Source organism: Curtobacterium sp. MMLR14_010 (genome assembly GCF_001865015.1).
Lineage (GTDB): Bacteria > Actinomycetota > Actinomycetes > Actinomycetales > Microbacteriaceae > Curtobacterium.
Map to the genome: position 1 here is coordinate 86,079 of NZ_MJGV01000079.1, position 47,348 is coordinate 133,426.

35 protein-coding genes, 1 tRNA gene and 1 pseudogene are annotated in these 47,348 nt (G+C 71.2%); 20 read left to right on the forward strand and 17 right to left on the reverse strand.

Going from position 1 to position 47,348, the window contains the following annotated elements; translation table 11 throughout:
* Nucleotides 1-48: 48 nt before the first annotated feature.
* The 7 genes from pknB to BIU98_RS15560 all read right to left on the reverse strand — a co-directional run bounded on the left by pknB (nt 49) and on the right by BIU98_RS15560 (nt 9,207).
* Complete coding sequence (gene pknB, locus BIU98_RS15530) at nt 49-1,851, reverse strand: Stk1 family PASTA domain-containing Ser/Thr kinase (RefSeq protein WP_302847982.1); 1,803 nt, start codon at nt 1,849-1,851, stop codon at nt 49-51.
* A 118-nt stretch (nt 1,852-1,969) separates the two neighbouring features.
* Entirely contained in the window at nt 1,970-3,709 is a 1,740-nt protein-coding gene (locus tag BIU98_RS15535; RefSeq protein ID WP_071278543.1) for a serine/threonine-protein kinase, read from the reverse strand.
* Nucleotides 3,706-5,160, reverse strand: a complete 1,455-nt coding sequence (locus BIU98_RS15540) for a penicillin-binding protein 2 (RefSeq protein ID WP_071278546.1) — start codon at nt 5,158-5,160, stop codon at nt 3,706-3,708. Before BIU98_RS15540 ends, BIU98_RS15535 begins: the two co-directional genes overlap by 4 nt.
* Nucleotides 5,157-6,596, reverse strand: a complete 1,440-nt coding sequence (locus BIU98_RS15545) for an FtsW/RodA/SpoVE family cell cycle protein (RefSeq protein WP_071278548.1) — start codon at nt 6,594-6,596, stop codon at nt 5,157-5,159. The genes BIU98_RS15540 and BIU98_RS15545 overlap by 4 nt, the downstream gene beginning before the upstream one ends.
* Nucleotides 6,593-7,963, reverse strand: a complete 1,371-nt coding sequence (locus tag BIU98_RS15550) for a Stp1/IreP family PP2C-type Ser/Thr phosphatase (RefSeq protein ID WP_071278551.1) — start codon at nt 7,961-7,963, stop codon at nt 6,593-6,595. The genes BIU98_RS15545 and BIU98_RS15550 overlap by 4 nt, the downstream gene beginning before the upstream one ends.
* 6 nt (nt 7,964-7,969) lie before the next feature.
* Complete coding sequence (locus BIU98_RS15555; RefSeq protein WP_071278553.1) at nt 7,970-8,533, reverse strand: FHA domain-containing protein; 564 nt, start codon at nt 8,531-8,533, stop codon at nt 7,970-7,972.
* The gene (locus BIU98_RS15560; protein WP_071278555.1) at nt 8,530-9,207 is read right to left on the reverse strand and encodes a DUF3662 and FHA domain-containing protein; all 678 of its coding nucleotides are present in this window, start codon (nt 9,205-9,207) and stop codon (nt 8,530-8,532) included. The genes BIU98_RS15555 and BIU98_RS15560 overlap by 4 nt, the downstream gene beginning before the upstream one ends.
* Nucleotides 9,208-9,292: 85 nt before the next feature.
* On the opposite strand from BIU98_RS15560, the gene BIU98_RS15565 reads away from it, so the two are divergent.
* Together BIU98_RS15565 and BIU98_RS15570 are read left to right on the forward strand one after the other, a co-directional pair.
* Nucleotides 9,293-9,379: transfer RNA gene (locus BIU98_RS15565), tRNA-Leu, on the forward strand.
* 161 nt (nt 9,380-9,540) lie between these two features.
* On the forward strand, nt 9,541-10,533 hold the full coding sequence (locus tag BIU98_RS15570) for an NAD(P)-dependent oxidoreductase (RefSeq protein ID WP_071278556.1): 993 nt from the start codon (nt 9,541-9,543) through the stop codon (nt 10,531-10,533).
* A 58-nt stretch (nt 10,534-10,591) separates the two neighbouring features.
* Here the strand turns inward: BIU98_RS15570 and BIU98_RS15575 are convergent, their stop codons facing one another.
* Complete coding sequence (locus BIU98_RS15575) at nt 10,592-12,130, reverse strand: PucR family transcriptional regulator (protein ID WP_071278557.1); 1,539 nt, start codon at nt 12,128-12,130, stop codon at nt 10,592-10,594.
* A 93-nt stretch (nt 12,131-12,223) separates the two neighbouring features.
* Here BIU98_RS15575 and gabT point away from each other — a divergent pair, with 93 nt between their 5' ends.
* Nucleotides 12,224-13,579: a 4-aminobutyrate--2-oxoglutarate transaminase gene (gene gabT / locus BIU98_RS15580; protein ID WP_071278558.1), complete on the forward strand. Its 1,356-nt coding sequence runs from the start codon at nt 12,224-12,226 to the stop codon at nt 13,577-13,579.
* Entirely contained in the window at nt 13,576-15,021 is a 1,446-nt protein-coding gene (locus tag BIU98_RS15585; protein WP_302847983.1) for an NAD(P)/FAD-dependent oxidoreductase, read from the forward strand. Before gabT ends, BIU98_RS15585 begins: the two co-directional genes overlap by 4 nt.
* Before the next feature lie 79 nt (nt 15,022-15,100).
* Here the strand turns inward: BIU98_RS15585 and BIU98_RS15590 are convergent, their stop codons facing one another.
* Together BIU98_RS15590 and BIU98_RS15595 are read right to left on the reverse strand one after the other, a co-directional pair.
* A complete protein-coding gene (locus BIU98_RS15590) occupies nt 15,101-16,663 on the reverse strand; it encodes a hypothetical protein (RefSeq protein ID WP_071278560.1) in 1,563 nt (520 codons plus the stop codon).
* A 153-nt stretch (nt 16,664-16,816) separates the two neighbouring features.
* Nucleotides 16,817-18,241: an NAD-dependent succinate-semialdehyde dehydrogenase gene (locus tag BIU98_RS15595; protein ID WP_083393313.1), complete on the reverse strand. Its 1,425-nt coding sequence runs from the start codon at nt 18,239-18,241 to the stop codon at nt 16,817-16,819.
* Between the two features lie 223 nt (nt 18,242-18,464).
* On the opposite strand from BIU98_RS15595, the gene BIU98_RS15600 reads away from it, so the two are divergent.
* Nucleotides 18,465-19,550 (forward strand): esterase family protein, encoded by a 1,086-nt coding sequence (locus BIU98_RS15600; RefSeq protein WP_071278563.1) that lies wholly within the window; start codon nt 18,465-18,467, stop codon nt 19,548-19,550.
* Between the two features lie 198 nt (nt 19,551-19,748).
* Here BIU98_RS15600 and BIU98_RS15605 read toward each other — a convergent pair whose 3' ends face one another.
* A complete protein-coding gene (locus tag BIU98_RS15605; RefSeq protein ID WP_071278564.1) occupies nt 19,749-21,515 on the reverse strand; it encodes a hypothetical protein in 1,767 nt (588 codons plus the stop codon).
* Between the two features lie 218 nt (nt 21,516-21,733).
* Here BIU98_RS15605 and BIU98_RS15610 point away from each other — a divergent pair, with 218 nt between their 5' ends.
* Complete coding sequence (locus tag BIU98_RS15610; protein ID WP_071278566.1) at nt 21,734-22,552, forward strand: SDR family oxidoreductase; 819 nt, start codon at nt 21,734-21,736, stop codon at nt 22,550-22,552.
* Nucleotides 22,553-22,568: 16 nt separating this feature from the next.
* Here the strand turns inward: BIU98_RS15610 and BIU98_RS15615 are convergent.
* The 3 genes and pseudogenes from BIU98_RS15615 to BIU98_RS15625 all read right to left on the reverse strand — a co-directional run.
* Nucleotides 22,569-23,897 (reverse strand): annotated as a pseudogene (locus tag BIU98_RS15615) (flavin monoamine oxidase family protein); the annotation flags it as partial.
* Between the two features lie 22 nt (nt 23,898-23,919).
* Nucleotides 23,920-25,350 carry an aspartate aminotransferase family protein gene (locus tag BIU98_RS15620; RefSeq protein WP_071278570.1) on the reverse strand — a complete coding sequence of 477 codons (1,431 nt, stop codon included), beginning with the start codon at nt 25,348-25,350 and terminating at the stop codon, nt 23,920-23,922.
* A complete protein-coding gene (locus BIU98_RS15625; protein WP_139200785.1) occupies nt 25,347-25,817 on the reverse strand; it encodes an Lrp/AsnC family transcriptional regulator in 471 nt (156 codons plus the stop codon). The genes BIU98_RS15620 and BIU98_RS15625 overlap by 4 nt, the downstream gene beginning before the upstream one ends.
* Nucleotides 25,818-25,942: 125 nt before the next feature.
* Here BIU98_RS15625 and BIU98_RS15630 point away from each other — a divergent pair, with 125 nt between their 5' ends.
* From BIU98_RS15630 to BIU98_RS15650, 5 genes are read left to right on the forward strand one after another with little or no spacing between them, the layout of a single operon-like run.
* The gene (locus BIU98_RS15630; protein WP_254787958.1) at nt 25,943-27,409 is read left to right on the forward strand and encodes an aminobutyraldehyde dehydrogenase; all 1,467 of its coding nucleotides are present in this window, start codon (nt 25,943-25,945) and stop codon (nt 27,407-27,409) included.
* A gap of 20 nt (nt 27,410-27,429) precedes the next feature.
* Nucleotides 27,430-28,614, forward strand: a complete 1,185-nt coding sequence (locus BIU98_RS15635; protein WP_083393314.1) for an ABC transporter ATP-binding protein — start codon at nt 27,430-27,432, stop codon at nt 28,612-28,614.
* Nucleotides 28,611-29,831: a PotD/PotF family extracellular solute-binding protein gene (locus BIU98_RS15640; protein ID WP_071278576.1), complete on the forward strand. Its 1,221-nt coding sequence runs from the start codon at nt 28,611-28,613 to the stop codon at nt 29,829-29,831. Before BIU98_RS15635 ends, BIU98_RS15640 begins: the two co-directional genes overlap by 4 nt.
* Nucleotides 29,828-30,748 carry an ABC transporter permease gene (locus tag BIU98_RS15645; protein WP_217635712.1) on the forward strand — a complete coding sequence of 307 codons (921 nt, stop codon included), beginning with the start codon at nt 29,828-29,830 and terminating at the stop codon, nt 30,746-30,748. Before BIU98_RS15640 ends, BIU98_RS15645 begins: the two co-directional genes overlap by 4 nt.
* Nucleotides 30,745-31,623, forward strand: coding sequence for an ABC transporter permease (locus BIU98_RS15650; protein ID WP_071278578.1), 879 nt, complete (start codon nt 30,745-30,747; stop codon nt 31,621-31,623). The genes BIU98_RS15645 and BIU98_RS15650 overlap by 4 nt, the downstream gene beginning before the upstream one ends.
* Nucleotides 31,624-32,042: 419 nt before the next feature.
* On the opposite strand, the gene BIU98_RS19590 is transcribed toward BIU98_RS15650, so the two are convergent.
* The 3 genes from BIU98_RS19590 to BIU98_RS15665 all read right to left on the reverse strand — a co-directional run bounded on the left by BIU98_RS19590 (nt 32,043) and on the right by BIU98_RS15665 (nt 35,318).
* Entirely contained in the window at nt 32,043-32,216 is a 174-nt protein-coding gene (locus BIU98_RS19590) for a hypothetical protein (protein ID WP_175481391.1), read from the reverse strand.
* 166 nt (nt 32,217-32,382) lie between these two features.
* The gene (locus tag BIU98_RS15660; protein ID WP_071279199.1) at nt 32,383-33,972 is read right to left on the reverse strand and encodes a GMC family oxidoreductase; all 1,590 of its coding nucleotides are present in this window, start codon (nt 33,970-33,972) and stop codon (nt 32,383-32,385) included.
* On the reverse strand, nt 33,969-35,318 hold the full coding sequence (locus BIU98_RS15665; protein WP_071278645.1) for an alpha/beta fold hydrolase: 1,350 nt from the start codon (nt 35,316-35,318) through the stop codon (nt 33,969-33,971). The genes BIU98_RS15660 and BIU98_RS15665 overlap by 4 nt, the downstream gene beginning before the upstream one ends.
* A 132-nt stretch (nt 35,319-35,450) precedes the next feature.
* On the opposite strand from BIU98_RS15665, the gene BIU98_RS15670 reads away from it, so the two are divergent.
* From BIU98_RS15670 to BIU98_RS15710, 9 genes are all read left to right on the forward strand, one after another.
* A complete protein-coding gene (locus BIU98_RS15670) occupies nt 35,451-38,000 on the forward strand; it encodes a carboxylate--amine ligase/circularly permuted type 2 ATP-grasp protein (RefSeq protein ID WP_071278647.1) in 2,550 nt (849 codons plus the stop codon).
* Entirely contained in the window at nt 38,000-39,814 is a 1,815-nt protein-coding gene (locus tag BIU98_RS15675) for an N-acetylglutaminylglutamine amidotransferase (protein WP_071278649.1), read from the forward strand. The genes BIU98_RS15670 and BIU98_RS15675 overlap by 1 nt, the downstream gene beginning before the upstream one ends.
* Nucleotides 39,811-41,775 (forward strand): prolyl oligopeptidase family serine peptidase, encoded by a 1,965-nt coding sequence (locus BIU98_RS15680; protein WP_254787962.1) that lies wholly within the window; start codon nt 39,811-39,813, stop codon nt 41,773-41,775. The genes BIU98_RS15675 and BIU98_RS15680 overlap by 4 nt, the downstream gene beginning before the upstream one ends.
* 173 nt (nt 41,776-41,948) lie before the next feature.
* Complete coding sequence (locus BIU98_RS15685; protein WP_083393315.1) at nt 41,949-42,665, forward strand: GntR family transcriptional regulator; 717 nt, start codon at nt 41,949-41,951, stop codon at nt 42,663-42,665.
* Between the two features lie 206 nt (nt 42,666-42,871).
* Nucleotides 42,872-43,903: a sugar phosphate isomerase/epimerase gene (locus BIU98_RS15690; RefSeq protein ID WP_071278651.1), complete on the forward strand. Its 1,032-nt coding sequence runs from the start codon at nt 42,872-42,874 to the stop codon at nt 43,901-43,903.
* Nucleotides 43,900-44,853 carry a 3-hydroxyacyl-CoA dehydrogenase family protein gene (locus tag BIU98_RS15695; RefSeq protein ID WP_071278653.1) on the forward strand — a complete coding sequence of 318 codons (954 nt, stop codon included), beginning with the start codon at nt 43,900-43,902 and terminating at the stop codon, nt 44,851-44,853. The genes BIU98_RS15690 and BIU98_RS15695 overlap by 4 nt, the downstream gene beginning before the upstream one ends.
* Before the next feature lie 11 nt (nt 44,854-44,864).
* The gene (locus BIU98_RS15700; RefSeq protein ID WP_071278655.1) at nt 44,865-45,632 is read left to right on the forward strand and encodes an SDR family NAD(P)-dependent oxidoreductase; all 768 of its coding nucleotides are present in this window, start codon (nt 44,865-44,867) and stop codon (nt 45,630-45,632) included.
* 127 nt (nt 45,633-45,759) lie between these two features.
* Entirely contained in the window at nt 45,760-47,148 is a 1,389-nt protein-coding gene (locus tag BIU98_RS15705; protein WP_071278657.1) for an MFS transporter, read from the forward strand.
* Nucleotides 47,145-47,348 (forward strand): dihydroxyacetone kinase subunit DhaK (locus BIU98_RS15710; RefSeq protein WP_175481392.1); only part of this gene is annotated, 204 nt, incomplete at its 3' end. The genes BIU98_RS15705 and BIU98_RS15710, both read left to right, overlap by 4 nt.

Genomic DNA, 47,348 nt, shown 5'->3' on the forward strand with positions numbered 1-47,348 from the left:
GAGCCTCCAGTCCGGTGGTGGGCTGGTTCCGCGCGATGGCGAGACGGCTCAGTTGCCGCCGTCACCACCGTCGTCGTCGCCCTGGTCGTCACCCGAGTCGTTCGTCGGTGCCGGCGGGGCGGTGGGTCGGTCGGAGGCGGCGCAGTAGGTGAGCGTGACCGTGCTGCCCTGGGCGACGTCACCCGACGGCGCGCTCTGCTGCGTCACGGTGCTGCCGGTGCACGAGTACGTCGGCTGCGGCTGCACGGTGAGGCCCAGTCCGGCGAGGGTCGCGTTGGCGGTCTCGAAGGGCTGCTGCAGCACGTCCGGGAGCTGTACGAGCCCGTTCGACACCGTCAGGTTCACGACCGTGCCCTTGGTGTGGTTCGACCCCGAGGCGGGATCGGAGCCCAGGACCGTTCCGTCGGGGACGGTGGTGGAGTAGTCGGACGTGATCGACCCGATCGCGAAGCCGGCGGCCTTCAGGGACTGCTCGGCGTCGTCCTGCGCCTTGTTCGCGACGTCGGGCACCGCGATCTGCTGCGGTCCGAGGGAGACCACGACACGGATGTCCTGCTGCCGGGCGACCGGTGTGCCGGAGCCGGGCTCGGTGCGGATGACCGACCCACGCGACACGTCGTCGGAGTTCTCCTCGACCCGCATCGGCTTGAGGTCGCGCTGCTTGAGCGCGCCGGACGCCGAGGTCCAGCTGGCGCCGACCACGTTCGGGACGTTCACCGACGACGACACCGGAGCCTGGCCGGGCTGCAGGTTCGCCACCCAGAAGCCGACGCCCGTGATGACCGCGATCGTCAGCAGGATGCCCACCCAGATCCACGCGACCGGCGGACGGTTCTGCGTGCGCTGGGGACGGTGCTCCTGCGTGTCGTCGAGCTCGCGGAAGGCGACCTCGGAGTTCGTGGTGGTGCGCGGGTTGACCCCGAAGAGCATCGTGGAGGCGTCGTTGGCGTGCTGCTGCTGGAGCTTCTTCGTCGACGCCGGCACCTGGCCCGCTGCCGCCTGTTCGAGGTCACGGCGGAACTCAGCCGCGTTCTGGAACCGACGCGTGCGGTCCTTCACCAGGGCGTGCAGGGTCACGGCGTCGATCGCCGGGGACACCACCGGCGTGATCGTCGACGGGGGGACGGGCTGCTCGCTGACGTGCTGGTAGGCGACGGCGACGGGCGAGTCCCCGAGGAACGGCGGGCGGCCCGTGAGCAGCTCGAACAGGACGACGCCGGTGGAGTACAGGTCCGTGCGGGCGTCGACGGTCTCCCCGCGTGCCTGCTCCGGCGAGAAGTACGACGCGGTGCCGAGGATGGACGTGGTCTGCGCGACCGTGGCCGAGGTGTCGGTGATGGCGCGGGCGATGCCGAAGTCCATGACCTTGACCTGGCCGGTGGTGGTGACCATGACGTTGGCGGGCTTGATGTCCCGGTGGACGACGCCGGCGCGGTGGGAGTACTCGAGCGCGGTGAGGATGCCGCTGGTGATGCGGACGGCTTCGGCCTGTTCGACGGGCCCCTCGGCGATGATCTCGCTGAGCGGTCGGCCCTCGACGTGCTCCATGACGATGAAGGGGACCTGGACCTCGGCGCCGGAGTTCTCGGTGACGGTCTCTTCGCCGGCGTCGTACACGCGGACGATCGTCGGGTGCGCCATGCGCGCCGCTGCCTGGGCTTCCTGACGGAACCGCGTGCGGAAGGCCGGGTCGTTCGCCAGGCTCGGCTTCAGGAGCTTGACGGCCACACGACGGCCGAGTCGCGTGTCCTGCCCGACGTGCACCGTGGCCATGCCGCCACGGCCGATCACGTCGCCGATCTCGTAGCGGTTGGCGAGGAGGGTGATCCCCGCGGTCACACCTTCAGGCACGTACTCCTCCGAATGTCCGTCCGGGCAAGTGTACGACAGGGGTCCCTGACGAGACGCTGGCCGGAGGGCCGTCCGGGCAACCGTTACCGGAACGGTGTGGACGGCCCTGCGGTCAGGATCAGAGCGAGTCCTGCGGCCCGTCGGTGGCGCTGGGGGTCGGGTCCGGCGACGGGGTCTCGGTCTCGACGGGTGCCTCCCACGTGGCGGAGGCGGGGTCCGAGTTCTCCGACGCGGTGAGGTTGCCGCAGGTCACGTTGTAGACGAACGAGACGGCCTGTCCAGCGGCGTCGGCCTGCACGTCAACGGCCTTCGACGAGGTCGTGCCGGACGTCGCACCCGAGCTGTCCTTGCCGCCTGTGACGCTCCACGCGTACTCCTTCACCGTGTAGCCGGTGGGGCAGGTGGCGTCGGTCCAGGTGAAGGTCACGGCACCGTCGCTCGACACCGGGCCGGCGCTCGGCGTGTTCGGCTTGTTCACCGTCGGCGGCGCGGTGTAGCTGCGCAGGGTGATGAGCGTCCCCTCGGCGACGCTCCCCGTCGGCGTGATCGACTGCACGGTGTTGGCCTGGTCGGCACTCGGCGCGGCGTCGCCGTCCTCGACGGTGACCTCGAACCCGAGGTTCCGCAGCGCGGCCTGGGCCTCGGTGGTGCTGCGTCCGACGTAGTCGCTCTGGTTGACGAACAGCCGCTCCTGCGTCGGGGAGGGCGTGGACGTCCGCGTCGGTTTCGGGGCCGCGCTGCTCCTGGAGGGGCTCGGCGTCGGCTCGTCGGCCTGGTTGGCGAAGGCGAACGCGGCTATGACGGCTCCCGCGATGATGATCACCCCGAGGGCCACGACCCACCAGATCCACGCGCGGCGCTTCTTCGGGGAGTCGTCCTCGTCGGTGACCGGCGAGCTCGGCGTGCGCGGACCGCCGCCGACGGTGCTGCCGGCCTGGGTGCCGATGAGGGCGGTCGCAGCGTCGTTGCCCCGGGGCGGGTTGAACGCGACCGTGCCGGCGCCGCCGAGGGCGGGGACCGCGACGGTGGCCGCGGCGACGTCTCCACGACGGAGCGCCTGGGCCGCACGGGCCAGGTTGGCGGCCGTCGCCGGACGGTCGGCCGGCTTCTTCGCGATGCAGGAGATCACGAGCGCGGCGACCGGCTCGGGGACGTCCCCGGGGAGCGCGGGCGGCTGCTCGTTGATGTGCGCCATCGCGATCGCGACCTGCGACTCACCCGTGAAGGGACGACGACCCGCCAGGCACTCGTACGCGACGATCCCGAGCGAGTAGATGTCGGTCGACGGCGACGCCGGGTGTCCGCTCGCCTGTTCCGGCGAGAGGTACTGGACGGTGCCCATGACCTGGCCGGTCGCGGTGAGCGGGACCTGGTCGGCGATGCGGGCGATGCCGAAGTCGGTGATCTTGACGCGGCCGTCCGGCGTGATCAGCAGGTTGCCCGGCTTGATGTCGCGGTGGACGAGGCCGACCGCGTGTGCGGCCTGCAGTGCGTTCGCGGTCTGCGCGACGATGTCGAGGACCTTGTCGACGGGCAGGGTGTGCTCGCGCTCGATCATCGTCGAGAGGGCCTCGCCGGGGACGAGCTCCATCACGAGGTAGGCGCTGCCGTCCTCCTCGCCGTAGTCGAAGACGTTGGCGATGCCCTCGTGGTTCACGAGCGCGGCGTGCCGGGCCTCGGCACGGAAGCGCTCGAGGAACCCGGGGTCGCCGAGGTACTCGTCCTTGAGGATCTTGAGGGCGACGGTCCGTCCGATGACGAGGTCGGTCGCCTGCCAGACCTCTCCCATGCCGCCGATGGCGACCCGGGACGAGAGTTGGTACCGCCCACCGAAGGTGAGTCCGCTGGTGGGTCTCATTTGTTCAGCACCGCCTCCATGACGTTCTTCGCGATCGGGGCCGCGACCGTGTTGCCGACGCCGGACTGTCCGAGCCCGCCGCCGTTCCCGACGACGACCGCCACGGCGACCTCCGGGTCCTTCGCGGGCGCGAACCCGGTGAACCACAGCGTGTAGGGGTCACCCGTCCCGCCCTCGGCCGTTCCGGTCTTGCCGGCGACGTCGACCCCGTCGATCTTCGCATTGGTTCCGGTCCCCGCGTTGACGACGCTCTGCATCGCCTCGGTCAGGTCAGCGGCCTCGGAGTTCGACAACGGGCTGCTGTACTGCTTCGGCGAGAAGGACTGCACGGTCTTCAGGTCGCTCGTGGTGATCGAGTCGATGAGCGACGGCTGCATGACGTTCCCGCCGTTGGCGATGCCCGCGGAGACCATCGCGATCTGCAGCGGGGACACGCGGACGCTGGCCTGGCCGAAGGAGCTCAGCATGAGCTGGGCCGTCGAGTCGACGTCGGGGTACTGGCTCGCGGTGGCACGCATCGGGACGTCGATCGCGTCGCCGAAGCCGTAGTCGTCCGCTGTCGCCTTGATCGTCTCGTAGCCGAGCTTCTGGCCGAGCTCCGCGAACGGGATGTTGCACGAGTTCTGGATGGCGACGCGGAGCTTGACGGTGTCGCCGCCGCCGCACGAGCCGCCCTCGGCGTTGTTGATGTAGCTGTTCGTGCCGGGCAGCTGCAGGCGCGACGGGTTCGGGAACTCGGAGTCGAGGTCGTACTTGCCGCCCTTGAGTGCGGCGGACGCGACGATGAGCTTGAAGACCGATCCCGGCGTGTAGAGGTCGCCGCCGATCGCGCGGTTCTGCAGCGGCGTCGGCGTCTGCGCCAGGAGGGCGTCGTACTGCGCCTTGACGGCCTTGGTGTCGTGGGAGGTCAGCGAGTTCGGGTCGTACTCGGGCTTCGACACCATCGCGAGGATCTTGCCGGTCTTCGGCTGGATCGCCACCACGGCGCCGCTGTTGGCGCCGAGGGCGTCGTAGGCAGCTCGCTGGACGTCGGGGTCGATCGTCAGGTTGACGTTGTCGCCCTGGACGTCCTGCCCGGTGAGGATCGAGTTGAGGTTCTGGAAGAACGAGTCGTCCGAGTTGCCGGACAGGACGGTGTTCTCCGCGCCCTCGATGCCGGTGTTGCCCTGGCCGATGGTGAAGTACCCCGTCACGGCGGAGTACAGCGCACCGTCGGCGTACTTCCGCTGGTACCGGTACTGGTCGTCCACGGCCGTCGACTCGGCGATGGGCGTGCCGTTGACGAGGATCGCACCGCGCTTGGTCGAGTAGCTGTCCTGGATCGTGCGGGAGTTGCGGGGGTCGGCCCGGAGCGAATCAGCCGCGAAGAACTGGATCGAGGTCGTCGACACGAAGAGGGCCACGAACATGAGCACGACGATCGTGGAGACGCCGCGGAGCTGCCGGTTCATCGACGCGCCTTCCTGCTGCGCCCGCGAGCCGTCCGGCCGATCGCGTCACCACGACCGGACAGGACGCGCTGTTCCGCGGGGATGGAGTCGGTCAGTCGCAGCAGCATCGCCGCGATGATCCAGTTCGCCACCAGGGACGAACCACCGGCGGCCATGAACGGGGTCGTCAGGCCGGTCACCGGGATGATCCGGGTGATCCCGCCGACGACGACGAAGACCTGCAGGGCGATGGTGAACCCGAAGCCGATGCCGAGGAGCTTGCCGAAGTCGTCCTGCGCCATGAAGCCGACGCGGATGCCCCGGGAGACGAGCACGATGAAGAGCGCCAGGATCGCGAAGACCCCGATCAGACCGAGCTCCTCGCCGAGTGACGCGATGATGTAGTCCGCCCGGGCGACCGGCGTGATGTAGGGGCGGCCCTGACCGAGGCCGGTGCCGGTGATGCCGCCGTTGGCGAAGCCGAACAGCCCGTTGACGAGCTGGAAGCTGGCCTGCGTCGGGGCGTTGTAGACGGCGTTGTCGAAGGGGTTCAACCACTGCTCGAAGCGTCCGTGGACGTACTCGAGCACGTTCGCCGCGACGAGGGCACCGCCGACGAACAGCACGAGGCCGATGACGACCCAGCTGAGCCGGGCGGTGGCGACGTAGACCATCACGAGGAACAGGCCGAAGTACAGCAGCGCGGTGCCGAGGTCACGCTGGAACACCAGCACGCCCATCGCGACGCCCCACACGATGAGGATCGGGCCGAGGTCGCGGGCACGGGGGAACGTCATGCCGAGGAACCGCTTGCCGACGATCGACAGGCTGTCCCGTGCGGTCACGAGGTACCCGGCGAAGAACAGCGCCATCGTGATCTTCGCGAGCTCGCCCGGCTGGAACGAGAACGGCCCGACCTTGATCCAGACGCGGGCACCGCCGATGTTCTGGCCGATGCCGGGGAGGATCGGCAGCAGGAGCAGCGCGATCGTCAGGAACATGAAGATGTACCGGTACCGCTGCAGGAACCGGTGGTTCCGGACGAGGACCAGGGTGACGATCGCCAGGACCATCGCGAGGACGGTCCAGACGATCTGCTTGAGGCCGAAGGACGTCCAGCCGAGGTGGCCGTCGTGGATGTCGATGCGGTAGATCTCGGCGATGCCGATGCCGTTGAGCACGAGTGCGACGGGCAGGATGAACGGGTCGGCGTTCTTCGCGACGATCCGCAGGACCACGTGCATGACGAGTGCCAGCCCGAGGATCGAGCCGCCGGCCCACAGCACCGAGGTGTCGAACAGCCGGCCCTTCGTGCCGAGCTGCACGAGCACCATCGCTCCGGCGCAGATGCCACAGGCGATGACGAGCAGCGCGAGCTCGAGGTTGCGAGCGCGTGCTGGCTCGCGGAGCTTGATCGTGATCGCCTGCGTGAAGGACTGCTGCGCGGTGGCGGTCATCGTGAACCCCTCGTGGCGCTCGGGGACGGCGAGGGCGACGGCGACCTCGTGGAGCTCGGGCTCGGCGTCGGGGACGGCGATCCACCGGAGCCGCCCGTGCCGGACTGGTCCTGCCCGGTCCGCGCTGCGGTCCGCAGCCGGTCGACGATCGCACGGGCGTCGGAGAGCGACTGCGCGTTGATCGTCGAGCGGACGTTCTCGCGGGTGTACGGCGGCAGGTCGGAGACCTCGACGCCGGAGTCCTCGTAGACGTCGGACAGTGCGAGCGGGCCGATCTGCTGCTGCACGCCCTTGTAGATCGCGACCTGGCCCCGGTCGGAACCGACGTAGTAGTGGTCCTGCACGATGCGCCAGCCGAGGAACACGGCCCCGACGAGGGCGGCGACGGCGAGCACGAGCGCGATGGTCCAGGTGATCCGGCGACGCACACGGCGGCGACGGTCCTCGGCGATGAGCTCGGCGAAGTACTGGTCGCTCTCGGGCTCGAAGTGCGAGTCCTCGGGGGCGGTGGTGACCTTGAGCGGGTGCAGCAGGATCGTGGGGAGGCGGATCGGCTTGCGGCCGGTCGACGCCTCGAAGGTGAGCGGTGCCGCAGCCGACCCGACCGTGGTGGCCGCGTCGTCGTCGTCCTCGGTCGGGACGGTGTCGGTGACGTCCATCACGACGACGGTCACGTTGTCCGGGGCGCCGTGGTCGAGCGTCTCCTTGACGAGCCGCTGCGTGACCTGGTTGGCGTCCATGTTCGACGCCAGCGCATGGCGGATGCGTTCCTCGGCGAGGTACGAGGACAGCCCGTCCGAGCAGAGCAACCAGCGGTCGCCGGGCCGGATGTCCATGATCGCGGTGTCGACCTCTGGTGCCGCGTCGACGTCGCCGAGCACGCGCATCAGCACGGAACGACGCGGGTGCACCGCCGCTTCCTCGGGGGTGATGCGTCCGCTGTCGACGAGGCGCTGAACGAAGGTGTGGTCCGACGTGATCTGCTGCAGTTCGCCGTCGCGGTGGCGGTAGATCCGGGAGTCGCCGATGTGGGCGATCGCGAGCTGGTCGCCCACGCGGATCATGGCGCTCACCGTGGTGCCCATGCCCGTGAGCTCCTGGTGCTCGAACACGGTCTCGGTGATGAGCTGGTTCGCGGCGATCAGTGCCGACTGCAGGGCGAACTCGGCGTCGTGCGCGGAGGGGAACTCTCGGTCGACCTCACGGATGCGGCGGATGGCGATGGCCGAGGCGACGTCGCCGCCCGCATGACCGCCCATGCCGTCCGCGACCGCGAACAGGTGCGCTCCCGCGTAGCCGGAGTCCTGGTTGTTGGCGCGGATGCGCCCGACGTGGGACACAGCGGCGCTCAGCGTACGAGCGGTCATCCCGGGCTACCGCCGCAGCTCGAACGTGGTCGTCCCGATGGTGATCGGCGTGCGCTCGGCCACGGTGACCGGGGAGGTCACCTTCTGCCCGTTGACGAAGGTGCCGTTCGTGGACTCGAGGTCGATGACGACCCATCCGGACGACTGCAGTTCGAGTCGCGCGTGGTTGGTGGAGGTGTAGTCGTCGCGGATGACGACGTTGCTCTCGCTGGACCGGCCGACCGTGATGGGTCCGCGGCCGAGGGGCATCTCCATGCCCTCACGCGCGCCCTCGGTGATGACCAGTCGGGTGGCGACGTCCGTGGCGGAGGGCCCCGGGCCTCCCGCTCGGCTCTGGTCGATCAGCTCCGTGAACGCGCCGGCCCCACCGCCGGCCGCCGAGGCGGCGCCGCTGGCGGGGATGGTCGGTGTCGTCGGGCCGGAGGGAGCGCCCTTCGGGTCCGTGGGGATCGTCCGGACGCGCTGGCCGAAGAGGTCGCTGCGCAGCGCGAAGACGATGACGAAGACGAACAGCCAGAGCACCGCGAGGAACGCGAAGCGCAGGACGAGCAGGGTCAGTCCAGTGGTCATCGCGCACCTCCGTTCTCAGGGATCACCCGGAACACCATACGGGTACGACCGATCTCGATGGTGGAGTCCGGCTCCACGATCGCCTGGTCGAAGCGGCTGCCGTTCAGTTTCGAGCCGTTCGTGGAGCCGAGGTCGTTCGCCTGGGCGCGCTTGCCGTCCCACACGATCTCGACGTGCTTCCGGCTGGTCCCGGTGTCGGCGACGGTGATGTCGGCGTCCGTGCCGCGGCCGATGACGGTGCGTCCGCGCTGCAGCTTGTGCCGCTGCGAGCCGATGTCGAGCACGGCGACCCAGGCGACGTCGCGCTGCACGGTCGTGGCGTCGATCTGCAGGATCCCGGTGGACAGGGTGCCGTCCTGCTGGAGCCGGATGGTGACGGGGCCGGAGAACGAGTAGTTCTGCGCCACCGCGTGCTGCTGCACCATCTGCGTGAGTTCGTCGATCAGGGGGCGGCCGACGTCGTTCATGCGCGTGAAGTCCGGCGGTGCGAGCCGCACGCTGAACTCGTTGGGCACGAGGATCCGGTCACGGGAGACGACGGCGGCCTTGGTGTCGAGCTCGCGTCGGAGCGCGCTGGAGATCTCGACCGGCTGCACGCCGGAGCGGAAGGTCTTGGCGAACGTCCCGTTGACGGCGCGTTCCAGTCCCCGCTCGAAGCTGTCCAGCAGTCCCATGGGCTCCCACGTTCTCGGTCGATGACCTCTGCATGGTAGTCGGCGTCAGCTGGGGCAGTCTGTGCGTGGTAGTGTTCCATGGCTGGCGCGAGTGGCGGAATTGGTAGACGCGCACGGTTCAGGTCCGTGTGCTGGAAACGGCGTGGGGGTTCAAGTCCCCCCTCGCGCACCAGGCAAGACGAAGGCCCCGATCGAGAGATCGGGGCCTTCGTCGTTCGAGGGGCCTCCGTCGTTCCCCGGGGCGTGTCTCCACAGGGGCGCCGTCCCGGCGATCCGTCCACAAGCGCTCCGTTCCCGGGCGCCCCGCCGACCCCTTCGGCCTACGGTGGCCGCATGAGCCCTCAGCGCGTGGTCGTCATCGGCGGCACCGGACACATCGGCACCTTCCTCATCCCGCGGCTCGTCCGCGCCGGACACGACGTCGTCAACGTCAGTCGTGGGACACGGTCGGCCTACGTCGACGCCCCGGAGTGGGAACAGGTCGAGCAGGTCGTCGCCGACCGCGAGCAGGAGGACCGCGACGGCACCTTCGGCGAGCGGGTCGTCGGACTGCGTCCGGACGTGGTCGTCGACCTGGTGTGCTTCACGCTCGAGTCGGCCGTCGCGCTCGTCGAGCGGCTGCGCGGCACCGGCGTGCACCTGGTCCACTGCGGCTCCATCTGGCGCGCGGGTCCGAGCTCGGTGCTGCCGATCACCGAGGAGAACGGCACGGCGCCCGTCGGCGAGTACGGCGTCGAGAAGGACCGGATCGCCCGGATGCTCAAGCAGGAAACCGCCGATGGTGGTGTCGTGACGACGTCACTCCACCCCGGCCACATCAGCGGTCCCGGCTGGATGCCGATCGGTCCGGTCGGCAACCTCGACCCTGGCGTGCTCCGCACGCTGTCCGCCGGGGAGTCGCTCGCGATCCCCGGGATCGGCGCGGAGACGATGGCGCACGTGCACGCCGACGACGTCGCCCAGGCCTTCCAGCTCGCGGTCGAGCACCGGGACGCCGCCGCCGGTGAGGACTTCACGGTGGTGGCCCAGGACGCGCTGAACGTCCGTGGGTACGCCTCGCTCGCGGCGTCCTGGTTCGGCCAGGAGGCCCGGCTCGAGTCCGTCCCGTTCGACCGGTTCCGCGAGACCACCGACCAGGACGCGGCGCAGGCCAGCTGGGACCACCTGTCCCGGAGTCAGGTCTTCAGCATCGACAAGGCACGCCGCCTGCTCGGGTACGAGCCGCAGCACACCGCGGGGGAGACCGTCGAGGAGGCCGTCCGCTGGCTCGTCGAGCACGGCGAGCTCGAGGTCGCCACGTCCTTCACCACGCCGGGGCGTTGGTGAAGGTTCGGCGACAACCTTCACCAACGCCAGGGCGTTGGTGAAGGTTCGGCGCGATCCTTCACCAACGAGTGCCTGCCGGCAGCGCCACGAACGCCGCCCAGACGTCGGCGCGCGTCGCGAACAGGCCGAGGTCCCGACCGAGCAGACGGCCGGCGTGTTCGACGCGGGCGCGGGCCGTGTGCCGGTGGACGCCGAGGACCCGGGCGGTGCGGTCGTACTCGCAGTCCTGTTCGAGCCAGGTCCGGACCGTGCGGGTCAGGTCGGTGCCGGCGTCGGCGTCGTGGTCGACGAGGGGTGCGAGGAAGGCGCGGGCGATCGGTCCGGCCTCGGTGTGGGCGAGGTGGGCGAGGACGCCCTCGCGCGCGAGGTCGCCGAACTCGACGATGCCGACGCGGCCCTCGCGGCTGCGGCCGAGTGCCTGGACCGCCTGGGCCCTGGCCCGCGCGAAGTCGGCGTAGGGGACACCGTCCGACAGGCCCGCGTGCAGGTCGTGCTGCTCGACGAGTCGGTCGACGGGGCCGGTGTCGTCGGCACTGACGCAGACGAACAGGGCGTCATCGACCGCGAAGAAGCAGTGTCCTGGACGGTCCTGCACCCAGAGCTCGAGCAGGTCGACGACCCGGTCGACCTGCTCGTCGGCGACGTCGAGGGCCGCGACCCGGACCGGTTCGGCCGGCAGGGGTCCCCAGAGCTGCCGGGCGGTGGTCTCCACGACCGTGGGGTCGCCCGAGGACAGCATCGTCAGGAGCCCGGTGCGGAGGAGTCCCCGGGCGCGGGCGAGTTCGCGGTTCTGCTGCAGGGCGAGCCCGGCCAGGGCGATGACGGCGGTCACGACCTCGCGCCCTGGCTGGTCGAGGACGCTCGTCGCGATGGCGAGGACGCCGCTGAGGTGGCCACCGGACCCGAGCGTCTGCAGGGTGAACCGCCCGGTGGCGGTGCGGACCGGGAGGCTCGCCCGCTGTCCGCCCCGCAGCAGGCGGACGCTCTCCGCCTGCAGCTGGTGCTGCTCGTCCTCGGTGATGCCCCGGGTGGGGAAGGAACGGTCGAGCCGACCCGACACGTCGAGCAGGCCGACCCAGCAGTCGAGCTGGCGGGAGAGTTCGGCGATCGTGGCGCCGAGGCCATCCGGGCGCATCGCGGCGTGTGACACGGCACGCTGCGCGGCGACGGACCAGTCGCGCCTGGCGTTCGCGTCACGGGCGACGGCGTCGGCGTTGGCCTGAGCGACCTGGATGAACGAGGTCTCGTACGGCACCTCGAACAGCGGGAGCCCCCGGGCACGGCACGCGGCGACGAGGGGGTCAGGGGTGCCGGCGCGGACGACCTCGGTACCGAAGCCGAGGGCGACGACGCCGCGGGCGCTGAGCCGTTCGACGTAGGCGTCCACGGGGTCGGACGGGACCTCGGGGTCGGCGCCGAACTGGGTGCCGGTGGTCAGGAGCGCCTGCCCTGGGGTCAGGAACGGGGTGGGGTCGGGGAGGTCGGAGCTGTGCAGCCACGACACCGGGGTGTCGAGGGCGGCGGGGTCATCGGTCGGTGTGAGCAGTCGAAGCCGGAGGTCGCGGCGGTCGAGCAGGGAACGCAGCGTCGCGGACATGTCGTCACTGTATCCGCGGTGTCGAACTTCGGGCAGGGTGATGGACACGGCGGACAGTGATGCTGCTCCGGCCCGGCTCCTAGCATCGGGCGCATGTCCACCGTCACTGCGCCGCGCACGGCCACCGGGGGCCCCGGCCTGCCGCAGGAGCGCCGCCTGGTCACCGCCGTCCCCGGTCCGCGCTCGCAGGAGCTCCTCGCCCGCAAGGCCGCCGCCGTGCCGAGGGGCGTCGGGGTCGCCGTACCGATCGCCGTCGTCGCAGCGGGCGGTGGCGTGGTCGTCGACGCCGACGGCAACTCGCTCATCGACCTCGGCTCGGGCATCGCCGTCACGTCGGTCGGCAACGCGGACCCGGCCGTCGTGGCCGCCGTCACCGCGCAGGCCGAGGCCTTCACGCACACGTGCTTCACGATCGCCGCGTACGAGGGCTACGTCGAGGTCGCCGAGGCGCTCAACCGCCTGACCCCTGGCGACCACGAGAAGCGGACGGCACTGTTCACCTCGGGCGCCGAGGCCGTGGAGAACGCGGTGAAGATCGCCAGGAGCCAAACGGGTCGGCAGGCCGTCGTGGTGTTCGACCACGCGTACCACGGCCGGACCAACCTCACGCTGGCGCTGACCGCGAAGAACCAGCCCTACAAGAGCGGGTTCGGGCCCTTCGCGCCCGAGGTCTACCGCGTCCCGATGTCGTACCCGTTCCACGACGGGCTCTCCGGCGCCGAGGCCGCCGCCCGCGCGATCAGCCAGATCGAGAAGCAGGTCGGTGCCGAGGACACCGCGGCCGTCCTCATCGAACCGATCCAGGGCGAGGGCGGCTTCGTGGTGCCCGCCGAGGGGTTCCTGCCGGCGCTCGCCGCCTGGGCCCGCGAGCACGACGTCGTCTTCATCGCCGACGAGGTGCAGACCGGCTTCGCCCGCACCGGCGCCATGTTCGCCAGTGAGCACGAGGGCATCGTGCCCGACATGGTCACGACCGCGAAGGGCATCGCCGGCGGCATGCCCCTGTCCGCGGTGACCGGGCGCGCCGAGATCATGGACTCCCCGCAGGTCGGCGGCATCGGCGGGACGTACGGCGGGAACCCGGTCGCGTGCGCGGCTGCCCTGGCTGCCATCGACGCGTTCGAGCACGGCGGGCTCGCCGAGCGTGCGCGGGCGATCGAGACGATCGTTCTGGGCGCGCTGCGGACCGCGCAGGCGCAGGACCCGCGCATCGGTGACGTCCGCGGCCGCGGTGCGATGCTCGCGATGGAGCTCGTCGACCCAGCGACGGGCGAGCCGGACGCCGGCCTGACCGGGCGGGTCGTCCGGTACGCCGCGGAGCACGGGGTGATCGCGCTGACCGCGGGGACGTACGGCAACGTCGTCCGCTTCCTGCCCCCACTGTCGATCGACGACGCCCTGCTCGCCGAGGGCCTCGGCGTCGTGCTCGACGGGCTCGCCACCGCGTGACGACCACCCACACCGAGTACCGTCACGACTCGGCACACCACCACGAGCCAGGGAGACGCACGATGATCCAGAGAGACGTCGTCATCATCGGCGCCGGCGTGACCGGACTGATCGCCGCGACACGACTCCGTGCCGCGGGCCGCACCGTCGCCGTGCTCGAGGCCCGCGACCGCGTCGGCGGCCGCACGTGGACGGACCAGGTCGACGGCGTCACGCTGGAGATCGGCGGGCAGTGGGTCTCGCCTGACCAGACCGCCCTGCTCGAGGTCCTCGACGAGCTCGGCCTGCAGACCCACGACCGGTACCGCGACGGCTCGAGCGTCTACGTCGACGCCGAGGGCACCCGCACCGAGTACACCGGCGACATCTTCCCGCTGCCCACCGCGACCGCGAACGAGATCGAGCGGCTGGTGGACGTCGTCGACGGTTTCGTGGCGCAGGTCGACCCCGCGCGGCCCTGGGAGGCACCCGATGCCCGGCAGCTCGACGCCGTCACCTTCCGCGACTGGCTGCACGGGCTCAGTGACGACCGGGTCGCCACCGACAACGTCGAGCTGTTCATCGCCGGCGCGATGCTGACGAAGCCCGCGCACGCGTTCTCCGCGCTGCAGGCCCTGCTCATGGCCGCGTCCGCCGGCAGCTTCGCGAACCTGGTCGACGCCGACTTCATCCTCGACAAGCGGGTCGTCGGCGGCATGCAGCAGGTCTCTGAACGGCTGGCGGAGCAGCTCGGCGACGACGTCCACCTGGACGCGCCGGTCCGCACCCTGCGGTGGTCGACCACGGACGGCGAGGACGCGGTCGTCGCGCTCGCCGACGGTGGCATCGAGGTGCACGCGCGGCAGGCGCTCGTGGCCGTGCCGCCGCCCCTGTACGCGCGGATCTCGTTCGAGCCACCGCTGCCCCGACGCCAGCACCAGCTCCACCAGCACCTGTCGATGGGCTTCGTCATCAAGGTGCAGGCCGTCTACGACCGGCCCTTCTGGCGCGAGGCCGGCCTGTCCGGCACCGCGTTCAGCCCCTACGAGCTGGTGCACGAGTCCTACGACAACACCACCCACGGCGCGACGCAGGGCACCCTGGTCGGCTTCGTCTCCGACGAGCACGCCGACGAGGTCTCCGCCCTGCCGGCGGAGGAGCGGCGGGCCCGGATCCTGTCGTCGCTGGTGCACTACTACGGCCCCGAGGCCGCCGACCCCGTCGTCTACCACGAGAGCGACTGGGGCACCGAGGAGTGGACGCGCGGCGCCTACGCCGCGAGCTTCGACCTCGGTGGGCTCAGCCGGTACGGCGCCGACCAGCGGGCAGCGGTCGGCCCCCTGCGCTTCGCCTCGAGCGACCTGGCCGGAGCCGGCTACCAGCACGTCGACGGCGCGGTCCGCATCGGCCGCGAAGCGGCGGCCGAGATCGCCACCGTCCTGCCGCAGCCGGTGGTGCGGTAGTCAGGACCACCTGACGGACTGGAGGCCCGGTGTCGGCTGGCACCGGGCCTCCCGTCCGTGCCGTGGTCGGCCCCGTCGGTCAGTGACCGTGTGGACGCGGGTCGCGCTCGAAGGTGATGACGTAGAAGCCCTGGATCTGCTTGCGGGTCTCCTCGTGCCAGCGGTTGGCCTCGAGCAGGCGGCGCATGGTCGTGGGCTGCTTGCTGGTCAGGCCGCCGACGTACCAGATGCGGTCGACCTCGACCGTGCTGGGGAGGCGGTGGAGCGGCGTGCGCTCGGCCCAGAGCTCACCGATCGAGGCACCCGAGCGGACGAGGGTGAGGTCCTTCATCCCCGCGAAGGCGTCCGGGTACGAGGACGCGACGTACTCCGTGGTGCGGATCGGGTGACCGGGCAGCGGGCCGTACCAGACGCCGTCGGCACCGACGTCGGGGAGCGCGGCGCGCTCGCGGGTGATGTAGTCGACGGTGGCTGCCCAGTGCGACCCGGACTTGTGCAGGGCCTGGCGCTGCTGGACCCACGTCGGCGCTGCGAGTGCGGCGACGAGGGCGACCCCCACCACGACCGCGACCAGCGACACGACGCGCCACCGGAACACGGTGATGCCCATCGCGATGAGCAGGGCGACGAACGGCGTCGTGAAGGTCAGGTAGCGGGAGTTGTAGAGCGGCTGGACCAGGACCGACACGGCGATGACGGCGACGATCGGCAGCACGACCGCCGGCAGGGCGATCTCCACGGCGACGATCCGGGTGCGCAGGCTCGGGACGGCGAAGGCGGTGACCAGCCCCACGAGCATCAGCGCCCCGCAGACGTACGCCATCCGGGTGGAGTCGCCGAAGTTCTGCTGCACCAGCACGGAGTTCGCCAGGCGGGCGTTCAGCTCGAGCTTCGTGCCGATCCAGTAGAGCTGCTTCGAGGCCTGTCCGGACGTCATCAGGACGAGGGGGACGACCCCAGCCCCGGCGACCGCGGCGGCGACGAGCCAGGAGACGAACGCCCGCCGGACGGCGCCCTGCTGCCGACGGGTGCCCAGCCAGATGAGTATCGTGACGCCCTGCGCGACGACGAGCAGCGCTGAGTACAGGAACATGTACGACCCGAGCAGGGCGACGACCGCGTACCCGAGCCACAGCGCCCAGGCACCGGCACGCCGGTGGATCGTCCGGTCGGCCGCGAGGACGAACACGAGCGCGAGGGCGATCGCCAGCATCATCGAGAAGGCGTACGAGCGGCCCTGTAGTCCCGCGGACGTGGTCCGGGGCAGCACGGCGAAGACCAGGCCGGCAGCGACGGCCGCGTGGCTGCTGCCGGTGATCCGCCGCGCCAGGACGACGAGCAGGCCGGCGCCGACCCCGATGACGACGGCACTCGGCAGGCGGAGCAGGGCGAGGTCGTACGGGACCAGTCCGAACCAGAGGTGCATGAGCGCGTAGTAGGTGCTGTGCACGCCGTCGACGTTGTGCGCCATGTGCCAGAGCTCGGGCAGGGACCGCCGGGCGGCGCTCATCGTCGCGGCTTCGTCGACCCCGGCCGGGGAGTTCCAGGCGCCCAGGAAGGACACGACGGCCGCGACGAGGCCGACGACGACGCTGGAGAGGACCGGGCGTCCGGCCGTCCTGGAGGTCCACTGTTCCTGCACGGAGCAACGGTACTGGGGGCGACCTGACGTCATGCCGGGTGTGATGGCCGGCGGAGCCGGCTCGTGATGCGGAGGTGTTCAGCCGACCGGGAGGCTCGGGGCCGGCTGGCACCGCGCCTCCCGTCGCGGTGTGTGGCTGGGTCCGTCGGACCGTCAGCCGATGCGGACCAGCTTCTCGTTGACGAACGCGGTGGCGCCCAGGGCGCCGAGCTCGCGGCCGAAGCCGCTGGCCTTCACGCCGCCGAAGGGGAGCTCCGGGCTGTCCGCGCCGACGATGTTGACGTAGACCATGCCGGCCTCGATCCGGTCGGCGACCCGGAGCGCCTGGTCCTCGTCGGTGGTGAAGAGGTACGAGCCGAGGCCGAACGGGGTGTCGTTGGCGAGCCGGACGGCGGCGTCCTCGTCCGCGACGCGGTGGACGACGGCGACGGGGCCGAAGAACTCCTCGCGGTAGGCGTCGTTGTCGGGTGTGACGTCGGTCAGGACGGTCGGCAGGAAGGCATTGCCCTGGCGCTCACCGCCGGTGACGACGGTGGCGCCCTGGGCCCTGGCGGCGTCGAGCTGGTCCTGCAGCCGGTCCGCGGCGGCGGGGGACGACAGGGGGCCGAGCTCCGCGCCAGGGGTGGTGGGGTCCGTGGGGGAGACGGCCGACATCGCGGCGGCGAACTTCGTCAGGAAGGCCTCGTAGAGGTCGTCGACGACGAGGAAGCGCTTGGCGGCGTTGCAGACCTGGCCGTTGCCCTCGAGCCGGGTGGCGACGGCCGAGGCGACCACGGCGTCCAGGTCATCGGTCGACAGGAGGATGAAGGGGTCCGACCCGCCGAGTTCGAGGACGACCTTGGTGAGGTTCCGACCGGCGATCTCGGCCACCGCGGCACCGGCGCGGGCCGAGCCGGTGAGGGAGACGCCCTGCACGCGGGGGTCGGCGATGACGTCGGCGACCTGGTCGTTCGTGGCGAAGACGTTCGTGTAGGCGCCGGTGGGGAAGCCGGCGTCGTGGAAGATCCCCTCGATCGCCAGGGCCGACTCCGGGCACTGCGGGGCGTGCTTCAGCATGACGGTGTTGCCGACGAGCAGGGCCGGGCCGGCGAACCGGGCGATCTGGTACGCGGGGAAGTTCCACGGCATGATCCCGAGCAGCACGCCGACGGAGTCCTTGCGGATGAACGCGCTGCCGGTGCTGCCCGGGGCGAGCCTGATGGGCTGGTCGGCGAGGAACTCCTCGGCGTGGTCGGCCTGGAAGTCGTGGATGTCGGCGCAGAAGTCGACCTCGGCGAGGGCCTGGTCGATCGGCTTCGCCATCTCGCGGACGATCGTGGCGGCGAGGTCCTCGCGGCGCTCCCGGTACAGCTGGGCCACGCGGTGTAGGCGCTCGGCGCGCTCGGCGACGGTGCTGGTGTCCTCGGCGTGGGCGCGGTCCGCTGTGGCGATGGCCGTGCGGAGCTCGTCGTCCGTGATCGTGGGGAACGTGCGGAGGACCTCGCCGGTGGCCGGGTCGGTGACGGCGTAGCCCGTGGCCGGGTCGGTGACGGCGGCGCCCGTGTCCGGGTCGATGGCGGCGTGGCGGGTGTCGCTCATGCGGTGTCCTGTCTCGTGCGGGCAGCCGGGGTCGACGACTGGGCAGCACCCTACCGATCGGGGGCCACCCATCGGAGGTGCCGCCGCGTCGAGCAGTCGCGCGGGTGGTGGACATCGCGGCTGGTCCCGGACCGCGTCGCTGGGAGTCACCGCCGAGGACGCTCAGTGTCCGCGCTCCGACCGGTGGCCGGTTCCCGGAGGACGTCCCTACGCTCTGGCTCCCATGCAGCACACGAAGCGTTCCCGTCCGGCCGTCGTGGCCACCGTGGTGCTGGTCGCCCTCGTCGCGGTCGGACTCGGCTGCTCCGCGACCTGGTGGACGCGGGCGACCGCCACGGCGTCGGCCCCCGCTGCCACAGCGTCGGGGTCCTCCGGAGCCGCTGTCCTGGCCACGCCGGCTCCGGTCTCGCACGGCGGCATCCCGGCGGCCGAGGCGCCCACCCGGGGCCCCGCCCCGGCGACACGCGACCTCACGAGGACCTGGACGGCCCCGGTCGGCATGCCCACCCACGGGCGGCTGCTGCGCGTCGAGATCCCGGGCACCGTGTCGCACTTCCGCGCCCGACGCGCCCTGGTCTACCTGCCGCCGGCGGCGCTCACCGCGGACCCGCCGCACCTGCCGGTCGCCGTCCTGATGTCCGGGCAGTCGCGTGGCGCCGGACCCGACGACGTCGAGAACGGCGGGCACATCACGGCGACGATGGACGCGCTCGCCCGGACGAACCGCGGTCTCGCGCCGATCGTCGTCGTCCCCGACCAGCTCGGCCCGCGGTCGGGCAACCCGATGTGCGTCGACGGTCCGCTCGGCGACAGCCGCACCTACCTGGAGCGGGACGTGCCCGCGTGGATCACGTCGCACCTCCGCGTGCAGACCGGGGCGGCGGCGTGGACCATCGGCGGGTTCTCGCAGGGCGGCACGTGCGCCATCCAGATCGGGGCGGGCGACCCGGCGCGCTTCGGCAACCTGATCGACGTCTCCGGCGAGGAGGCACCGAGCCGGGGCACCCTGGCGAAGACCATCGACGAGGGGTTCTCGGGCGATGCGGCCGCCTACCGCGCTGCCGTCCCGGCGGCGGTCCTCGCGGCGCACGAGCCGTACCGGGCGTCGAACGCGTTCTTCGCCGTGGGGCACGACGACGGCGCGTACGGGCCCGTCATGCCGGTGATGGCCGCACGGGCGAGGGCTGCCGGCATGCACGTCGCCACGTGGGTCGTCCCGGGTGCGAAGCACAACTGGACGACGGCGGGTGCGGGGCTCGCGGCGGGGCTGGCGTGGTTGATGCCGCGAACGGGGCTCGCGCCGAGCTGAGACGGCGGGTGCGCGTGGTCGGTGTCGTCGCGCGCGGCGCGCTTCGCGCGGGGTACGCACCCGTCGCGCGGCGCGCACCGTGAGGTCGCACTCCGTGTCGGGTCCGTCTGGGCGGAGGCGACACGGAGTGCGATCTCGACGTGCTGGTCGTTCGGTCAGTCGTCCTCGGTGGTGGTCACCGTCGCTGTTCCGGCCGCATCAGTTGTACGACGCGACACGGTTCGGTGCGGTGTTGCCCGCAGGGGTCGGGACGGCTCCGCCGATGCCGTTCACCACGCTGGAGATGGAGCCGACGTCGCCGAGGGACACCGTGACCAGGCCTCGGGCCTGCACCCCGGCCGTCTGCGGCAGCTCGAAGGCTCGATCCGCGTGCACCGACGGGTTCGTGTTGAAGAAGCAGTAGACGCCGCCGCCCCAGATCTGGTGCGTGGTCACGGTCGACGCGACCTTGTAGGCCGCGTACCCCGCGCCGGTCGGGCTCTGCCACGAGGCGTTGTCCGGCACGTCGTACGGCATCTCGTTCTGGAAGAAGATCGTCTTGCCGTTGTTGCCGTTCCACTGCACTTCGTACTTCTGGTAGTGCTCGACGAACAGCCCGGTGGCGAGGACGTCGTTGCCGTTCACCTCGACGCCGGTCGCGCCGGTGTTGACCGTCCAGCCCGTGGCCGCGCCGCCGTGGTCAGCACGCCACGCCCAGATGTGGTCGACCAGGGTGTCGTCGGCGTTGACCTGCAGCGTCGTGGTCGCTCTGCCCTGGATGCTCGAGCCGACGCGGAAGAAGACGTCCTGGGTGCTCTGCGGGTCGCCTGCGTGGTCGACGTGTGAACCGCTCGCGCCGAGTCGGACGAGCTGCGCGCTGTTCTGCGGGCCGGCGTCGACGACGAGGTTCGAGACGTTCACGCCGGCGACGTCGCTCGACGTCAGGACCGCGTTGCCGGCGGTCGGCACGAGCGTCGGGAAGCCGATGCCCGTCACGACCGTGTCCGCACGGGTGACGTTGAGCGCGGCGTTGAGCTGGTAGGTGCCCGGCGTGAAGAACAGGTTCAGGCCCTGGGCCAGCGCGCTGTTGATCGTCGCGGCCGAGTCGCCCGGGTGCGCCACGTAGAAGTTGCGCATCGGGATGTCGGTGCCGCCCGTGTTCGGCCAGGTCACACCGCTCGAGTTCTGCCGCAGTGACGGCACGAACACGTGGTACTTGTTCGACGAGTCGACGAACAGGTACGGCTTCTCGCGGGTCGTCGGCGTGGTGGCGAGCGTCGTGTAGCTCTTCGAGAAGTCGTTCGCGGGAGCACCCTGCACGCCCGAGAACGTCATGTTCCAGTTGCCGCCCTGCCACGACCCGAGGGTGGAGTTGCGCGTGTACCACTGCTGCTGCGACCCCGACGTGACCGTGCCGTCGACCTTCGTGTCCGCGATGTACCCGCCGGACGAGTACCCCTGACCGCCGTCCTGGTTCGACGGGCCCATGGTCAGGTTGCCCTTGACGTGCACCCGACGCATCGGCGCGGCCTGCGAGACGGCCCAGCGGTCGGTCCCGCCCTCCGGCACGATCGCGAGGTTCTCGACCGAGCGCCAGAAGTTCTGCGTGGCGTTCTTTTCGTCCCCGGCGTTCCACCCGGAGTCGACGTTGACCGCCCCGTTGATGGTGACGTCGTCGGGGTTCTTCCCGAGGCCGGCGACCGACGTGTAGAACCCGAGGTTCGCCCAGACGCGGCCGTAGGTCCCCGGCTTGAACAGGAACGCCGAGCGCTGCGACCCGAACTGCGCGGTCGGGCTGCGGAGCTGCGCGTTGAACGCGGCGTCGACGTCGGCCTGGATGGTCGCCGTCGGTGTCGAGGGCGAGTAGACCTTGACGTTGCTGCCGAAGTCCGGGGTGTCGCTCGTGGTGACCGCCTGCGCGGAGATCGCCGGCACGAGGGCACCGACCACACCGGCGCTCAGGGCGATCGCGAAGAGCTGTCTCATCCGTCGTTGCATGATGCTCGATCCGTCCTCGTGGAGCGTCGTTGCCCCACGCAACGGACGCTAGACCTGTTCGTGCGCACAGACAGTCGGACGTTGGGCGGACCAGTGCCGTCCCCCCGACGGTCGCGGTGTCCGGTCGGCGCGCGTGTCACCCGGGCGTCCAGGGAGGGCGGACCGGACGGGGGTTGCGTGGAGAACGTCAGATCTCAGGAGGACACATGAGCAAGACCTGGTTCATCACCGGAGCATCCAAGGGCTTCGGCCGCGAGTGGGCGGAAGCCGCACTCGAGCGCGGCGACTCGGTCGCCGGGACCGCGCGCAACCCCGACGACGTGCAGGACCTCGCCGACCGGTACCCGGAGACGTTCCTGGCGTTGCAGCTCGACGTCACCGACCGCGACGCCGACTTCGTCGCGGTGCAGCGTGCCGCCGAGCACTTCGGCGCACTCGACGTCGTCGTGAACAACGCCGGCTTCGGCCACTTCGGCATGGTCGAGGAACTCACCGAGGACGAGGTCCGCGCCCAGCTCGAGACCAACCTGTTCGGCGCGCTCTGGGTCACCCAGGCCGCGCTGCCGATCATGCGGGAGCAGGGCTCCGGGCACGTCATCCAGGTGTCGAGCATCGGCGGCATCAGCGCGTTCCCCACGGTGGGCGCGTACCACGCGTCGAAGTGGGCGCTCGAGGGCCTCTCGCAGGCCCTGTCGCAGGAGGTCGCGGGCTTCGGCATCCACGTCACGCTCGTCGAGCCCGGCGGGTTCTCGACCGACTGGTCCGGATTGTCCTCGAAGCGCAGCACCGAGAACCCGGCCTACGCGGACGTCCGCGAGGCCGCGTCGAAGCGCCCGTCCGCCGCCGACCCGGGCAAGCCCGAGGCGACGCGGCCGGCGATCCTCGCGGTCGTCGACGCCGAGCAGCCGCCCCTGCGGGTGTTCTTCGGCAAGGCCCCGCTCGGCATCGCCGAGAAGGACTACGAGTCCCGCCTGGCGACCTGGCGCGAGTGGCAGCCGGTGGCCGAACAGGCCCACGGGTCCTGACGGGTCACCTGGCCTGTCACGGGACCGGCCGGACCAGGTCCTCGACGCCGACCTCGGTGTCGAGGATCCGGTTCGCCGCCCGGAGCCCGGACAGCAGCGCGCCGTGCACCGTCGCGGGGTCGTCCGACCAGGTGGCCTCGCCGGCGAGCTGGACGCGTCCGGAGGGCGTGCCGAGCAGGTCGTGGTCCTCGGGGGACGCTCCGACGTGCAGGTACGAGTACGACCCGCGCGTGAAGGGGTCGGCAGCCCAGCGGGTGATCCGGACGGCGTCCGGCGTCGGCACGTCGGGCCCGTACATGTAGCGGAGCGCGGCCATGCCCTCGGCCACGACCTCGGCGTCCGACAGGGTCTCGAGACGCCGGGCGCTGTCACCGCCGACCAGGGCCGCGAGCACGGGTTCGCTCGTCACCCGGGACATGTCGTACCAGGAGTGCCAGTCCGAGCCGGCGGGGCCCTGCTGACGGATGACCCAGGCGTCCCAGAACTTCGTCGGGAAGCGCAGGAAGACCTTGTCGTAGACGCCCATGCCGAGGCGCTCGACGGCGTCGGCCGCCGGCGCGACGAGCGGTGGGTCGAAGCGCACGTCGCCCGCCTGCAGCACCCCGAGCGGAACCGTCACGACGACGTGCTGGGCGCAGAAGACCGCGCCGTCCGCGGTGGTCACCCGGGCCCGTTCGTCGTTCTGCTCGACGAGGGACACGACGGCCTCGGTCCGGACGTCGAGACCGGCGGCGAGGGCGGTGACGTACTGCCCGTAGCCACCGGGGAAGACGACCTCGTCCCCGGCCACGTGCTCCTCGTCGAGTCCGTGCGCGTCGAGGTCGATGACGGGTGCCCCGCAGAGGTCCTCGGAGCGGTGGGCCATGTACTCCTCGACGCGGAGCGCCCGGCCGTCGCCCCAGCCGAGCGACTCGACGACGGACGCGACGACGTCGGCGTACGAGGTCCCCGGGGCAGCGGCGTCGACGGCGGCCGGCAGCAGCTCGTCCACGGTGTGCAGGTCGGCGAGGAAGGCGCCGGAGGGCACGTCGGCGAGCCGGGCCCCGGACGGGTCGTGCCAGGCGATCGGCCGTCCGTCGAACTGGAAGCTGCCGACGGTGAACTCGACGGTCTCGATGTCGAACGCCGCGGCCAGCGACCAGAGCGGGTTGCCGTCGACGCCGTGGATCCACGAGGCGCCGAGGTCGACCGGCACGCCGAGCGTGTCGTCCGTCCAGGTGCGGCCGCCGATCCGGTCGCGGGCTTCGAGCACGACGACACTGGCGCCGCGCAGGGCAAGGGCACGGGCAGTGGCGAGTCCGGCGATGCCGGCCCCCACGACGATGACGTCCACGCCCATCAGTGTGCTCCAGCTCGCTCGGACCCGGTCAGACCTTCGAGGCGGCCTCGGACAGCACGCTCCGCAGGATCGAGGTGATCTCGCGGAACTCCGGCTGCCCGATGGTGAGCGGGGGTGCGAGCTGCACGACCGGGTCGCCGCGGTCGTCGGCACGGCAGTACAGCCCCGCGTCGAACAGCGCCTTCGACAGGAAGCCACGGAGCAGGCGCTCGGACTCGTCGCTGTCGAACGTGGCCTTCGTCGCCTTGTCCTTCACGAGCTCGATCCCGTAGAAGTACCCGGCCCCGCGGACGTCGCCGACGATCGGCAGGTCGCGCAGGGTGTCGAGCTCGGCCTTGAACAGCGGGGCGTTCTGCTGGACGTTCTCGAGCAGGCCCTCTTCCTCGAAGATGTCGAGGTTCTCCATCGCCACGGCGGCCGAGACCGGGTGCCCGCCGAACGTGTACCCGTGGTAGAAGGTCGTGTCACCGGTCGAGAACGGCTCGAAGAGCTTGTCGCTGATGATCGTGGCGCCGATGGGCGAGTACCCCGAGGTCATCGCCTTCGCGCAGGTGATCATGTCCGGCACGAAGCCGTAGGTGTCGCAGGCGAACATCGTGCCGATGCGACCGAAGGCACAGATCACCTCGTCGGACACGAGCAGGACGTCGTGCTCGTCGCAGATCTCGCGGACCCGCTGGAAGTACCCGGGCGGCGGGGTGAAGCAGCCGCCCGAGTTCTGGACGGGCTCGAGGAAGACCGCTGCGACGGTGTCGGGGCCCTCGAACTCGATCATCTCGCGGATGCGCTCGGCTGCCCAGAACCCGAACTCCTCCTCCGTCGCTCCGGCGAAGCCCATCTCCTCGGCCCGGTAGAAGTTCGTGTTCGGGACGCGGAAGCCGCCCGGGACCAGGGGCTCGAACATCGCCTTCATCGCCGGGATGCCCGTGATCGCCAGGGCTCCCTGCGGGGTGCCGTGGTAGGCCACCGCGCGGGAGATCACCTTGTGCTTCGTGGGCTTGCCGCGGAGCTTCCAGTAGTGCTTCGCGAGCTTGAACGCCGTCTCGACGGCCTCACCGCCACCGGTCGAGAAGAACACCTTGTTGAGGTCGCCCGGCGCGTGGTCGGCCAGCCGGTCGGCGAGCTCGATCGCGGCGGGGTGCGCGTACGACCAGATCGGGAAGAACGACAGCGTCTCGGCCTGCTTGGCGGCCATCTCGGCCAGGCGCTTCCGACCGTGCCCCGCAGCGACGACGAAGAGTCCGGACAGTCCGTCGATGTAGCCCTTGCCGTGGCTGTCGTAGACGTGGTGCCCCTCGCCGCGGACCATGATCGGCACGTCGGCCCCGGCCTGGTTGGCGCCGTGCCGGGCGAAGTGCATCCACAGGTGGTCGCGGGACTTCTGCTGCAGGGCGGCGTCGTCGACCGGGGCGAACGGGTCGTACGAGCCGAGTCGGGTGGGCTGTTCGGAGATGGTCATCGCGTTCCCCAGTCGTAGAGCTGTTTGCGGAGTTGCAGGTAGACGAAGGTCTCGGTGCCGGTCACGCCCGGGATGGCCCGGATCGTGCCGTTGAGCAGTTCGATGAGGTCGTCGTCGTCCTCGCAGACGACCTCGACCATCAGGTCGAAGCTGCCGGCGGTCATCACGAGGTAGTCGACCGCGGCCAGCTGTTCGAGTGCATCGGCGACCGACCGGGTGTCCCCGCTGACGCGGATGCCGATCATCGCCTGCCGGTGGAACCCGAGCTGCATGGGGTCGGTGACCGCGACGATCTGCATGACGCCGGTCTCGGTGAGCTTCTGCACGCGCTGCCGGACCGCCGCCTCGCTGAGGCCGACCGCCTTGCCGATCTCGCCGTAGGGCCGTCGTCCGTCAGCCTGGAGCTGCTCGATGATGCGCTTGGAGATGTCGTCGATGGGTCCCGGACGTCGTGGTGCTGCCGCCATGCCGGACAGCATGGCAGTGGCACTCCGCAGCACGCAAGGGATTCCGTTGTGAACAGCGTGTTTCACGACGATTTCCGTTGTTACAAGTCTTCCGAACTGGTGCGATCCGTGTCAGGATCACCGCCATGCCGGACACCGAGCAGACCATGACGACCACCGCAGGGGCCATCCGGCCAGTGCGCAACGTCATCGGTGGTGCGTCCGTCGAGCCGCGGGGCACCCGGACGATCGAGCTCGTCGACCCGACGAACGAGCAGGTCTACGGCGTCGCGCCGGTGTCCACCGCCGCGGACGTGGACGACGCGTTCCGGTCGGCGTCGGAGGCGTTCACGTCCTGGCGTCGCACGACCCCGGGGGAGCGCCAGCTCGCGCTGTTCCGGATCGCGGACGCGGTGGAGGCCAGGGCCGAGGAGTTCGCCGACCTCGAGTCGCTCGACACCGGGAAGCCCAGGGCGTCCCTGGTCGAGGACGAGATCCTGCTCTCCGTCGACCAGATCCGCTTCTTCGCCGGGGCCGCGCGCAACCTCGAGGGTCGGAGCGCCGGTGAGTACCTCGCCGACCACACGTCGTTCGTCCGGCGGGAGCCGATCGGCGTCGTCGCTCAGGTGACCCCGTGGAACTACCCGCTCAACATGGCCGTCTGGAAGGCCGCACCCGCCATCGCCGCGGGCAACACGACCGTGCTCAAGCCGAGCGACACCACACCGCTGTCGACGCTCCTGCTCGCCGAGGTCGCCGCGGAGTTCCTGCCGCCCGGTGTCCTCAACGTCGTGGTGGGGGACCGCACCACCGGCGCCGCGATGATCGACCACCCGACCCCGCAGCTCGTGTCGATCACCGGGTCCGTCCGTGCCGGCGTCGAGGTCGCCCGTGCCGCCGCCGGGGACCTCAAGCGCACCCACCTCGAGCTCGGCGGGAAGGCCCCCGTCATCGTGTTCGACGACGCGGACATCCCGCGAGCGGTCGCCGGCATCGTGGCCGCCGGGTTCTTCAACGCCGGGCAGGACTGCACCGCGGCCACCCGGCTCCTCGTGCAGGACGGCATCCACGACGAGTTCGTCGCGGCCCTCGTCGCCGAGGCCCGCGCCTCGGCACGCACGGGCGCCGACGAACCCGACCCCTTCTTCGGTCCGGTCAACAACGCCGCGCAGCTCGCCCAGGTCCGGTCGTTCCTCGACACCCTGCCCGACCACGCGTCGATCGAGCTCGGTGGCCACCGCGTCGGCGACGTCGGCTTCCACCACGAGGCGACGATCGTCTCCGGCCTGCGTCAGGACGACCACATCGTGCAGCAGGAGGTGTTCGGCCCGGTGCAGACCGTCCAGCGCTTCCACACCGAGGACCAGGCCCTGCGCTGGGCGAACGACGTCGAGTACGGCCTCGCGAGCTCGGTCTGGACGACCGACCACGCCCGCGCCATGCGCTTCGCCCGCGACCTCGACTTCGGCTGCGTGTGGATCAACACGCACATCCCGATCGTCGCCGAGATGCCGCACGGCGGCTTCCGTCACAGCGGGTACGGCAAGGACCTCTCGCAGTACGGTTTCGACGACTACACCCGCATCAAGCACGTCATGTCCTACATCGCCTGACCGACCCAGCAGGAGGCACCATGGCAATGACCGGCACGTTCGCCGAATCCGGGGCCGACCTCCGGCTCGAACAGATCACGAAGTCGTTCCCCGGGCACACCGCGGTCGACGCCCTCGACCTGACCGTGCCGGCCGGCTCGTTCTTCGCGCTGCTCGGTCCGTCCGGGTGCGGCAAGACCACCACCCTGCGCCTGGTCGCCGGGTTGGAGGAGCCCACGAGCGGCAGCATCCTGCTGGGCGGCAAGGACGTCACCGACACGAAGCCGTACCAGCGGCCCGTCAACACCGTGTTCCAGAACTACGCGCTGTTCCCGCACATGAGCGTGCTCGACAACGTCGCCTTCGGGCTGAAGCGCCGTCGTATCCCCGACCCGATGACGAAGGCCATGGAGGCCCTGCGCCTGGTCGAGCTCGAGGGCTCCGCCGGCAAGCGGCCCGCCCAGCTCTCCGGCGGCATGCAGCAGCGCGTCGCCCTGGCCCGCGCGATCGTCAACCGACCGGCGCTCCTGCTGCTCGACGAACCGCTCGGCGCGCTCGACCTGCAGCTCCGCCACCAGATGCAGCTCGAGCTGAAGACCATCCAGGCCGAGGTCGGTCTGACCTTCCTCCACGTCACCCACGACCAGGAGGAGGCGATGACCATGGCCGACACGGTCGCCGTCATGAACGGCGGTCGCATCGAGCAGATGGGCAGCCCCGAGGACCTCTACGAACTGCCGCGCACCGCGTTCGTCGCGAACTTCCTCGGGCAGTCGAACCTGCTCGAGGGCGAGGTCCGCGGCACCGAGCGCGGCCTGCTCGTCGTCGCCACGGCGGCCGGCACGATCGCCGTCCCGGCCGACCGCGCCGTCGCCACCACCGGCCGCGTCGTCGTCGGTGTCCGCCCCGAGAAGCTCAAGGTCCGCATCGTCCGACCGGAGGAGGAGGCCGGTCGCAACATCCTCGGACCGGGCCGAATCGTCGACGTCTCCTTCTCCGGGGTCAGCACCCAGTACCTCGTCGACGTCCCCGGCGCCGGTCGCGTCGCCGTCTTCGCGCAGAACTCCAAGGGCGGCCCACGGGTCGCCACGGGCACCGAGGTCTGGCTCACCTGGGGCGTCGACCACGGCTTCGGCCTGGAGGCTCCCCCCGCGTCCGACGCGACGGTCACCACCCAGCCCGCACCGGGCCTCCCGGCGGTCGAGACGGTGGGAGCGACCCGGTGAGCCGCGAGCCGGGGCCGAGCCCCGACCTGCTGCGCGGACTGACGTCCGCCCGCGTCAGCCGACGTGGCCTGCTCGCCGGAGGAGGGGCAGCAGCGCTCGCCGCACTGCTGACGGGCTGCAGCATCAAGGGGTCGGCGGCATCAGCGGACACCGACGTCGACTGGGCGGCGTTCTGGAAGGCGGCGAAGCCGACCGGCGAGCTGAACTTCGCGAACTGGCCGCTCTACATCGACTCCGACCACGGCAAGTCCGAGTCCCTCGCCCTCTTCCGCGAGGAGACGGGGATCGACATCGACTACCAGGCCGTCATCCAGGACAACGCGACGTTCTACGCGACCGTCTCGCCGATCCTCCGGGCACACGGGGGCACCGGGTACGACGTCGTCGTGATGACGAACGGGTACGAGCTCACCGAGATGATCAAGAACGGCTTCGTCTGCGAGCTCGACCACAGCCGGCTGCCGAACTTCGCGAAGTACGCCTCGGACTCGGTGAAGGACCCGAACTACGACCCGGGCAACGCGCACACCGTCGTCTGGCAGACCGGGTTCACGGGGCTCGCGTACAACCCGAAGTACACCGGTCGGAGGATCACCTCGTTCGAGGACCTCAAGGACCCGGCCTTCAAGGGCCGCATCGGGCTGATGAGCGACAACACCGAGCTCGGGTCGCTCGCGCTGCTGGCCCTCGGCATCCCCCCGGAGGACAGCACTCCGGCCGACTGGAGGAAGGCGCAGGCCTGGCTCCGGGAGCTCCGACCGAGTGTCTCGGGGTTCTACGACCAGAGCTACATCAACCGGTTGGAGAACGGCGACACCTGGATCACCCAGGCGTGGTCGGGCGACGTGTTCCAGGCGCAGCAGTCGGGGTTCCCGGACCTGGAGTTCGTCACGCCGGACGAGGGCCAGATGACGTGGCACGACAACATGATGATCCCGCGTCAGGCCGCGAACCCGGTGTCGGCGCTCGCCTGGATGGACTTCTACTACACGCCGCGGATCGCCGGCATCGTCGAGGACTACGTCAACTACGTCTGCCCGGTGCCCGCGGCCGAGGACTACGTGCGCGACGAGCTCGACGACGCGGCCGTCGCGGACAGCCCGCTGGTGTTCCCGTCCGAGGCCGTGCTGGCGGCGTCGCACGAGTTCCGCGTCTTCCAGAACTACGACGAGTACTCGGAGTGGAACGGGATCTTCAACGCGGTGGTGCAGTCGTGACCGCGCTCGGGACCGCTCCCGGCCTGGGGGCCACGGCCGCGCCGATCCGGCGGGGGCGGCGGCGCAGCACCCCGTTCCTGCTCGCGCTCGTCGGGACCGCGTACCTGGCGGTGTTCTTCGTCATCCCGCTGCTCTCCGGGCTGATCGTCTCGCTCATGTCGGGCAACCCGAACGACGGCTACACGTTCACGTGGAACTTCGGCGTCTACTCCGCCCTGTTCGTCGACCCGCAGGTGCCCTACCTGACGTTCCTGCTCCGATCGCTCTGGTACGGCGTCGCTGCAACTCTGGTGACCATCGTCGTCGGGTACCCGGTGGCCTACTTCATCGCGTTCCGGGTCTCCGCGCGGTGGAAGAGCCCGCTGCTGATGCTCGTGTTCGTCAGCTTCCTGGTGTCGTTCGTCATCCGCACCGACATGTGGGCGTTCGTGCTCGCGTCGCAGGGGCCCGTCGTCACCGTGCTGCAGGGCATCGGGCTCGCCGGCAAGGACTTCCAGATCCTCGGCACGTCGGGAGCAGTCATCTTCGGCGACGCGTACAACGACCTGGCCTTCATGGTGCTGCCGATCTACGCCGCGCTCGAGCGCATCGACCCGCGGCTCGGCGAGGCCGCGAACGACCTCTACGCGGGCAAGGTCCGGGCGTTCTGGCACACCACGCTGCCGCTGTCCCGCTCGGGCGTCTTCGCCGGGGTGCTGCTCGTGTTCATCGACTGCGTGGGGGACCCGGTCAACTCGGCGCTCCTCGGTGGCACGAACACGTACACGATCGGTCAGGCGATCCAGGACGCCTACTCCGGCAACCAGCAGTACAACGTGGCCGCCGCGCTGTCGACCGTGCTCATGGTCGTGCTCGGCATCATCCTGTTCGTGTACGCCCGGGTGTCCGGCACCGACGACCTCGAGGACCTCGTATGACCGCCGTCGCTCCGTCCCGCTCGTCCGCCGCCCCGACCTCGCCCGTGACCGGGTCCGTCCCCGGTCGTCCGCGACGCCACGGCGTCAACCGACGCGGGCCGTGGCTGGCCATCGTCTACTGGGTCGTCATCGGGATCACGCTCGTGCCCATCGTCTACATGATCGTGTACTCGTTCAACGACGCCCCGACGAACCGGCTGTCCTTCGCCTGGAACGGGTTCACGACCTACTGGTACGCGAACCTCGTGAACGTCTCCGGGCTCGGGCAGGCGTTCCTCACCTCGGTCGTCGTCGCGTTCCTGGCGGCGGTCGTTTCCGTGGCGATCGGGCTGCCACTCGCCCTGGCACTCGAGCGCTACCGGTTCCCCGGCCGCGGCGTCGTGAACAGCGTCGTCTTCGCGGACATCGCGGCGCCGTCGATCGTCGTCGGGTCGGCGTCGCTGTCGTTCTTCCTGTCGATCGGGCTCGGCACGGGGTTCCTCACCGTGCTGCTCACGCACGTGGCGTTCGACGTGGCCTACGTGGTCGTGGTGCTGCGGGCGCGGATAGCCGGGACGTCCCGGGCGCTCGAGGAGGCGGCCAGCGACCTCGGCGCGACGCCGCTGCAGGCCTTCCGACTCGTGACGCTGCCGCTGCTCGCGCCGGGCATGCTCGCCGCGGGGCTGTTGGCGCTCGCGATGTCGATCGACGACTACGTGATCACCTCGTTCGTCGCCGGGCCCTCCGTGACCTTCCCGCTGTTCGTGTACGGAGCCGCGAAGGCCGGCATGCCGCCGCAGGTGCTGTGCTTCGGCACGCTGGTGTTCGCGGTGGGGCTGCTCGTCGCGCTGCTGAACGGGGCGCTCAACCGGCGGTTGGCGCGGACGCGGGGGTGAGTCGTGCGGAGCGCCCCGCGCCGGTGATGGCCGACGCGGGGCGCCCGTGTCTCAGTCCTTCCGGACCAGGTCGACGAGGAGCCTGGCGAGGTTCACGAGCAAGCCCGCGATCCCCAACCAGGACACCTGACGCCTGGGCTTGGGATCGGTGTCGTTCGACATCGAGACCACCTCCGGTGTCAGCGCCGGCGGACACGAGGAGGGGACGGCCGGGACGGACGTGCAGTCGGGCCGGAGCCTGGCTACACTGGACCCGAGCATCAGACTCGGGGACGGGGTGTCCGTCCTCGGCTTTCCACTCGGAGAGCAACTCGAAGCCCATCACCGTTGCAGCGGTGGTGGGCTTCATGCTTGCCCAGGGGCGCCACCCGGCGGTGTCGCACCCCACGCCCCCAGCCTATGTGGTATTTCAGCGGGGTTCAGTCCGTGTCGTTGTGGCTCGGCTGCGGGCCGCCGGCAGCGGAGCGGTAGGCACGAGCCACGTACCCCAGGGACACCGCGTTCGTCGCCCGCTCTGCCATGTCCTCGATCCGCCTGAACAGCGCGACCTGTGCGGTTCGCTGGGCTTCCGTCACGTCCTGGTCAGTCGTCATGTCGGGCCCCTGTCGTCGATGCGTGGTCGGACTCTCCACATCGACCGCGCGGAACGACCCATGTCGGGTGCGACGGGAAGCGGGAACGCGCGTGGGGTGGCGGAAGGACCGACCTCCTACGCGCGATTCGACCCCCTCCGCGGGGAAGGGCCCACCCCGCCCCGCGTCAGGCCGCCGTGAGCTCCGCCTCCGCGCGGTCGGCCCGGGCGTCGTCGCGGAGCATGCGGTCGGCGGTCCGCAGCGACAGCGCCATGATCGTCAGTGCCGGGTTCGCGATGAGGGAGCTCGGGAACACCGAGTTGTCCACGATCCACAGGTTCGGCACGTCCCACGACCGGCCGGCGGCGTCCACGACGGAGTTCGCCGCGTCGGTGCCCATCCGTGCCGTGCCGACGGTGTGTGCCGTGCGGTCGAGCACGCGCACGTCGTGTCCACCGGCCGCCTCGACGATCGCGGTCATGGTGCGGACGGCGTGCCGGGTGATCGCGGCCTCGTTGTCGCCCGGCGAGAAGCTGACGCGGGCCTTCGGCACCCCGTTGGCGTCGAGCTCGTCGGAGAGCACGAGCCGGTTGTCGTCGTACGGCAGGCACTCGGCGTTGATGCCGACGCCGGCCATGTACGGGTAGTCCTGGATCGCCCGGACGAGGGCTGCGCCACGGAGCCCGCCGCCGCGCACGAGCGACGTCGTCAGCGTCTGCGGCTGTGCGCCGAGGCTCTGGATGAGGTAGCCGCCGGCGAAGTCGGCGCCCTCGGGACGGATGAAGTCCTCGGTGATGATCGACGACGGGTACCCGCGGTAGGACCGCATCGACTCGTCGAACCTCGCCCAGACCTGGGTGGCCCCGTGCGCGGTGAAGTTGCGTCCGACCTGGCCGCTGCTGTTCGCGAGGCCGGTGTGGAGCAGGAGACGCGGCGTCTCGATCCCGCCGGCGGCGAGCACGAGGGCACGGCACCGCTGGCGGTGGTCGCGTCCGTCCTGGCGGTAGACGACGGCCTCGACCTCGCCGCGGGCGTCGAGCTCGATGCCGTGCACGAACGCGCCGGGTCGGATCTCGGCGCCGAAGGCCACGGCGGCGGGCAGGTAGGTCGTGTCCATCGAGACCTTCGCGCCGTTGCGGCAGCCCTGGTGGCAGGACCCGCACGCGACACACGCCTGACGGAGGCCGTGGTGCTCCTGCATCCGGTCGACGGTGGTGAGGCCGACGGGGGCGTCGGTCGCGGTGATCCCGACCTCGGCAGCGCCGCGGATCATCATGTCCGAGGAGGCGTTCCGGGCCGGCGGTCCCATCAGGTAGCGGCGCTCGGGGTCCCAGGGGTAGTGCGCGGGGCCGGCGACGCCCACGTCGTGCTCGGCCTGCTCGATGTACCGGACCAGGTCGGCGTGCTCGATCGGCCAGTCCTCGCCCTCGCCTGAGTCGGTGCGCAGGTGGATGTCGTGCTCGTTGGGCCGCGGGGTGAACGCGCCCCAGTGCAGCGTCGACCCGCCGACACCGGTGCCGCTGTTGTTCGGGCCGAACGCCGTGGGTGCGCCGCCGCCGCTGATGCGCTCGTCCATCCAGTTGATGTCCGCGGGTGCCTCGACCTCGTCCGGGGTGTGGTCGCCCGGCTCGGTGTTCGGGCCGGCCTCGAGCGCCACGACGCGGAGGCCCTTGCGGGCCAGGGTCGCGAGCAGCGGTGCGCCGCCCGCGCCGGTGCCGACGACGACCACGTCGACGATGTCGTCCTCGTCGTACCGGCGCTGGTTGGTCAGGTTCATCGTGTGGCTCCCGCCGGTTCCCATGCTTCGCGCTGTCCGGCTCCGAGGAGCAGGAAGCCCTGCTTGCGGACGCCGTCGCCACCGTTGGCGAAGCCGTCGTAGTCGATGTCGGCCATCGTGGCCGGGTGCGTGACCCAGTGCTTCGCCAGGTCGACGGCGGCGTCCTCGGCCCAGGCACGGAGCTGCTCGGCGTCGAAGGGGCCGGCGGCCGGCGTGTGCTCGCCGGCGGTCACGGCGTCGAGCACCGTGGCGAGGTGCTCGTCCGACCGGGCAGCCTCCGGCGCGAGGGCGTCGAGCCCGGCGCGGTAGGCCTCGACGTCGACGGGCAGTCCGTCCGGGCGCCAGCCGTCGCCGAGTCCCGCGGCGAGCTGGGCGTCGACGCGGAGTGCGAGGTCGACCGACTGCTCGCCGGGCTGCGGCACGACGACGCGGGCGAGCGCCCGGAGCGTCTCGAGCTGCTCGGCGGACAGGGCCTGGGGAGGAGCACCGGGGTCGTCGGGCAGGGACCGGACGGCCAGGATGCCGCGGGTCCGCGCGCTGACCCGCGGCGAGGCGAGGATGCGGACGCTCGTGGCCGGGACGACGGGGCTGGGCGCGACACGGCGTTCCCAGAAGGCGCGGATGCGCTGGGCGACCTCGTCGGGTCGCTCCCACGGCAGCAGGTGCGCGGCCCCGGGGACGACGTCGAACTCGCCCGCGGTCCAGTGCGGCAGGTTCAGCTCGCGCTGGGCGTCGGGGCCGAGGTCGCCGTCACCGACACCGGCCAGGACCAGCGCCGGGACCGGGTTCGGCGGGAACTGGGTGGACCAGTCCTCGCGGCTGCCGCGGACCAGCCAGTCGGTCCATGCGCGGGGGTCGGCGCGCTGGACGTCGTGGACGGCCATGGCGTGCGGCTCCGGGGGCAGCCGGGAGTCGGTGTTCGCCTCGACGAACGTGTCGGCCTCGTCCGGGCCGATCTCGCCGTCGGCGGCCCAGCCGAGCATGGACGCGCGGCGCTCGTCGTCCATGGGCTCGGGGGAGAGCGGGGACGCGGCGAGCAGGACCACGGCGCGCAGGCCGAACAGGCCGTTCGAGCCGTCGATCGTCCGCGACGCCACGACCGAGGCGACCTTGCCGCCCATGGAGTGCCCGATGAGCACCCACTCGGTGGCTCCGCTGCGGCCGACCGCCCGCTCGACGAGCTCGGCCATCTCCTCGACGGTCGTCCCCGTCACGGCGGAGCTCCTGCCGAAGCCGGGCAGGTCGATGCCGATCAGGTCGAGGGTGCCGGCGAGACGGGCCCGGAGGGTCGCGAACTCCTCGGAACTCGACCCGAGGGCGTGGAGGCAGAACGCGGTGGCCGTCATTCCTTCGTTCCTACGGGACGACCGTGCCCCGTTCACAGCACGCTGTACCCCGCCGACACTGGTTTGTTACGACCGCGCGAAGATCTCCCGTGACGCAGGCCCACGAACGGGTCCCGGCGATACGTTCGAGTCATGAGTGCAGAGCTGACGCTCGGCGCCGAGGAAGAGCTGCACCTCATCGACCTCGAGTCCGGCCGACTTTCCGCGAAGGCGCCCCGCCTTCTGCCCAAGCTGCCATCGGACCGCTTCGGCGCCGAACTGCAGCGCACGACGATCGAGACGAACACCCCGGTGGTGACGACGCTCGACGACCTGCGGCGGGTGATCGTCGACCTGCGGAGCGAGCTCTCCGCGGCCATCGCCCCGGCCGGTGTCACCATCGCCGCGGTCGGCACCGCGCCCAGGTCCGAGTACGCCGACTTCGAACTGACCTCGGGTGGCCGCTACGGCCGCATGCAGGAGCAGTACCGGATGCTCGTCGACGAACAGCTCATCTGCGGCCTGCAGGTGCACGTCGGGGTGAGCGACCGCGACCTGGCGGTGGAGATCGCCCAGCGCGTGGCCCCGGTGCTCCCGGTGCTGCTGGCGCTCAGTGCGTCGAGTCCGTTCTGGAACGGGCAGGACACCGGGTACGCGTCCTTCCGGAGCATCATCTGGCAGCGCTGGCCGTCCGCCGGCAGCTTCGGTCGGGTCGAGAACGCGGCCGAGTACGACCGCGTGCTCGACGACCTCATCGCCTCGGGTGTGATCGCCGACAAGAAGATGGCGTACTTCGACGTGCGGCCGTCCTCGCACGCCCCGACGCTCGAGCTCCGGGTCTGTGACGCCACCCCCGTGGTCGACGACGCGGTGCTCATCGCCGGGATGTTCCGCGCCGCGGTCCGGCGCGCCGAGAAGGCGATCGAGTCCGGCGCCGAGTGGCACCCCCGGAGCGAACCGCTGCACCGTGCGGCGATGTGGCAGGCGGCCCGCAGCGGTCTCAGTGGCGAACTGCTCGGCCTCGGTCAGCACCCGGAACGGCTGCCCGCCGAGGTCGCCGTCCGCCAGCTCGTCTCCCACCTGCGTCCGGAGCTCGAGGAGCTCGGCGACTGGGGCACCGTCACCAGCCTGCTCGAGGACACCCTGGCGCGCGGCAACTCCACCGACCGCCAGCGCACCGCCTACGCCGAGCGCGGGGAGCTCGACGACGTCGTGACCCAGGTCGTCGAGGACACCGCCGGCACGCCGTCTGGCCGCGACGAGCACCCGATCGTCGCGATCCCGTCCTACCGGGTCCGTGCCGGTGACGAAGCGGTCGGCCCGGGCGCCCGCCCGCGTCCGGCGTTCCGCGACCTGGCCGCGTTCTTCCGCGGATGGGACCCCGAGACGACCATCGAGCACTGCACCGCCCGCGACGTCTGGACCCGCGAGCACGAGATCGGCTTCGTCGTCGACGGTGGCGTGCAGCAGTTCGGCTGCGACCTCGTCCCGCGCACGGTCAGCGCCTACGAGTGGGCGCAGCTCGAGCAGGGCCTCGGGCAGCGGGCACGGGCGATCGAGCTGTTCCTCCGCGATGCCTACGGCCCCCGCCGGATCGTGGCCGACGGCGCGATGGACGAGCACGACGTGGTCGGCAAGAACGGCTGGGACCCGGACGCCGAGCGGCTCCCGCAGCACGCCGTCCGCGCCCCGGTGATGGGCTTCGACCTGGTCCGCAACGAGTTCGGCGGCTGGCGGGTGCTCGAGGACAACGTCCGCTCGCCCTCCGGCGTCGCGTACGGCCTGGCGCTCCGCGAGCTGATGGACGACGTCGTGCCCGACGCGCCGCGACCCGACCGGCTCCGTGACCCCTCCGGTGTCCCGGCACTCCTCCGCGAGACGCTGCGGCGGAACGCCGCTGCCGTGACCGGCAACCAGGACCCGGTCCTGGCACTGGTGACCGACGGCCCCGGCGCCGGCGCGTGGTACGAGCACCGCCGGCTGTCCGACGGGGCCGGGATGCGCCTCCTGTCCGAGTCCGACCTGACCGTCCGCGACGGCCGCGTCGTCGAGGCGGCGACCGGCGACGTGCTGGACGCGCTGTACCTGCGGGTCGACCGCGACGTCCGCGCCCTGACGAGCGACCACACGCCGGACCTCGGCGCCCAGGTCCTCGACGCGGCCGCAGCCGGTCGCGTCTACCTGGCCAACGCCCCCGGCAACGCCCTCGTCGACGACAAGGCGATGTACGTCAACGTGCCGGACCTCATCTGGTACTACCTCGAGGAGAAGCCCCTGCTCGAGTCCGTGCCGACCTACCGCACCAGCATCGAGGGCGAGCGGCTGTCCGTGCTCGACCGCGTCGGGGAGCTCGTGACGAAGCCCGTCGACGGCGAAGGCGGTCGCGGTGTCCTCATCGGCCCGAGTGCGAGCGCGCCCGAGGTCGCCGAACGGCGTCGGGAGATCGCGGCGGACCCGGCCGGCTGGGTCGGACAAGAGGTGGTGCAGCTCTCCTCGCACCCGACCATCGGCCCGGCCGGACTCGACCCGCGGCACGTCGACCTGCGGGCGTTCGTCTACGTCACCGGCACCGGCCCGGACGACACTCACCTCGCCGACGTCGCGCTCACCCGCGTGGCACCCGAGGGCAGCATGGTCGTGAACTCCTCGCGGGGCGGCGGCGCGAAGGACACCTGGATCATCGGGACGACAGGAGAGCGCTGATGTGTGGACTCGCGGGCGAGATCCGGTTCGACGGGTCCTCGCCGGACGTCGGGGTGGTCGCGCGGATGACGGGGTGCCTGGCGCACCGTGGTCCGGACGGCGACGGACTCTGGGCACGCGGCCCGGTGGCGCTCGGCCACCGGCGGCTCTCGATCGTGGACCTGTCGACCGCCGGCGCGCAGCCGATGGTGGTGCCGCGCCTCGGTCTGACGATCGCCTACAACGGGATGGTCTACAACTACCGGCAGCTCCGCGACGAGCTGCACGGCAAGGGGCACACCTTCTTCTCGACGTCCGACACCGAGGTGATCGTGGCCGCGTACGCCGAGTGGGGCACCGCGTTCGTCGAGCACCTGATCGGGATGTTCGCGATCGCGATCTGGGAGCACGGCAGCGGTCGGCTCGTCCTGGCGCGCGACCGGCTCGGCATCAAGCCGCTCTACGTCGCCGCGGTGCCGGGCGGCCTGCGGTTCGCGAGCTCGCTGCCCGCGATCCTCGCCGGGGACCGGAACGACGCCGGCACGGCCAGCGCGCACGCCGTCGACACCTCGGTCGACCCGGTGGCCCTGGCGTCGTACATGACCTTCCACTCGATCGTCCCGGCACCGCGCACGATCCTGTCCGGCGTCGGCAAGCTCCCGCCTGCCACGGTCCGGGTCGTCGAGCCCGACGGCACCAGCACGGACACCACCTACTGGGAGCCGCGGTTCGAACGCGACCCGGCGAAGGCCGACTGGTCCGACGCGGACTGGCAGCAGGCCTTCATCGACTCGCTCCGCACCGCCGTCGAGCGCCGCATGGTCGCCGACGTGCCGGTCGGGGTGCTGCTCTCCGGCGGCATCGACTCGTCCCTCGTGGTCGCCCTGCTCGCCGAGGCCGGCCAGCAGGACCTCGCCACCTTCAGCATCGGGTTCGAGTCGGCCGGCGGGGAGTCCGGCGACGAGTTCGAGTACTCCGACGAGGTCGCGCGCCACTTCGGCACCGACCACCACCGCATCCGGATCCCCTCCGACCGCCTGCTCGACGGCATCGACGGGTCGATCGCCGCGATGAGCGAACCGATGGTCAGCCACGACTGCGTGGCGTTCTGGCTGCTCTCGCAGGAGGTCTCGCAGCACGTCAAGGTCGTGCAGTCCGGCCAGGGCGCCGACGAGGTCCTCGGCGGCTACAGCTGGTACCCGCCGCTCGCCGACGTCCCGCGCGACCAGGCCGCCGAGGCGTACCGGTCCGTGTTCATGGACCGCCGGTGGGCGTCCCTGCAGGGCATGCTCGGGGAGCGCTGGCGGAGCGACGACGACACCCCGTCGGCCTTCGTCGACCGCGAGTTCGCCCGCCCGGGAGCCGAGACGAGCGTCGACGCGGCACTCCGGAGCGACACCACGATCATGCTCGTGGACGACCCGGTGAAGCGCGTCGACAGCATGACCATGGCGTGGGGCCTCGAGGCCCGCGTGCCGTTCCTGGACCACGAGTTCGTCGAGCTCGCCGGTTCGATCCCACCGGCGCTCAAGCTCGCCGACGGCGGCAAGGGCGTCATGAAGCGCGCGGCGCGGGGCATCGTCCCCGACGCCGTCATCGACCGCACCAAGGGGTACTTCCCGGTGCCGGCGATCCGGCAGCTCGAGGGACCGTACCTGGAACGCGTCCGCCAGGCGCTGCACGCGCCAGAGGCCAGGGAACGCGGCCTGTTCGACCCGGGTACGGTCGAGCGGATGCTCCAGGACCCGAACACGACGAGGACCGAGATCGGCGCGAACGCGCTCTGGCAGCTCGGCCTGATCGAGATGTGGCTGCAGCAGCAGGGGGTGCGGTGAGCGAGACCCGGCCGGGAGGCTCGACCTCCGTCGCACCCGCACCGCACGTCGGGTCCGTGGCCGGTCCCGACAGCGCGGCCGGTTCCGCCGCCGACCTCGGTGAGCGGCTCACCGCCGCCTGGGGCTCGTGGGGCCCCACCATGACGCGGAACGCCCGCCGGGTGGCGTTCGTCAGCGACCGGCACGGCACGCCGGAGGTCTTCGTGCAGGACGTCGTCGTCGACGGGCCTCTGCCGGAGCCGACCCGCATCACGCTGAGCGAGGACCCCGTCATCCGCGTCTCGTGGTCGTCGGACGGTGAGTGGCTCGCCGTGGCCATCGCGACCGACGGCGGCGTGAAGCAGCAGGTCTGGGTGGTCCGACCCGACGGCACCGACCCCGCGCAGATCGCCGGGTCCCGGTACCAGCACGCCGAACTCGGGCCGTGGAGCCGCAGCGGCCACCGGGTCGTCATCACGCTGCCCTCGACCGAGGCCGACCAGCCCGCCCGCGCGTACCTCGTCGACCCCGTGTCCGGCGACCGCGACGACCTGGCCCTCGGGGAGCTCATCCACGTCCTCGACCTCTCCGTCGAGGAGCGCCTCGTCGTGCTGCGCGACGGGCAGCGCGGCCACGAGTTCGTCGTCGTCGTGGACCGCCTCACCGACGAGGACCACCCGCTCCTCATCGACCCGCCGTCCGGCTCGGCCGAGATCGCGTTCATGCGACCGTCGCCCGCCAGCGAGACCAGCCCGCTCGTCGCCTACGTCGCCACCGAGGCCGGCGCCCCCCGACGCCAGCTCGTCGCGCAGCCCGTCGGCCCGCACGGCTGGCGCGGACGACCCAGGAGCATCGTCGCCCGACCCGACGGCGAACTCGAGTTCCTGGACGCCGACGACGCCGGCCGCACGGTGCTGCTCGGCTGGAACGTCGACGGCCGCAGCGAGCTCGAGCTCATCAACACGCACGACGCCTCGCGCACCCCCGTGCCCGACCTGCCCGGCGAGGTCGTCACCGACCCCGTGCTGAGCCGCGACGGCCGGAGCGTCCTGCTCGCGGTCGAGGGGCCGACCCACCCGCGGGAGCTCTGGCGCCTCGACACCAACGCCCTGACCTGGAGCCGCGTCACCGACGTGCCCGACCTGCCCGCCGCCGCGCTCGTCCAGCCGACGCTGGAGCGCGTGCGGGCGCGTGACGGACTCGAGCTGACCGGGTGGCTGTACCGGGCGGTGGAGCCGGCCGCGTCGTCGACCGAGACCGGCGTCGGGACGGGTGTCGAGCCTCCCGTCCGTGGTGTGCATCGCGCAGCGATGATCCACCTGCACGGCGGACCGGAGTCGCAGGAGCGACCGACGTTCTCCGCGCAGCACCAGGCGCTCGCCGCGGCGGGCATCACGGTGTTCGCCCCGAACATCCGCGGCTCGTCCGGGTACGGGCACGAGTTCGTGCACGCCGACGACCTCGGGCTGCGGTGGAACGCGCTCGCGGACGTCGTCGACTGCGCCCGGTGGCTCGTGACGAACGACCTGGCGGACCGGTCGCGCGTGGCGGTCGAGGGGCGGTCCTACGGCGGCTACGCGACGCTCGCGTCGCTGGCCTTCACGCCCGACGTGTTCGCGGCCGGGGTCGCGGTGTGCGGGATGAGCGACTTCGCGACGTTCTACCGGGACACCGAGCCGTGGATCGCGGCTGCGGCGGCGACGAAGTACGGCCACCCCGTGGACGACGCCGCCCTGCTCGACGCCCTGTCGCCGATGCGGGCGATCGACGAGGTCACCGCGCCGCTGCTCGTCGTGCACGGCGAACTCGACACCAACGTGCCGGTCGGTGAAGCGCACCAGGTCGTCGCCGCGCTCCGGGAGCGGTCGCACGACGTCGGCTACCTGGAACTCGCGGGCGAGGGGCACGAGTACCGCCGGCAGTCGTCCCAGGCGCTGCTCGTGCGGCGGATGGTCGAGTTCCTGGCGTCCCGCCTGGCCTGAGCGGCTGCGGGCTGGGCGCGTGCCGGGCGCGGGGCGGGCGTGGCGGGCTCTGGTGCGAGGTTGCACACCCCGTGCGAGCGTGATGGGTCGCACCGGGTGCGCAAGGCCGCACGGGCCGGGGCATCGAGCACGGTGCGAGGTGGGTGCATCGTCGATTCTCTAGGATCGAGGGCGTGACCACGACGATGCCCGGCTTCGACGCGCACCGCATCACGCAGCGCGGGCTCCGCGACCGCGTGTACGACCGGGTGCTCGACGTCCTCATGGGACACGACGTCGAACCCGGCATGCGCCTGTCGATCGACGGGCTCGCCCGCACGCTCGGGGTCTCGCCGACCCCCGTGCGCGAGGCCCTCGTGCAGCTCGAACGCACCGGACTCGTCGTGCGCGAGGCCAACAAGGGCTACCGGGTCGCCCCGCCACTGCAGGGGGACCAGCTCGAGGCGCTGTTCGACGCCCGGCTCATCATCGAGAGCGGCGCGGTCGAGCTCGCCGCCCGCGGGGACGTCGCCGCGCTGCGTGCCCGGCTCGCGTCGGCGCTCGCCGAGCAGTCAGCCGTCGTCGAGGAGATCGCCGTGGTCGGGGTGGCAGCGGCGTCCGAGGAGCTGATGGCACGGTTCTTCCGCAGCGACTGGCAGTTCCACCAGGTGCTCTTCGACGCGACCCGGAACCCGTTCCTGCAGGAGATGTCCGAGGTCATCACGACCCGGGTGCACCGGATGCGCCAGATCGTCGAGGGCGGCGACGACGACACCGACCGCGCCGTGCAGGAGCACCGGGCGATCGTCGAGGCCCTCGCGGTCGACCCCGCGTCCGCCGTCGAGGCGATGCGCGTGCACATCCACGCGGTGCGGCTGCGGTCGCGGGCGGACGCGTCGCACGGGGGCTGACGCAGACGGACGCCCGTGCCGAGGTTCGGGTCAGCGGCACGGGCGTCCTGATCCTCCGAGCCCGGTCTTCTTCGGAGCCCCCGGACGGGGGGTTTGGTCGATTGTTCAACAACGTACGGGCGACGGTTGCGGCGTTCTGCCAAGGGAGTACCTTTCCTATAGGAAAGAGGTTCGACGACGAGCCGCGACATGCGAAGGAGCATCCCGTGAACCACGCACAGGACTGGGTCCAGCAGGACTGGGACACGACGACCTGGACCGCCGAGACGTGGCCGATCGCCGCCTGTCTCCACGGGTTCCCGCCGGTCGGCACCGACGGGGTCGCGGTCCACGACGCCGCTCCCGAGGTCTGGGACGACATCCTCGGGCAGGTGGCCGCCGCGGGCTTCTCGCTGGCCGAGCTCGCCGACAGCCACATCCGCCCCGCCGACCTCGAGGCCTCTCGCCGTGACGAGTTCCTGGCGATCGCCCGGTCGCACGGCGTCGGCATCCCGTCCGTGCACCTGCAGCGCCGCAGCGTGATCCAGCCCGGGCACGAGGAGGACAACCTCGCGTACGCGCACCGCACGATCGACGCGGCGGCCGAGTGGGGCATGCAGGTGTTCTCGACCGGGCTGCACCAGCCGTTCAACGACGCCCAGAAGCGCGCGCTCTGGTTCTGGACCGCGCAGGGCCCGAAGGACCCGGACGACCCCGAGGTGTGGCAGGCCGCGGTGTCCCGCCTCCGTGAGCTCGGTGAGCACGCGGCGTCGGTCGGGCTCCCGATGGCGCTCGAGATGTACGAGGACACCTACCTCGGCACCGCGGACAGCGCCGTGCGCCTGATCGAGGACATCGGCCTGGACACCGTCGGCCTGAACGCGGACGTGGCGAACCTGATCCGCCTGCACCGTCCGGTCGAGGACTGGAAGGAGCTCTTCGCCAAGACGCTCCCGTACACGAACTACCTGCACGTGAAGAACTACACGCGGGACGAGGCGGGCGACGGGAGCTGGGCGACGAGCGTGCCGAGCACGATGGAGACCGGGCTGATCAACTACCGCCAGGTACTCCGCGACGCCGTGGCGAACGGCTTCCGCGGCATCCTCATGACCGAGCAGTACGGCGGGGACAGCCTCGGCGTCTGCGCCACGAACCAGCGCTACATCCGGTCCGTCCTCGGCACCGCGAAGTTCGGCGAGACCACCGGCACCACCCGCACCAGCACCGCCACCACCACTGAAGGAGCAGTTCGATGAGCACCCTCGACATCGCCGTCGTCGGATCCGGCTACATGGGCGGCGGGATCGCCCAGGTCCTCGCGCTCGCCGGCCACACCGTCCGGATCTCGGACATCTCGGGCGAGATCGCCCGGGCGAACCTCGAGCGGCTGCTCGTCGAGACGCAGCAGTTCGTTGACGACGGGCTCTTCCCCGCCGACGCGGTCGAGCGGGTCCGTGAGCACCTCAGCGCCGCGGAGAGCATCGAGGACGCGGTCGCCACGGCCGACTTCATCGAGGAGGCGGTACCCGAGAAGCTCGCGATCAAGCACGAGACGCTCCGACGCATCACCGCTGCCGCTCGGCCCGACGCGGTGATCGGCTCGAACACGTCGACGATCCTCATCGAGTCCCTCGCCGAGGCCGTCACCGGTCCCGAGCGGTTCCTCGGGGTGCACTTCTCCAACCCCGCGCCCTTCATCCCGGGCGTCGAGCTCATCCCGCACCCGACCACCGGGGACCACGCCGTCGAGGTGGCCGAGGCCGTCGTCGCCGCGACCGGCAAGCAGTCCGCACGGGTCGAGGACTCCACCGGGTTCGTGCTGAACCGGCTGCAGTACGCCCTGTTCGAGGAGGCGACGAAGATCGCCGACGAGGGCATCGCGACCCCCGACGACATCGACACGATCGTCCGGACGACGTTCGGGTTCCGCCTGCCGTTCTTCGGTCCGTTCGCCATCGCCGACATGGCCGGGCTCGACGTCTACGCGTTCTGCTTCGAGTCGCTGCAGACCCGCTGGCCGGAGCGCTTCGCGACGCCGTCGTCGCTGCAGCAGCACGTCGACGCCGGGGAGCTCGGCACCAAGTCCGGCGCCGGGTACCTGCAGGTGCCGGCCGAGCGGACGCCCGAGCTCGTCGCCTACCGCAACCGTGCCTACGTGGCCATGCAGAAGCTCCTCGACGAGCTCGGCCCGGCACCGATCCACTGAGGGCGGCGACCATGACCACGGAGCACCGGAGCCGCACGGTCGTCCTCACCGGGGCCGCGTCCCCGCGGGGCATCGGCCGCGCCACCGCCCACCACCTCGCTGAGGCCGGGTGGGACGTCGGGATCGTCGACCTCGACGCCGACGCCTCGCAGGCCGTCGCCGCCGAGGTCCGTGACGCACACGGCGTCCGCGCCGTCGGTGTCGGCGCGGACGTCAGCGACGAAGCCGCCGTCCGTGACGCCTTCGACACGATCGAGGCCGAGCTCGCGCCGCTCGTCGCCCTCGTGAACCTCGCGGGCGTCTCCTCGTCGCACGCCTACCTCGACCTGCCGCCCGGGGAGTGGCACCGCGTGCTGTCGATCAACCTCGACGGCGTGCACTTCGCGAGCCTGCGGGCAGCGGAGTCGATGGTGCGGAACGGGTACGGCCGGATCGTCAACCTGTCGTCGGTGTCCGCGCAGCGCGGCGGCGGCACGTTCAGCAAGACGCCGTACACCGTGGCGAAGGCCGGGGTGATCGGCCTGACCCGTGGTCTGGCCCGCGAGCTCGGCCCGCACGGGGTGACCGTCAACGCGATCGCCCCCGGACCGATCGACACCGACATCATGGGCGGGACCCTCACCGAGGAGCGCAAGACGGCCATGGCGGCCGACGGCGTCCTGCCCCGGATCGGCACGCCCCGCGACATCGCGGCCGCGGTCGCGTACCTGATCGGCGAGGACGCCGGGTTCGTCACGGGCCAGACGCTCAACGTCGACGGCGGCCTCTACATGCACTAGAGCCAGCCGCCCACGGAACGCGCGCCGACCGCGCGACGCGATCCGTGCCTCCCGTCCGGTCGACGGAACCGACAACCGACCGCCGGACGCCAGAACGACCGCACCGTGCTCGCAAAGGAGCGAACCCGTGTCACTTCCCCCTGCCCCCGCGCTCGGGTCGACGAACGACCCCGGCCTCAAGTCCGCCATCGCCAAGGCGACGAAGCACCTCATGCCGATGCTGGTGATCCTGTACTTCGTCGCCTTCCTCGACCGCACGAACGTCGGGTTCGCCGAGGAGGCCCTGAGCGTCGACCGCGGCATCTCGGACGCCGCCTTCGCCCTCGGCGCCGGCATCTTCTTCATCGGCTACGCGATCTTCGAGATCCCGTCGAACCTGCTGCTCAAGCGGTTCGGCGCGCGGTTCTGGCTCGCCCGCATCGCGATCACGTGGGGCATCGTCGCCGCGCTGTTCGCGTTCACGACGAACGACACCATGTTCATCGTGCTGCGGTTCATCCTCGGTGTGACCGAGGCGGGCCTGTTCCCCGGCGTGATCATGTACCTGTCCGAGTGGTTCCCGAACAAGGTCCGCGTGCGGATGTTCGCGATCTTCTACCTGGCGCAGCCGTTCTCGCAGATGATCGGCGCACCGCTCTCCGGCGGCCTGATCAGCGTCGGCGACCAGGTCACCCCGTTCCACGGCTGGCAGGTGATGTTCGCCGGGGAGGGCGTCCTCGCCGTGCTCGCCGGGATCGCAGCCGTGGTGTTCCTGACGAACAGTCCCCAGCAGGCGAAGTGGCTGGAGCCGGGGGAGAAGGCGTCCCTGACGGCGGCCATGGAGCGCGAGGACACCGCCCGCACCGAGGACGGCCCGAAGGGCATCTGGAAGGCGATGGCCAGCGGTCGCGTCTGGTACTTCACGATCATCTACTTCTGCCTGCAGGTCGCCGTCTACGGCACCACGTTCTACCTGCCGCAGCAGGTGTCCTCGCTCCTCGGGCAGGACGTCGGCTGGCAGGTCGGGCTCGTCACCGCGATCCCGTGGCTGGTGGGCCTCGTCGCCTGCTACCTGATCGGGTCACGGGCGGACACGGTTGGTCGTCGTCGGCGCTGGGGCACGCTGTTCTACCTGACGACCGGCCTGTCGATCCTCGGGTCGGCATGGGCAGGAGCGAACGGGCAGCCCGTCCTCGGCATCGTCTTCATCACCCTGGCGGTGGCGAGCTTCCTCGCCGTCGGACCGATCACGTGGGCGTACCCGACGGCGTTCCTCACCGGTGCGGCCGCGGCTGCGGGCATCGGCCTGATCAACTCGCTCGGCAACCTGGGCGGGTTCGTCGCCCCGATCATGCGCACCGCGATCAACGAGGTCGTCCCGACCGACAGCGGTGCCTTCGGCATCGTGTCCCTCGGCGTCCTGGCCTTCGTGGCCGCGGTGATGATCGCCTGCACGAAGTACTTCCGTGGCTCGCGGGCAGACGACCTGCTCGACACGTCCCACGTCCGCACGACCGACACAGGAGCGGAACGATGACCCGGTTGTTCAACGACCCGGCGGACTTCGCCGACGAGATGGTGGACGGCTTCGTCGCGGCGAACCAGTCCCGCGTCCGGCGCGTCCACGGCGGGGTCGCCCGGTCCACGGCGAGCCCGGACGGCACGGTCGCCCTCGTCATCGGCGGCGGCTCCGGCCACTACCCGGCGTTCGGCGGTCTCGTGGGCCACGGGCTCGCG

What these genes read in the sequence shown, in the direction of transcription:
- BIU98_RS15630 (WP_254787958.1), top strand. Translation starts at nt 25,943, where the DNA reads ATGCCGGACACCGAGCAGACCATGACGACCACCGCAGGGGCCATCCGG.
- BIU98_RS15605 (WP_071278564.1), bottom strand. Translation starts at nt 21,515, where the DNA reads ATGAGACAGCTCTTCGCGATCGCCCTGAGCGCCGGTGTGGTCGGTGCC.
- BIU98_RS15610 (WP_071278566.1), top strand. Translation starts at nt 21,734, where the DNA reads ATGAGCAAGACCTGGTTCATCACCGGAGCATCCAAGGGCTTCGGCCGC.
- BIU98_RS15555 (WP_071278553.1), bottom strand. Translation starts at nt 8,533, where the DNA reads ATGACCACTGGACTGACCCTGCTCGTCCTGCGCTTCGCGTTCCTCGCG.
- BIU98_RS15625 (WP_139200785.1), bottom strand. Translation starts at nt 25,817, where the DNA reads ATGGCGGCAGCACCACGACGTCCGGGACCCATCGACGACATCTCCAAG.
- BIU98_RS15560 (WP_071278555.1), bottom strand. Translation starts at nt 9,207, where the DNA reads ATGGGACTGCTGGACAGCTTCGAGCGGGGACTGGAACGCGCCGTCAAC.
- BIU98_RS15595 (WP_083393313.1), bottom strand. Translation starts at nt 18,241, where the DNA reads ATGAGCGACACCCGCCACGCCGCCATCGACCCGGACACGGGCGCCGCC.
- BIU98_RS15635 (WP_083393314.1), top strand. Translation starts at nt 27,430, where the DNA reads ATGGCAATGACCGGCACGTTCGCCGAATCCGGGGCCGACCTCCGGCTC.
- BIU98_RS15550 (WP_071278551.1), bottom strand. Translation starts at nt 7,963, where the DNA reads ATGACCGCTCGTACGCTGAGCGCCGCTGTGTCCCACGTCGGGCGCATC.
- BIU98_RS15700 (WP_071278655.1), top strand. Translation starts at nt 44,865, where the DNA reads ATGACCACGGAGCACCGGAGCCGCACGGTCGTCCTCACCGGGGCCGCG.
- BIU98_RS15545 (WP_071278548.1), bottom strand. Translation starts at nt 6,596, where the DNA reads ATGACCGCCACCGCGCAGCAGTCCTTCACGCAGGCGATCACGATCAAG.
- BIU98_RS15575 (WP_071278557.1), bottom strand. Translation starts at nt 12,130, where the DNA reads ATGTCCGCGACGCTGCGTTCCCTGCTCGACCGCCGCGACCTCCGGCTT.
- BIU98_RS15600 (WP_071278563.1), top strand. Translation starts at nt 18,465, where the DNA reads ATGCAGCACACGAAGCGTTCCCGTCCGGCCGTCGTGGCCACCGTGGTG.
- BIU98_RS15670 (WP_071278647.1), top strand. Translation starts at nt 35,451, where the DNA reads ATGAGTGCAGAGCTGACGCTCGGCGCCGAGGAAGAGCTGCACCTCATC.
- BIU98_RS15675 (WP_071278649.1), top strand. Translation starts at nt 38,000, where the DNA reads ATGTGTGGACTCGCGGGCGAGATCCGGTTCGACGGGTCCTCGCCGGAC.
- BIU98_RS15620 (WP_071278570.1), bottom strand. Translation starts at nt 25,350, where the DNA reads ATGACCATCTCCGAACAGCCCACCCGACTCGGCTCGTACGACCCGTTC.
- BIU98_RS15695 (WP_071278653.1), top strand. Translation starts at nt 43,900, where the DNA reads ATGAGCACCCTCGACATCGCCGTCGTCGGATCCGGCTACATGGGCGGC.
- BIU98_RS15570 (WP_071278556.1), top strand. Translation starts at nt 9,541, where the DNA reads ATGAGCCCTCAGCGCGTGGTCGTCATCGGCGGCACCGGACACATCGGC.
- gabT (WP_071278558.1), top strand. Translation starts at nt 12,224, where the DNA reads ATGTCCACCGTCACTGCGCCGCGCACGGCCACCGGGGGCCCCGGCCTG.
- BIU98_RS15650 (WP_071278578.1), top strand. Translation starts at nt 30,745, where the DNA reads ATGACCGCCGTCGCTCCGTCCCGCTCGTCCGCCGCCCCGACCTCGCCC.
- BIU98_RS15540 (WP_071278546.1), bottom strand. Translation starts at nt 5,160, where the DNA reads ATGAACCGGCAGCTCCGCGGCGTCTCCACGATCGTCGTGCTCATGTTC.
- BIU98_RS15535 (WP_071278543.1), bottom strand. Translation starts at nt 3,709, where the DNA reads ATGAGACCCACCAGCGGACTCACCTTCGGTGGGCGGTACCAACTCTCG.
- BIU98_RS15660 (WP_071279199.1), bottom strand. Translation starts at nt 33,972, where the DNA reads ATGAACCTGACCAACCAGCGCCGGTACGACGAGGACGACATCGTCGAC.
- BIU98_RS15665 (WP_071278645.1), bottom strand. Translation starts at nt 35,318, where the DNA reads ATGACGGCCACCGCGTTCTGCCTCCACGCCCTCGGGTCGAGTTCCGAG.
- BIU98_RS19590 (WP_175481391.1), bottom strand. Translation starts at nt 32,216, where the DNA reads ATGACGACTGACCAGGACGTGACGGAAGCCCAGCGAACCGCACAGGTC.